This is a genomic window from Nocardiopsis sp. NPDC006938 (genome assembly GCF_042869555.1).
GTDB lineage: Bacteria > Actinomycetota > Actinomycetes > Streptosporangiales > Streptosporangiaceae > Nocardiopsis.
The window spans coordinates 1-57,362 of sequence record NZ_JBIAGA010000002.1 but is presented as its reverse complement, the minus strand read 5'-3'; the positions used below and the strand labels follow the sequence as shown (position 1 = coordinate 57,362).

The 57,362-nt window shown below is 71.5% G+C and carries 51 protein-coding genes (1 of these 51 running past the window's edge); 25 read left to right on the top strand and 26 right to left on the bottom strand.

Annotated elements, in window-relative coordinates:
• The 3 genes from ACFYL4_RS03160 to ACFYL4_RS03150 all read left to right on the top strand — a co-directional run.
• Positions 1-602: the 3' portion of a GNAT family N-acetyltransferase gene (locus ACFYL4_RS03160; protein WP_387516059.1), read on the top strand. 34 nt of this gene lie to the left of the window's left edge; only the last 602 of its 636 coding nucleotides appear in the window; the start codon falls outside the window, past its left edge; it ends in the stop codon at positions 600-602.
• Between the two features lie 106 nt (positions 603-708).
• Positions 709-1,350 carry a GNAT family N-acetyltransferase gene (locus tag ACFYL4_RS03155; RefSeq protein ID WP_387516057.1) on the top strand — a complete coding sequence of 214 codons (642 nt, stop codon included), beginning with the start codon at positions 709-711 and terminating at the stop codon, positions 1,348-1,350.
• Positions 1,351-1,402: 52 nt separating this feature from the next.
• The gene (locus tag ACFYL4_RS03150) at positions 1,403-1,696 is read left to right on the top strand and encodes an Arc family DNA-binding protein (RefSeq protein WP_387516055.1); all 294 of its coding nucleotides are present in this window, start codon (positions 1,403-1,405) and stop codon (positions 1,694-1,696) included.
• A 94-nt stretch (positions 1,697-1,790) separates the two neighbouring features.
• Here the strand turns inward: ACFYL4_RS03150 and ACFYL4_RS03145 are convergent, their stop codons facing one another.
• Genes ACFYL4_RS03145 through ACFYL4_RS03135 form a run of 3 tightly spaced genes read right to left on the bottom strand, consistent with a single transcriptional unit; the run spans position 1,791 to position 5,131 of the window.
• Positions 1,791-2,537, bottom strand: a complete 747-nt coding sequence (locus ACFYL4_RS03145; protein ID WP_017542195.1) for a succinate dehydrogenase/fumarate reductase iron-sulfur subunit — start codon at positions 2,535-2,537, stop codon at positions 1,791-1,793.
• Positions 2,534-4,480 (bottom strand): fumarate reductase/succinate dehydrogenase flavoprotein subunit, encoded by a 1,947-nt coding sequence (locus ACFYL4_RS03140; RefSeq protein ID WP_387516052.1) that lies wholly within the window; start codon positions 4,478-4,480, stop codon positions 2,534-2,536. Before ACFYL4_RS03140 ends, ACFYL4_RS03145 begins: the two co-directional genes overlap by 4 nt.
• On the bottom strand, positions 4,481-5,131 hold the full coding sequence (locus ACFYL4_RS03135) for a succinate dehydrogenase cytochrome b subunit (protein WP_387516598.1): 651 nt from the start codon (positions 5,129-5,131) through the stop codon (positions 4,481-4,483).
• 131 nt (positions 5,132-5,262) lie between these two features.
• On the opposite strand from ACFYL4_RS03135, the gene ACFYL4_RS03130 reads away from it, so the two are divergent.
• The 3 genes from ACFYL4_RS03130 (at position 5,263) to ACFYL4_RS03120 (ending at position 9,603) form a co-directional block, all read left to right on the top strand.
• Positions 5,263-6,267 (top strand): LysR substrate-binding domain-containing protein, encoded by a 1,005-nt coding sequence (locus ACFYL4_RS03130; RefSeq protein WP_357757855.1) that lies wholly within the window; start codon positions 5,263-5,265, stop codon positions 6,265-6,267.
• A gap of 221 nt (positions 6,268-6,488) precedes the next feature.
• The gene (locus ACFYL4_RS03125; protein ID WP_387516050.1) at positions 6,489-8,351 is read left to right on the top strand and encodes a glycosyltransferase family 1 protein; all 1,863 of its coding nucleotides are present in this window, start codon (positions 6,489-6,491) and stop codon (positions 8,349-8,351) included.
• A gap of 127 nt (positions 8,352-8,478) precedes the next feature.
• Positions 8,479-9,603: a DNA alkylation repair protein gene (locus ACFYL4_RS03120; protein ID WP_357757861.1), complete on the top strand. Its 1,125-nt coding sequence runs from the start codon at positions 8,479-8,481 to the stop codon at positions 9,601-9,603.
• Between the two features lie 27 nt (positions 9,604-9,630).
• Here the strand turns inward: ACFYL4_RS03120 and ACFYL4_RS03115 are convergent, their stop codons facing one another.
• Genes ACFYL4_RS03115 through ACFYL4_RS03095 form a run of 5 tightly spaced genes read right to left on the bottom strand, consistent with a single transcriptional unit; the run spans position 9,631 to position 15,325 of the window.
• Positions 9,631-10,272, bottom strand: a complete 642-nt coding sequence (locus tag ACFYL4_RS03115) for an MBL fold metallo-hydrolase (RefSeq protein WP_357757864.1) — start codon at positions 10,270-10,272, stop codon at positions 9,631-9,633.
• A 31-nt stretch (positions 10,273-10,303) separates the two neighbouring features.
• Positions 10,304-11,308 (bottom strand): adenylate/guanylate cyclase domain-containing protein, encoded by a 1,005-nt coding sequence (locus ACFYL4_RS03110; protein WP_387516048.1) that lies wholly within the window; start codon positions 11,306-11,308, stop codon positions 10,304-10,306.
• Between the two features lie 42 nt (positions 11,309-11,350).
• Positions 11,351-11,854 carry a PH domain-containing protein gene (locus ACFYL4_RS03105; protein ID WP_387516046.1) on the bottom strand — a complete coding sequence of 168 codons (504 nt, stop codon included), beginning with the start codon at positions 11,852-11,854 and terminating at the stop codon, positions 11,351-11,353.
• 21 nt (positions 11,855-11,875) lie between these two features.
• A complete protein-coding gene (locus ACFYL4_RS03100; protein ID WP_357757873.1) occupies positions 11,876-12,667 on the bottom strand; it encodes a biotin--[acetyl-CoA-carboxylase] ligase in 792 nt (263 codons plus the stop codon).
• Positions 12,668-12,679: 12 nt separating this feature from the next.
• On the bottom strand, positions 12,680-15,325 hold the full coding sequence (locus tag ACFYL4_RS03095; protein WP_387516043.1) for a phosphoenolpyruvate carboxylase: 2,646 nt from the start codon (positions 15,323-15,325) through the stop codon (positions 12,680-12,682).
• 254 nt (positions 15,326-15,579) lie between these two features.
• On the opposite strand from ACFYL4_RS03095, the gene ACFYL4_RS03090 reads away from it, so the two are divergent.
• The 14 genes from ACFYL4_RS03090 (at position 15,580) to ACFYL4_RS03025 (ending at position 32,369) form a co-directional block, all read left to right on the top strand.
• A complete protein-coding gene (locus ACFYL4_RS03090) occupies positions 15,580-17,190 on the top strand; it encodes an acyl-CoA carboxylase subunit beta (protein WP_387516041.1) in 1,611 nt (536 codons plus the stop codon).
• On the top strand, positions 17,187-17,420 hold the full coding sequence (locus ACFYL4_RS03085) for an acyl-CoA carboxylase subunit epsilon (protein WP_387516039.1): 234 nt from the start codon (positions 17,187-17,189) through the stop codon (positions 17,418-17,420). Before ACFYL4_RS03090 ends, ACFYL4_RS03085 begins: the two co-directional genes overlap by 4 nt.
• Positions 17,421-17,490: 70 nt before the next feature.
• Positions 17,491-19,251 carry an acetyl/propionyl/methylcrotonyl-CoA carboxylase subunit alpha gene (locus ACFYL4_RS03080; protein ID WP_387516037.1) on the top strand — a complete coding sequence of 587 codons (1,761 nt, stop codon included), beginning with the start codon at positions 17,491-17,493 and terminating at the stop codon, positions 19,249-19,251.
• A 1,052-nt stretch (positions 19,252-20,303) separates the two neighbouring features.
• Positions 20,304-21,773 carry a dicarboxylate/amino acid:cation symporter gene (locus ACFYL4_RS03075; RefSeq protein WP_387516035.1) on the top strand — a complete coding sequence of 490 codons (1,470 nt, stop codon included), beginning with the start codon at positions 20,304-20,306 and terminating at the stop codon, positions 21,771-21,773.
• Between the two features lie 226 nt (positions 21,774-21,999).
• On the top strand, positions 22,000-23,256 hold the full coding sequence (locus tag ACFYL4_RS03070) for a chemotaxis protein CheA (RefSeq protein WP_387516596.1): 1,257 nt from the start codon (positions 22,000-22,002) through the stop codon (positions 23,254-23,256).
• A 255-nt stretch (positions 23,257-23,511) separates the two neighbouring features.
• A complete protein-coding gene (locus ACFYL4_RS03065) occupies positions 23,512-24,126 on the top strand; it encodes a PadR family transcriptional regulator (RefSeq protein WP_357769090.1) in 615 nt (204 codons plus the stop codon).
• A complete protein-coding gene (locus ACFYL4_RS03060) occupies positions 24,123-24,860 on the top strand; it encodes an ABC transporter ATP-binding protein (RefSeq protein WP_357769092.1) in 738 nt (245 codons plus the stop codon). Before ACFYL4_RS03065 ends, ACFYL4_RS03060 begins: the two co-directional genes overlap by 4 nt.
• Before the next feature lies 1 nt (position 24,861).
• Complete coding sequence (locus tag ACFYL4_RS03055) at positions 24,862-27,789, top strand: FtsX-like permease family protein (protein ID WP_387516032.1); 2,928 nt, start codon at positions 24,862-24,864, stop codon at positions 27,787-27,789.
• 247 nt (positions 27,790-28,036) lie between these two features.
• Entirely contained in the window at positions 28,037-28,393 is a 357-nt protein-coding gene (locus ACFYL4_RS03050) for a hypothetical protein (RefSeq protein WP_387516030.1), read from the top strand.
• Between the two features lie 250 nt (positions 28,394-28,643).
• Positions 28,644-29,162, top strand: a complete 519-nt coding sequence (locus ACFYL4_RS03045) for a hypothetical protein (protein ID WP_387516027.1) — start codon at positions 28,644-28,646, stop codon at positions 29,160-29,162.
• 79 nt (positions 29,163-29,241) lie between these two features.
• A complete protein-coding gene (locus ACFYL4_RS03040) occupies positions 29,242-29,616 on the top strand; it encodes a hypothetical protein (RefSeq protein WP_357769100.1) in 375 nt (124 codons plus the stop codon).
• Positions 29,617-29,639: 23 nt separating this feature from the next.
• The gene (locus tag ACFYL4_RS03035; RefSeq protein WP_387516024.1) at positions 29,640-30,683 is read left to right on the top strand and encodes a peptidoglycan-binding protein; all 1,044 of its coding nucleotides are present in this window, start codon (positions 29,640-29,642) and stop codon (positions 30,681-30,683) included.
• Positions 30,680-31,315, top strand: coding sequence for an ATP-binding cassette domain-containing protein (locus tag ACFYL4_RS03030; protein ID WP_387516022.1), 636 nt, complete (start codon positions 30,680-30,682; stop codon positions 31,313-31,315). The genes ACFYL4_RS03035 and ACFYL4_RS03030 overlap by 4 nt, the downstream gene beginning before the upstream one ends.
• Entirely contained in the window at positions 31,302-32,369 is a 1,068-nt protein-coding gene (locus ACFYL4_RS03025; RefSeq protein WP_357769106.1) for a hypothetical protein, read from the top strand. The genes ACFYL4_RS03030 and ACFYL4_RS03025 overlap by 14 nt, the downstream gene beginning before the upstream one ends.
• Here ACFYL4_RS03025 and ACFYL4_RS03020 read toward each other — a convergent pair.
• From ACFYL4_RS03020 to ACFYL4_RS03010, 3 genes are all read right to left on the bottom strand, one after another.
• Positions 32,356-33,018, bottom strand: a complete 663-nt coding sequence (locus ACFYL4_RS03020) for an AAA family ATPase (RefSeq protein ID WP_357769108.1) — start codon at positions 33,016-33,018, stop codon at positions 32,356-32,358. The genes ACFYL4_RS03025 and ACFYL4_RS03020 overlap by 14 nt on opposite strands.
• 17 nt (positions 33,019-33,035) lie before the next feature.
• A complete protein-coding gene (locus ACFYL4_RS03015) occupies positions 33,036-33,380 on the bottom strand; it encodes a zf-TFIIB domain-containing protein (RefSeq protein ID WP_357769110.1) in 345 nt (114 codons plus the stop codon).
• Between the two features lie 104 nt (positions 33,381-33,484).
• Positions 33,485-34,867 carry an NAD(P)H-quinone dehydrogenase gene (locus tag ACFYL4_RS03010; RefSeq protein ID WP_357769112.1) on the bottom strand — a complete coding sequence of 461 codons (1,383 nt, stop codon included), beginning with the start codon at positions 34,865-34,867 and terminating at the stop codon, positions 33,485-33,487.
• Positions 34,868-35,192: 325 nt separating this feature from the next.
• On the opposite strand from ACFYL4_RS03010, the gene ACFYL4_RS03005 reads away from it, so the two are divergent.
• Complete coding sequence (locus ACFYL4_RS03005; RefSeq protein WP_387516018.1) at positions 35,193-36,017, top strand: purine-nucleoside phosphorylase; 825 nt, start codon at positions 35,193-35,195, stop codon at positions 36,015-36,017.
• A gap of 444 nt (positions 36,018-36,461) precedes the next feature.
• Here the strand turns inward: ACFYL4_RS03005 and ACFYL4_RS03000 are convergent, their stop codons facing one another.
• From ACFYL4_RS03000 to ACFYL4_RS02980, 5 genes are all read right to left on the bottom strand, one after another.
• Complete coding sequence (locus tag ACFYL4_RS03000; protein WP_387516016.1) at positions 36,462-37,112, bottom strand: PH domain-containing protein; 651 nt, start codon at positions 37,110-37,112, stop codon at positions 36,462-36,464.
• The gene (locus ACFYL4_RS02995; protein ID WP_357769116.1) at positions 37,097-38,194 is read right to left on the bottom strand and encodes an adenosine deaminase; all 1,098 of its coding nucleotides are present in this window, start codon (positions 38,192-38,194) and stop codon (positions 37,097-37,099) included. Before ACFYL4_RS02995 ends, ACFYL4_RS03000 begins: the two co-directional genes overlap by 16 nt.
• Before the next feature lie 140 nt (positions 38,195-38,334).
• Positions 38,335-39,570, bottom strand: a complete 1,236-nt coding sequence (locus tag ACFYL4_RS02990; protein ID WP_357769118.1) for a M20 family metallopeptidase — start codon at positions 39,568-39,570, stop codon at positions 38,335-38,337.
• Between the two features lie 25 nt (positions 39,571-39,595).
• Positions 39,596-40,753: a glutamate--cysteine ligase gene (locus ACFYL4_RS02985; protein WP_357769120.1), complete on the bottom strand. Its 1,158-nt coding sequence runs from the start codon at positions 40,751-40,753 to the stop codon at positions 39,596-39,598.
• Between the two features lie 165 nt (positions 40,754-40,918).
• A complete protein-coding gene (locus ACFYL4_RS02980; protein ID WP_387516012.1) occupies positions 40,919-42,019 on the bottom strand; it encodes a YihY/virulence factor BrkB family protein in 1,101 nt (366 codons plus the stop codon).
• A 249-nt stretch (positions 42,020-42,268) separates the two neighbouring features.
• On the opposite strand from ACFYL4_RS02980, the gene ACFYL4_RS02975 reads away from it, so the two are divergent.
• Positions 42,269-43,387 carry a galactokinase family protein gene (locus ACFYL4_RS02975; protein ID WP_387516010.1) on the top strand — a complete coding sequence of 373 codons (1,119 nt, stop codon included), beginning with the start codon at positions 42,269-42,271 and terminating at the stop codon, positions 43,385-43,387.
• Between the two features lie 108 nt (positions 43,388-43,495).
• Positions 43,496-44,749, top strand: coding sequence for an LCP family protein (locus tag ACFYL4_RS02970; RefSeq protein WP_357769126.1), 1,254 nt, complete (start codon positions 43,496-43,498; stop codon positions 44,747-44,749).
• 495 nt (positions 44,750-45,244) lie between these two features.
• Here ACFYL4_RS02970 and ACFYL4_RS02965 read toward each other — a convergent pair whose 3' ends face one another.
• Positions 45,245-46,462, bottom strand: a complete 1,218-nt coding sequence (locus tag ACFYL4_RS02965; protein ID WP_387516008.1) for an NADP-dependent isocitrate dehydrogenase — start codon at positions 46,460-46,462, stop codon at positions 45,245-45,247.
• Between the two features lie 179 nt (positions 46,463-46,641).
• Positions 46,642-47,001 carry a DUF3017 domain-containing protein gene (locus ACFYL4_RS02960; RefSeq protein WP_387516006.1) on the bottom strand — a complete coding sequence of 120 codons (360 nt, stop codon included), beginning with the start codon at positions 46,999-47,001 and terminating at the stop codon, positions 46,642-46,644.
• Between the two features lie 520 nt (positions 47,002-47,521).
• Here ACFYL4_RS02960 and ACFYL4_RS02955 point away from each other — a divergent pair.
• Complete coding sequence (locus ACFYL4_RS02955; protein WP_357769132.1) at positions 47,522-48,127, top strand: FHA domain-containing protein; 606 nt, start codon at positions 47,522-47,524, stop codon at positions 48,125-48,127.
• Between the two features lie 57 nt (positions 48,128-48,184).
• Here ACFYL4_RS02955 and ACFYL4_RS02950 read toward each other — a convergent pair whose 3' ends face one another.
• The 7 genes from ACFYL4_RS02950 to fxlM all read right to left on the bottom strand — a co-directional run bounded on the left by ACFYL4_RS02950 (position 48,185) and on the right by fxlM (position 56,080).
• On the bottom strand, positions 48,185-48,472 hold the full coding sequence (locus ACFYL4_RS02950; protein WP_387516004.1) for a hypothetical protein: 288 nt from the start codon (positions 48,470-48,472) through the stop codon (positions 48,185-48,187).
• Between the two features lie 392 nt (positions 48,473-48,864).
• The gene (locus tag ACFYL4_RS02945) at positions 48,865-49,233 is read right to left on the bottom strand and encodes a hypothetical protein (protein ID WP_387516002.1); all 369 of its coding nucleotides are present in this window, start codon (positions 49,231-49,233) and stop codon (positions 48,865-48,867) included.
• Positions 49,230-50,234 (bottom strand): thiopeptide-type bacteriocin biosynthesis protein, encoded by a 1,005-nt coding sequence (locus tag ACFYL4_RS02940; protein WP_387516000.1) that lies wholly within the window; start codon positions 50,232-50,234, stop codon positions 49,230-49,232. The genes ACFYL4_RS02945 and ACFYL4_RS02940 overlap by 4 nt, the downstream gene beginning before the upstream one ends.
• Positions 50,216-51,343: a lanthionine synthetase C family protein gene (locus ACFYL4_RS02935; protein ID WP_387515998.1), complete on the bottom strand. Its 1,128-nt coding sequence runs from the start codon at positions 51,341-51,343 to the stop codon at positions 50,216-50,218. Before ACFYL4_RS02935 ends, ACFYL4_RS02940 begins: the two co-directional genes overlap by 19 nt.
• A gap of 113 nt (positions 51,344-51,456) precedes the next feature.
• Entirely contained in the window at positions 51,457-54,507 is a 3,051-nt protein-coding gene (locus ACFYL4_RS02930; protein ID WP_387515996.1) for a lantibiotic dehydratase, read from the bottom strand.
• 107 nt (positions 54,508-54,614) lie between these two features.
• A complete protein-coding gene (locus ACFYL4_RS02925; protein WP_184368911.1) occupies positions 54,615-54,794 on the bottom strand; it encodes an FxLD family lanthipeptide in 180 nt (59 codons plus the stop codon).
• A 2-nt stretch (positions 54,795-54,796) separates the two neighbouring features.
• A complete protein-coding gene (gene fxlM, locus ACFYL4_RS02920; RefSeq protein ID WP_387515994.1) occupies positions 54,797-56,080 on the bottom strand; it encodes a methyltransferase, FxLD system in 1,284 nt (427 codons plus the stop codon).
• An 84-nt stretch (positions 56,081-56,164) separates the two neighbouring features.
• Here fxlM and ACFYL4_RS02915 point away from each other — a divergent pair, with 84 nt between their 5' ends.
• The gene (locus ACFYL4_RS02915) at positions 56,165-56,704 is read left to right on the top strand and encodes a helix-turn-helix domain-containing protein (RefSeq protein WP_387515991.1); all 540 of its coding nucleotides are present in this window, start codon (positions 56,165-56,167) and stop codon (positions 56,702-56,704) included.
• Between the two features lie 10 nt (positions 56,705-56,714).
• On the opposite strand, the gene ACFYL4_RS02910 is transcribed toward ACFYL4_RS02915, so the two are convergent.
• Positions 56,715-57,362 (bottom strand): IS982 family transposase (locus tag ACFYL4_RS02910; protein ID WP_387515989.1); only part of this gene is annotated, 648 nt, incomplete at its 5' end.

The following is a 57,362-nucleotide window of genomic DNA, read 5'->3' as shown; positions in this document are numbered from 1 at the left end:
CCACCCTCGACGACGTGCCCGGGGTGGCCCGGGTGCTCAGCCGCTCGCTGCACGACGACCCGCTGTTCCGGTGGTTGTTCCCCGACGACGAGCAGCGCATGGCCCGGGTCCGCAGGTTCTTCGCCCTGACGACGGGGTTCGGCTACGTACCCGCGGGCGACACCCGGGTGACCGAGCTGGCCGAGGGGCCCGGCTCCGCGCCCGTCACGCGGGCGGCCGCGCTGTGGGCCCAACCCACCAGCAACCCGGAGGGTCCGATGCTGTCCGTGCGCACCTGGCCGCACTGGGGCCCGCTGATCGGCCGCGCCCGTCTGGCGGCGTTCGTCCGGATCTTCGCGGAGTGGAAGATGTCCTCCCCCCAGGAACCCCACCTGTACCTGGCCGCTCTGGGAGTGGACCCGAGCTTCGTCGGTACCGGGCTGGCGGGTGGCCTGATCACCTCCGGTCTGGACCGGGCCGACTCCGAGGGGCTGCCGGTCTTCACCCAGACCCTGAACGACAAGAGCATCGGCTTCTACGAGCACTTCGGTTTCCGCTGCGTGCACCAGGTCCCGCACGAGGGTGTGGGCACCAGCTACTTCCTGCTCCGGCCCTCCTCCTGACCCTGCGGTGACACCCGTCGGGCCCTTCCCGGAAAACGGCCCACCGGTGGTGTTCGCGCGATCTAGCATGGGCGGTGACGACCCCGGGAAGAGGGAGACTGCTCCGATGAGCCCCATGGCCGCCACGGTCGAGTCGGTCCGTACCGCCACCATGAACGACGTGTCCGGGGTGGCCCGGGTCCTCGGTCGGGCCTTCTACCACGACCCCTTCTTCCGCTGGGTCTTCCCCGACGACAACCGCAGGATGGCCCAGACCACCCGGGCCTTCGCGCTGATCGCGGGGTTCGGCGGCGTCCCGGAGGGCCGGGCCACGGTGTGCGAGGCCCGGGAGCGGCCGGGGGACGCGCCCGTGGTGTGCGGGGCCGCCCTGTGGACCCCGCCGGGAGAACCCGGTGAGCGCCCGTCCGTGATGCTGCGGTCGCTGCCGCACTGGATCACGCTGGTCGGCCTCGCGCGCCTGCCCGAGATGCTGCGGTACATGATCGAGTTGCGCGCCTCCTCCCCCGAGGAGGCGCACTGGTACCTGTCGTCGTTGGGCACCGCCCCGGCGGCGCGGGGCACCGGCGTGGGGTCCCGGCTGCTGCGCGCGGGTCTGGCGCAGGCCGACGCCGACGGGGTCCCGGTGTACCTGGAGACCATGAACTCGGCCAACATCGGCTACTACGAGCGGTACGACTTCCGGGTGGTCCGCGCCATCAACGACCCGGCATTCCCGTCGACCTACTGCATGCTCCGCCCCGCCGTCTGATCCGATACCCCCCTGTGGTGGTATCACTGATTGACTCCATCAGTGAACGAACATGCACCTGCGGCTTCCGGACGAGATCCACGAGCGGCTCAGGCAAGCCGCCGAGGCGGACGGAAACAGCGTGAACAGCGAAGCGGTCACCGACTACCCCGCGCGTCGTCAGACTGACAAGGTGCGCGACATCGCCCGAAGAATCGCGCAGGAGGACGCCGATCTCCTGGCGAGGCTGGGCGAGTGCCCCCCCGACACTGACTCCGCCTACGACTTCGTGATCACCGTGACCACTGGAGAACTGGTGGACGTACCGGAGATCGCCACACACTTGAGAGCACTGCTCCAGAACTGACCCGAACTCGCGGAGGGGCCGTCTCCCGACGGGAGACGGCCCCTCATGCGACCGGGGTCGCGGCGCGGACGCGGTGGTCCGGGCTGCGGTGGTCCTAGCCGACGCCCTTGCTGAGCGAGCCCAGCAGGTCGCGGTTGAGCTGCGAGATCGTGTCCAGCGGGATGCCCTTGGGGCAGACCGCGGCGCACTCACCGATGTTGGTGCAGCCGCCGAAGTCCTCGTGGTCGTGCTGGTTGATCATCTTCACCACGCGCGAGGCCCGCTCCGGCTGCCCCTGCGGGAGCATGCCGAGGTGGGTGACCTTCGCGGCGGTGAACAGCATGCCGGAGGCGTTCGGGCAGGCCGCCACGCAGGCACCGCAGCCGATGCAGGTCGCGGCGTCGAACGCGCGGTCGGCGTCCGGCTTCGGGATCGGGTTGGCGTGGGCGTCCGGCGCGGTACCCGTGGGGGCGCTGATGAAGCCGCCCGCCTGGATGATGCGGTCGAACGACCCGCGGTCCACGACCAGGTCCTTCACGACGGGGAAGGCCTTGGCCCGCCACGGCTCCACCGTGATGGTGTCGCCGTCGTTGAAGCTGCGCATGTGCAGCTGGCAGGTGGTGGTGACCTCCGGGCCGTGGGCCTCGCCGTCGATGACGACGCCACAGGCACCACAGATGCCCTCGCGGCAGTCGTGGTCGAAGGCGACCGGGTCCTCGTTCTCGAGCGTGAGCTTCTCGTTGAGGACGTCGAGCATCTCCAGGAAGGACATGTCCGGCGAGACGTCCGTGAGCTTGTACGTGACCATGCGGCCCTCGTCGTCACGGCCCTTCTGGCGCCACACGCGCAGGGTGATGTTCACTTGTAGCTCCGCTGCTTCATCTCGACGTACTCGTACTCCAGGGCTTCCTTGTGGAGCACGGGCTTGCTGTCAGTGCCACCGAACTCCCAGGCGGCGACGTAGGCGAACTCGTCGTCGTGGCGCAGGGCCTCGCCGTCCTCCGTCTGGCTCTCGGAACGGAAGTGGCCGCCGCAGGACTCACGGCGGTGCAGGGCGTCGATGCACATGAGCTCGCCCAGCTCGAGGAAGTCGGCCACGCGGTTGGCCTTCTCCAGCGCCTGGTTGAACTCCTCGTTCGTGCCCAGCACCTTGACGTCGCGCCAGAACTCGGCGCGCAGCTCGCGGATGAGCCCGATCGCCTTGCGCAGGCCCTCCTCGTTGCGCTCCATGCCGCAGTAGTCCCACATGATGTGGCCGAGCTCCTTGTGGAAGGAGTCGACGGTGCGGGAACCGTTGATGGAGAGCAGCTTGTCGATGCGGGAGGTGACCTCCTCCTTGGCCTTGACGGCGTCGGGGTGGCTCTCGTCCAGCTTCTCGAACGGCCCTTCGGCCAGGTAGTCGTTGATGGTGTTCGGCAGGACGAAGTAGCCGTCCGCCAGACCCTGCATCAGCGCGCTGGCGCCCAGGCGGTTGGCGCCGTGGTCGGAGAAGTTGGCCTCACCGGTCACGAACAGGCCCGGGATGGTGCTCTGGAGGTCGTAGTCGACCCACAGGCCACCCATGGTGTAGTGCACCGCCGGGTAGATGCGCATCGGAACCTCGTACGGGTTCTCGCCGGTGATGCGCTGGTACATGTCGAACAGGTTGCCGTACTTGGCCTCGACGGCGTCGCGGCCCAGCCGCGCGATCGCGTCCGCGAAGTCCAGGTACACGCCCAGGCCGCCGGGGCCGACGCCGCGACCCTCGTCGCAGACGTTCTTGGCGGCGCGGGAGGCGATGTCACGCGGCACCAGGTTGCCGAAGGACGGGTAGATGCGCTCCAGGTAGTAGTCGCGCTCGTCCTCGGGGATCTGACGCGGGTCGCGCGTGTCGCCGCCCTCCTTGGGCACCCAGATCCGACCGTCGTTGCGCAGCGACTCGCTCATCAGGGTCAGCTTGGACTGGTAGTCGCCGCTGACCGGGATGCAGGTCGGGTGGATCTGCGTGTAGCAGGGGTTCGCGAAGTGCGCGCCCTTGCGGTGGGCGCGCCACGCGGCGGTGACGTTGGAGCCCATGGCGTTGGTCGACAGGAAGAACACGTTGCCGTAGCCGCCGGTGGCCAGGACCACGGCGTCGGCGAAGTGCGTCTCGATCTCGCCGGTGACCATGTCGCGGGCGATGATGCCGCGCGCCTTGCCGTCCACGACGATGACCTCGAGCATCTCGTGGCGGGTGTTCATCTTGACGGTCCCGGCCGCGATCTGCCGCTCCTGCGCCTGGTAGGCGCCGATCAGCAACTGCTGGCCCGTCTGGCCGCGGGCGTAGAACGTGCGGGAGACCTGGACGCCGCCGAAGGAGCGGTTGTCGAGCAGACCGCCGTACTCGCGCGCGAACGGCACGCCCTGGGCCACGCACTGGTCGATGATCTCGACGCTGGTCTGGGCCAGGCGGTACACGTTCGACTCACGGGAGCGGAAGTCGCCGCCCTTGACCGTGTCGTAGAACAGGCGGTGGATGCTGTCGCCGTCGTTGCGGTAGTTCTTCGCGGCGTTGATGCCGCCCTGCGCGGCGATGGAGTGCGCGCGGCGGGGGCTGTCCTGGTAACAGAACGAGATGACGTTGTAGCCCGCCTCGCCCATGGTCGCCGCGGCGGCCGCACCGGCCAGGCCGGTGCCGACGATGATGACGGAGAGCTTGCGCCGGTTCGCGGGGTTGACCAGCTTGGCCGAGAAACGGCGCTGGTCCCAGCGCTCGTTGATCGGGCCTTCGGGCGCCTTCTCGTCGCGGATCGGGGCGCCCTCGATGTAGAGGTCGTTCTCAGACATTTACTTCACCAGTCCAAAGGTGACCGCCAAGGGCGGAAGCAGGAAACCGACCGTCACGACCAGCGCGATCGCCACGGCGACCGCGTTGATCTTGCCCTGGCGGCTCGCCTTGTTGACGCCGAGGGTGGCCATGCCGCTCCAGATGCCGTGCCGCAGGTGGAAGCCCACGGCGATGACGGCGAGGACGTAGAAGAGCGTCACGTACCAGAACTCGGGCTGGAAGCCGTGTACGAGCCGGACGAAGGGGCTGTCGGACTTGCCGCCGGGGGCGATGACGTTCACCGTGAGGTGGAGGATGTGGAAGACCACGAAGAGCGCGATCAGCACACCGCCCCAGCGCATGGTGTAGGAGGCGTAGGTCCGCTGGACCCGCTTCTTCACCACGTAGCGCTGCTCACGTGCGTTGCGCGCGCGGATCGTCAGAACCGCGGCGGAGTAGATGTGGATCAGGATGCTCGCGAGGAGCACGATCCGGAAGACCCAGAGGAAGCCGCTTTCGGGAAGGAGCGGGTATCCGATCTCGCGCAGGGCGTGCGCGTAGCCGTCGAAGGCCTCCTGGCCCACGAAGACCTTCAGGTTGCCGTACATGTGCGCGATCAAATACAGCACGAGGATCGCACCGGAGGCAGCCATTGCTGACTTGAGCGCCACCGTGGACCCGTAGGCCGTAGACCGCTTCTTGGTCAAGGTACTGTTCGCCACAGCCTGCCACTCTAAATTCGAGGTAAGTCCGGCGTCCAAGTCATCGGGACCCTGGTGTCGATAGCCATAGGCTATGGACCATGCAGTTCCAACAGCTGGCCTACTTCGTCGCTGTCGCCCGCACGCGCCATTTCACCCGTGCAGCCGAGCTTTCCCGCGTCGCCCAGCCGAGCTTGAGCAAACAGATCCGCAGCCTTGAGCGCGAGCTGGGCGCGCCGTTATTCAGTCGTGCTCGGGGAAACATCACACTCACTCCGGCCGGCGAGGCCCTGCTTCCGCTCGCCCAACGCATCCTCACCGACCTGGAGACGGCCCGGCGGGAGGTCGCCGAACTCGCCGGTGTCCGGCGGGGGCGGGTGCGTCTGGGCGCGACCCCGTCGCTGTGCGCGGGGTTGCTCGCGGACGTGCTGTCGGACTTCCACGCACGTTACCCGGGGATCGAGCTGCGGGTGGAGGAGAGCGGCTCCCGCGACCTCATCCGGGACCTGGGCCGGGGGGAGCTGGACCTCGCCTTCATCATCCTGCCGCTCCAGAGCAGTGACCCCGACTTCTCCACCACCCCCATCCTGCGGGAGAACCTGGTGGTGGCCAGCCCGACCTCCCGCCCCTCGCCGAACGGACGCGCGTCGATCCGCATCACGGAGCTGGAGGGGCGGCCGCTGGTGATGTTCCGGCGCGGGTACGACGTCCGCGAGGCGACCCTGCGGGCCTGCCGCGCCGCCGGGTTCGAGCCGCACCTCGCGGTCGAGGGCGGGGAGATGGACGCGGTACTGCGGTTCGTGGAGGCGGGCCTGGGGCTGGCGGTGGTGCCCAGTATGGTGCTGCGCAACCGGCCCGGCCTGCGCGGAACGCCGCTGGCCCGGCCGAGGCTGCTGCGCACGGTCGCCCTGGCCCGGAGGAAGGACGTGGAGCCCTCGCACTCGGCGGAGGCCTTCCGCCGCCACCTCAACGCGTACCTGCTGGCGATGTCGCCCGAGGACCTGGGGCCGGACCTGGAGGTGCTGATCTCGGCGGCGGACGCGGGCGACCCCGACCACGAGCGGGGCTGGCACGGCGCGGGCACCCGGGAGGACGGGGCCCCCTGATCGGCGGATTCCAGGGGGCTCTCCCCCACCCGCGGACCCGCCTTCGACACGCTCCCCCGCCGCCCGCTTCGCCCCGTTCTGTCACCGACGCTCCCCCGAACCGGGGTTCCTTCTCCGGACCGCCTCCCTGGGTGAACCTTGAGGCCACCCGCCACCACCGGCCGTCTCCCGCCGGGACCGCGCGGGAGCCAACCGTCCCCTACCCCGAACGTGGTCCCGTCATGAGGTTCAGTTCCTTCTCCCGTCCCCAGGTCGTGTCGGTCGCCGTCGTGGCGGTCACCGCGGCCGTCGCCCTCAGCCCGCCCAGGCTGGCCCTGGCGCTGGTCTTCGCCGGGCTCGCCGTACTCGCGCTCGCGGTGGCCTTCTCCGTGGACAGAGAGCGCAGAACCCTCTCCGGGAAACTGGAGGAGGTCCGCGTGCAGCTCGACGAGATGGCCCGCGAGCACCGCGACGAGCTCGGCGCCGCGCGCGACCGCGACGTGCGGGTGCGCCAGACCATCCAGGAGGCCGCGGACGCCTGCGCGGACCGCACCGTCGAGGGCTGGGCCCGGTACGAGCGGCAACGGCCGCGCGGCCCGGAGGGGCGGATCGCGGAGGCCGCGCGCGGCCGCCGTGGAACCGGCGGGGACGGCGCCGAGGCCGACTCCGAGTCGGCTCGGACCCCGGCGGAGCGGAGCCTGCGCCACGCCCAGGACCTGCTCTGGAACGGGTACAGCTCCCTGGGGCTCGAGCGCCTGCGCACGCTGGGAGCCGACACCGAAGCCAGCCCGGGCCTGCGCGCCGAGGCACACAAGACCCTGTCCAACTGGCACCGCGCGACCGGGCAGCCCGACTCGGCGCGTGACCACGCCCACCTGGCCGACCTCGCGGCCCCGCGCGCGGCGCGGGGGGCGTCCGGGGTCCCGTCGCTGCTGACCGCGCGCATCCGGGCCCCGCGCACCGCCCGCCACTTCGACGTGGTGCTCATGTCGGACTTCCGCCTGCCCGGCGGCAGCACCGGCAGCAACCTCCAGGAGATCGCCGCCCAGCGCGGCGCCGGTCTCACCACCGGTCTCGTGCACCACCCCGTGCTGCGCGCGGACCAGTCCCGGGGGGTCAACCCCAGGGTCCTGGCCGCCGTCGACAACGACCGCGTCCGGTTCGTGGCCCCCGACGAACGGGTCACCTGCGACCTTCTGGTGGTGCGGTTCCCGCTCATCGGCCAGCACCCGATGGACGTACTCCCCTCCGTGGAGGCGGCGCGGAGCGTCGTGGTCCTCAACCAGACCCCGGACCGCAGGTACGGGACGGCGGAGGATCGGGGTCTACGGCGGGCGGAGCGCAACGAGGCGTGGAACGTCGCGCGCTGCGTGGAGGGGTTCACCGCCATGCTGGGCGAACACTCCTGGTACCCGATCAGCCCCCGGGTGCGTGAGGCGATGCTCCTGCACCACGCGCCGGAGATGGCGGGGGTGCCGCTGGCGGACGAGGACTGGGCCAACATCATCGACCTCGACGCGTGGCGGCGGGGCGGGCGGCGCAACCCCGACGGCCGGGTGCTGCTCGGCCGCCACTCGCGGGACGACCGGGACAAGTGGCCGGAGGACCCGGCGGTGCTGGCGGCCGCCCACCCGGCGCTGCCCGGCTGGGAGACCCACGTGCTCGGCGGCACGAGGTACGCCGAGCGCGCGCTCGGCCAGGAGGGACTGCCGGAGCACTGGACGTCGCACCCGTTCGACTCGATGGACGTGCGGGAGTTCCTGCACGGCCTGGACGTGTACGTGTACTTCACCGGCCGCGGGCACCTGGAGCCGTTCGGCCGGTCCCCGCTGGAGGCCGTGGCGGTCGGGCTGCCGACCCTCCTGCCGCCCTCCTTCGCCCCGGTGTTCGGTGACGCCGCGGTGTACACGGAGCCCGAGGGCGTCCGCGCGGAGGTGGAGGCGCTGATGGGCGACGAGGAGCGGTACGCGCACCAGGTGCGGATCGGGCACGAGGTGCTGCGTGACCGGTTCAGCCACCAGACGCACCTGCGCAGGCTGGCGGGGCTGGGGGTGCGGGTTCCGGCGGACGTGCTGGAGGCGCGCAGCGCGCTGCTGGTCCCCTGAGGCCCGCGTGTCCTCGACTTCACCGGCGGCACGGTATAGCTTGACCGTTCCGCCGCCGGTGCAGCCCCTCCCCGAGCCCCGGCCGGGCGGGCGGCGACCGGATCGGGGTGCGGGCGAAGGACGTGCCATGGCCGGGGAGTACAGCCTCAAGCACCACCTCGACGGCGCGAGCGCGCGGGTCCTCGGCGCGTCGGTCCGGCGGGTGTACCCCGGCTTCGACGTCGACGACTACGCGGCGGAGGTCGAGAGCCTGGTCCCGCCGTTGGAGCTCAAGGACCGTGTGCTGGTCATGGCCCGGGGACTGCGCGACCGTCTGCCCGACGACTATCCGAAGGCCGTCGGGGTACTGGTGGCCTCCCTCGACGAGGAGGTCCTCGGCGAGGGGGCGGGCATGTTCAACGAGGGCTTCCACCTGATGCCGGTGGCCCGCTTCGTCGAGGAGTACGGGCTGGAGCACCCCGATGCCTCGCTCCCGGCGCTGGTGGAGATCACCAAGCGTCACACGAGCGAGTTCGCCGTGCGCCCGTACGTGCTCCGGCACTACGACGCCACCATGGAGCTCATGCGCCGCTGCGCGCTCGACCCGGACCCGAACGTGCGCCGGTTCGCCAGCGAGGGGATCAGGCCCCGGCTGCCCTGGGCGCGCAGGCTGACCGGGTTCGTCGAGGACCCGTCCCCGGTGCTGGCGGTGTTGGAGGCCCTGAGGTCGGACCCGTCGAAGTTCGTGCGCACCTCGGTCGCCAACAACCTGAACGACGTGTCGCGGGAACACCCCGGGCTGGTCCTTGACGTGGTGGAGCGGTGGACCCGCGAGAGCCCGACCCCGGAGACCGCGTGGACCGTGCGGCACGCCCTGCGCACCCTGGTGAAGCGGGGGGACCAACGGGCGCTGGCCCTGTTGGGGGCGACCGGTGGCGCGCGGGTGACGGCGACGGGGCTGGTGCTCTCTCCCACGGCGCTGGAGCTGGGCGGTGTGCTGGAGGTACGGGTGGACCTGGAGAACGGGGACGGCCGACCGCACACGGTGATCGTGGACTACGTGGTGCACCACGTGCGCGCCAACGGGGAGCGCGGCCCCAAGGTGTTCAAGTGGACGACCCTGGAACTGGGCGCCGGTGAGAGGCGGACCCTGGAGAAGAGGCACCCGGTGCGCCCCGTCACGACCCGGACCTACCACGCGGGGACGCACCTGGTGGAGATCCAGGTCAACGGCCTCGTCAAGGCGAGGGCCGAGTTCGACCTGCGGCTCTGAGGGGCGGCGGGGCTCCCCGGGGGCGGGTCAGAAGCCCCGGGCGGTCCACTCCTCCAGGCGGGTGGCGACCTCAGCGACGGTGGTGGACTCCCCGTGGCCCGGGTGGACGACCGTGTCACCCGGCAGGGTCACGAGGTGGTCCCGGATCGAACCGATGATCGTGGGGAAGTCCGAGGACGGCTGGCCGGTCGCCCCGGGCCCGTCGGGGAACAGCGTGTCGCCGCCGAAGACCACGCCGAGTTCGGGGGAGTACAGGCAGACGCCGCCCGGGGTGTGGCCCGGGGTGTGCAGGACGTGCAGTTCCACGTCGCCGGCGCGCAGGACCTCGCCGTGCAGCAGAGGGGCGTCGGGCTCACGGTAGGGGTGCACCTGGTGCCACAGTTCGGAGTCGTCCGGGTGGAGCAGGATCGGGCAGTCCGTGAGGTCGGCCAGGGCCACCGCGGCGTTGACGTGGTCCGCGTGCCCGTGGGTGCACACGATCGCCATGAGCTCGCGGTCGCCCAGCCCCCGGGCGATGCGCTCGTGGTCGTGCGCGGCGTCGATCACGACCGCGCTGTCGTCGTTGCCGACGATCCACACGTTGTTCTCGACGTCGGACTCCGCGCCCTCGACGCTGAAGACTCCGGAGGTACGCAGTCGCTGGACCTGCTGGACGGGGGACGGACTCACTGGCTCACCACCTGACGTTGGAGCTTCGAGCCTATCCTTCTCCGTCGGTCGGCACACGTTGTTGGTCGAAGTCGCGACGCAGCGCGTAGGGCTGGATGAGTCCGAGCCCGTGGGCGTGTCGCGCACGGACCTGCACCACCTGGAGCCCCTCCTCGTCGGCCAGGCTCTCCGCCAGGGCCTCGTCGATGAGGACGGTGCCGGGGCGGGCGAAGGACGTGAGTCTGCTGGACCGGTTCACGGTGGTGCCGAAGACGTCCCCGTGCAGGGTGAGGACCGGCCCGTAGGCCACGCCGACACGGACGTCGGGCACCTCCACGTGGGTCTTCACCCCGGAGGCCAGGCGCAGGGCGATGTCCGCCGCCTGGAGCGGGGAGTCGGCGACGTAGAGCACCTCGTCGCCGAGGGTCTTGACGACGCGTCCGCCGCCGGAGGCCACGATGTCGGCTGCGGTGGCCTCGAAGCCCTCCACGACCCCGGCGAGTTCCATCTCGTCGAGTTCGCGGCTCAACGTGGTGAAGGAGACCAGGTCGGCGAAGCCCACGATCAGCGGGTAGTAGTTCGGGACGATGTCGTTGTTGTTGGACATCACCGCCAGGGTGCGGGCCGTGGAGGCCGCGAGCTGGCGCCGCCAGATGTGCAGGAGGAGGCGCTCCACGTCGGGGAGCAGTTCCTTGACCTGGTTCATCAGGGGGCTGGGCGACTCCTCGTTCTGGAAGACGAGGGTGCTCAGGATGCTGGTCTGCCAGTCGGCCAGCCGGGCCATGGTCTGCCCCATGGCGCGGGCGAAGCGGACCACGCCCTCCTCGTCGAGCAGCCCCTCCTCCAGGAGGGAGTGGGTGATGCGCAACGCCTCGACGTCGCTCTCGGCGAAGATGGCCGAGTCGTCGTCCAGGGTGGGGAAGCCCAGGGCGCGCCAGACGCGCCCGGCCAGTTCGGGGTCGGCACCGGCGAGCTCGACCGCCTGCTCCCTGGTGTAGACCGCCTCTCCGCCGAGCAGGACGGACTCGATCGCTTTCGGATCAGGACGCGACGGCATACGTTCTCTTTCACGGTGTGGGGTGCGTCTCCAGCTTACGCGTCACCCGGTCGGCCTCTGGGCCGCGTTGACCTGGCGGTAGATCTCCGCCTGGAACCACTGGGGCCGGGGCACGCGCTGGAGGACCATGCCCTCCTGCTCGGACGCCGACTGGATGGACAACGTTCCGTACCGCATGATCCGTTCCCACAGGGAGATACTGAAGGAGACGTCGTTGACCCTGGTGAGCGGCATGTCCCGGCCCTGCTTGGAGATGATGCCGTCCCGCATCATGAGGCGCCGGTTGGTGAGGATGTAGACGGTGGTCGCCCACTTGAGCATGGGGACGAACCAGAAGGCGAGGGCCGCGACGACACCGACCGCGACGACCACGCCGGCGGCGATCAGGCTCCAGTCCTCGTTCCAGGGGATGAAGAACAGGGCCGTGCCGACGACTCCGACGATGAGGAGGAGCGCGACGAACTCCCCGGCGAGGAGGGTCCAGTGCTGCCGAGCGACGTAGACGAGTTCTTCGTCATCGGAGAGATAACGGTCCGCGATAGCCATGAAAGTGATAATGGCACACGATCACACGCCAGGCCGGACGTGCACGACATCCCCGGCGCTCAGGGCCCGGTCGGCGACGAGGAGCCTTCCCTGGGAGTCGACCCCGGTGGCGGTGCCGTCGAGGAACGTCCCCCCGGGCAGGTGCACACGGACCGCGCGGCCCAGGGTGACGCACACTCCCCGGTACTCGTCGGCGAGGCCGCTGGCCTCGGCGTCGCCCCGGTGGCGCGTCCACGCGGTGTAGCGCCGCCCGAACTCCTCCAGGACGGCCAGGAGCAGGGTCTCCCGGGGCACCTCGCTGGAGTGGGCCCGCAGCGAGGTGGCGGTCTCGACGGGGAGTTCGTCGGCGCTCTGGGAGACGTTCAGCCCCATGCCCACCACGACGCCCGGGTGCTCGGGGTCGGAGAAGTCGGCCTCCGCGAGGATTCCGGCGAGCTTGCCCTCCCCCACGAGGAGGTCGTTGGGCCACTTGAGCCGGGCCTCCAGGCCGGTGGTGGCCCGGACGGCGGCCACGGCGGCCACGCCCATGAGGGGCGGCACCCAGCCGAGCTGCCCGCCCGGCACGTCGGGCCGGGTGAGCACCGAGAAGGTCAGGGCGACGCGGGGCGGCGTGGTGAAGCCGCGCCCCAGCCTCCCCTTCCCCGCGGTCTGGTGCTCGGTGACCAGCACGCTTCCCTCGGGAGCCCCCTCTCTGGAGCGGGCGACCAGCTCGGTGTTGGTGGAACCGGCCTCGGGGAGCACCTCGACCCGCTGCCAGAGGCCCCCGGGCCGCAGGTCCGGGCCCAGGGGCGGGATGTCGTCGTCTCGGGTCATCGCACCATTACATCAGCCGGTGTTCTGGAGCCCCGCGGCCACACCGTTCACGGACAGCAGGAGCAGCCGTTCCAGGTGCTCGCCGTCCTCCTCCGACAGGGAGTCGGCCTCCTCGCCGCGCAGCGCCTCCAGGGCGCGGAGCTGGAGGTGGCTGAGCGCGTCCACGTAGGGGTTGCGCAGGTCCACGGCACGCGACAGGACCGCGCGGTTCTCCAGGAGGCGTTCGTGGCCGGTCACCCGCAGGACGAGTTCGCGGGTGAGGTCGTACTCCCGCAGGACGGTCTCGCTGAGCTCGGGCCGGCCGCCCAGAGCGAGGTAGCGCTCGGCGATGGTCCGGTCGGTCTTGGCCAGGCTCATCTCGGCGTTGTCCAGCAGTGAACCGAACATGGGCCACTCACGGTAGGCCAACTGGAGCACGGGCAGGTCGGCGACGGCGGCCAGGCCGGTGCCGAGGCCGTACCAGCCGGGCAGGTTCACCCGGGTCTGGGTCCACGCGAACACCCACGGGATCGCCCTGAGGTCGCCCAGGCCCTTGGCGGCGCCCCGCCGGGAGGGGCGGGAGCCCAGACGGAGTTCGCCGAGCTCCTCCAGCGGGCTGACCCGCGAGAACCAGACCGCGAAGTCGTCGGTGTTGATGAGGGCGAGGTAGGCCTCCTGGGCGGCGGCCGCGACGGCGTCGGCGTGGTGCCGGTAGCGCTCGGCGGCCTCGCGCTCGTGCTCCTGGACGGCGTCGGTGGAGGCCATGAGGACGGCGTGGCCGACCTGTTCGATGTGGCGGCGGCCGATCGCGGCCTGGCCGTAGCGGGCGAAGATGACCTCCCCCTGCTCGGTGACCTTGAACCGGCCGTCGACGGAGCCGGGCGCCTGCGCGAGCAGGGCGCGGCTGGCCGGGCCGCCTCCCCGGCCGAGGGAGCCGCCCCGACCGTGGAACAGGGTGAGGCGGATGTCGTGCTCCCGGGCCCACGCGGACAACCGCGCCTGGGCGTCGTACAAGCGCAGGGTGGCGCTGACCGGCCCCACGTCCTTGGCGGAGTCGCTGTAGCCGAGCATCACCTCCAGGCGGCGGTCGTTGTCGGCCAGTCGGCGGCGCACGGGCGGGAGGTCGAGCATCCCGGCGAGCACGCGGGGCGAGGCCTCCAGGTCGGCACCGGTCTCGAAGAGCGGGATGACGTCCAGGACCGGTACGCGCTTGGGCGGCAGGGCGTGCGTGGCGAGCTTGTGGACGGCCTCGACGTCCTCGGCGGAGCGGGTGAAGCTCACGATGTAGCGGCGGCAGGCCTCCACCCCGAACCGCTCCTGAATCCAGGAGATGGTCCGGATGGTGTCGAGGACCTCCTCGGTGCGCTCGGAGAGGGGACCGCCGGACTCGATCTCCTTGAGGGCGGCCGCGTGGACCTCGCTGTGCTGGCGGATCTCCAGCTCTGCCAGGTGGAAGCCGAACGTCTCGGCCTGCCAGACCAGGTGCTGGAGTTCGCCGTAGGCCTGGCGCGCCGCACCGGCGGCGGCGAGGGAGTCCTGGACCAGGCGCAGGTCGGCGAGGAACTCCCCGGGGTCCGCGTAGGCGAGGTCGGCGTCGCGTTCGCGGGTGGCGCGCAGCCGCGCGGTGGCCAGCAGGAGGAGCTGGCGGTGGGGCTCGTTGGGCGAGCGCTGGCTGATCTCGCCCATGAGCGCGGGCTGCCCGGCCCGGGCCTCGGCGAGCGTGTCCAGGAGCACGGGGCCGGCGGGGGTGAGGTTGGAGTAGACGGTGAGGGAGCGGGCGATCCGGCCGCAGGCGGTCTCCAGGCCGCGCAGGACGTGCTCGGACTGGATGCTCATGGCCTCGCGGGTCACCTCGTGGGTGACGAAGGGGTTGCCGTCCCGGTCTCCGCCGATCCAGCTGCCGTACCGCACGAAGGGTGTGGCGCGGGGCGGCCGGGTGCCGGTGCCCTCGGGGTCGATGGCGGTGTCCAGGGTGCGGTACACCTGCGGGACGATCGCGAAGATCGTCTCGTCGAAGGCGGCCAGGGCCGTGCGCACCTCGTCCAACGGGTCGAGCTTGGTGTAGCGCAGCTGGGAGGTGCGCCACAGGAGGTCGATCTCCTCCAGGAGTCGGCGGTGCGCCTCGGCGGCGGCGCCGCTGCCCTCGTGGGCGGCGTGCCAGGCCTCCAGCTGGGAGCTGACGCGCAGGATGGAGGTGGAGACGGCGCGGCGCCGGGCCTCGGTGGGGTGGGCGGTGAGGACCGGGTGGAACTCCATGCCCTCGACCAGCTCGGTGAGGCGCTCCTCGCCGCCCTCGCTCTCGCGGATGGCGCGCACGGCGGCGGCCAGGGACTCGCGGGGCGGGTTGGCGGCGTCGTCGCGGGCGCGCAGGGCGCGCATGCGCTGGTGTTCCTCGGCGAGGTTGGCGAGGTGGAAGTAGACGGTGAAGGCACGGGCGACCTGCTTGGCGCGCTCCAGCGGCCAGGCGGCGACGATCCGGGTGATCTCGTCGGTGGTGACGGTGCCGTCGCGGGCCCCGATCACGGCGTGTCGGAGTTTCTCGACATCGGCGAGCAGGTCCGCGCCGCCGCTTTCGGCGAGGACCGTTCCGAGCATCTCGCCGAGCAGCTTGACGTCATTCCTGAGCTGTTCGGGGACTTCCTGGCGGGCACTGTCGCGTTCTGCGCTAACCGCTGTCATAGGGCCGACCCTACAGAGATCAGCCCCGGCGACCCGTGCTCGGGGGTCGGCTTTTCGGGGTTTTGCCCAGGCGTTAATCAGTGTTCCGATAACTGCGCAATTCACAATTACTCACGCTTTTCCGGGCGGCTTTTACGCCCCGCGGACACCGGGCTCCGCTCCTCGACACCGGAGCCCCCGGGGACCACTCTTACTGACGAGTAACCCGGGCCGAGTGACGGCGAACCAGACCCCCGGAGCTAACCTGGGCTGTTATGGCCACCGAAGCCCCTGAACCGCTGTCCGCGGCTGAGATCGACATCCACACGACCGCGGGCAAGCTTGCCGACCTGCGACGGCGCAGGTACGAAGCCGTGCACGCCGGGTCCGAGCGCGCTGTCGAGAAGCAGCACGCCAAAGGCAAGATGACCGCACGCGAGCGGATCGACGCCCTCGTCGACCCCGGCTCCTTCGTCGAGTTCGACGCGCTGGCCCGGCACCGCTCCACCAACTTCGGCCTCGACGCCAACCGCCCCTACGGGGACGGTGTGGTCACCGGCCACGGCACCGTCGACGGCCGCCCCGTCGCGATCTTCAGCCAGGACGTCACCGTCTTCGGCGGATCGCTGGGCGAGGTCTACGGCGAGAAGATCTGCAAGGTCCTGGACCACGCCCTCACCAACGGCTGCCCGGTCGTCGGCATCAACGAGGGCGGCGGGGCCCGCATCCAGGAGGGCGTGGTGGCGCTCGGCCTGTACGCCGAGATCTTCAAGCGCAACACCCACGCCTCCGGGGTCGTCCCGCAGATCTCCCTGATCATGGGCGCCACCGCGGGCGGGCACGTCTACTCCCCCGCCCTCACGGACTTCGTGGTCATGGTCGACGAGACCTCCCAGATGTTCATCACCGGTCCCGACGTCATCAAGACCGTCACCGGCGAGGACGTCTCCATGGAGGAGCTCGGCGGCGCCACCGCGCACTCCACCAAGTCGGGGGTGGCCCACTACCGGGGCGCCGACGAGCACGACGCCATCGACTACGTCCGGTCGCTGCTGTCGCACCTGCCGGACAACAACCTCGAAGAGGCGCCCCGCCTGGCTCCCGAGGACGACCCCGGAGACGAGCTCACCGAGACCGACCTCGCCCTGGACGCCTTCGTCCCGGACTCCGCCAACCAGCCCTACGACATGCGGCGGGTCATCGAGTCCGTCCTGGACGACGGCGACTTCCTGGAGGTCCACTCCCAGTTCGCCACCAACATCGTGGTGGGCTTCGGACGGGTCGACGGCCAGTCCGTGGGTATCGTCGCCAACCAGCCCATGAGCTTCGCGGGCTGCCTGGACATCGACGCCTCAGAGAAGGCGGCGCGCTTCGTGCGCACCTGCGACGCGTTCAACGTCCCCGTCCTCACCTTCGTCGACGTCCCCGGCTTCCTGCCCGGCACCGACCAGGAGTGGGACGGCATCATCCGCCGGGGCGCGAAACTGCTGTACGCCTACGCCGAGGCCACCGTGCCGCTGATCACCGTCATCACCCGCAAGGCCTTCGGCGGCGCCTACGACGTGATGGGCTCCAAGCACCTGGGCGCCGACGTCAACCTCGCCTGGCCCACCGCGCAGATCGCCGTCATGGGCGCGCAGGGGGCGGTCAACATCCTGCACCGCCGCACCCTGGCAGCCGCCGACGACGTCGAGTCCGAGCGGGCCCGGCTGGTCGGCGAGTACGAGGACACCCTGCTCAACCCGTACTCGGCGGCCGAACGCGGCTACGTGGACGGGGTCATCCTGCCCTCCGAGACCCGCGTCCAGGTCACCAAGGCGCTGCGGGCCCTGCGCAACAAGCGCAAACAGCTGCCGCCCAAGAAGCACGGGAACATCCCGCTGTGAGCGCCCGCGAGAAGCCGATCCCGTCCCACCTGGTCGTCGTGCGCGGCGAGCCCACCGACGAGGAACTCGCCGCCCTCACCGCCGTGCTCGCCGCCCGCGCGGCGGCGGCCCGCGCCTCCGCCGGGGCGACCGTGCCCGAGCGGCCCGTCTCCGGCTGGCGGGACCGCGCGCGCGGCGTGCGCGCCCCGCTGCGCCCCGGCCCCGGCGCGTGGCGCCTCAGCACCAGGTGACCGCCGTCGTGCCCATCCCCGAGCGGTCGGCGTGTGACCCGCTCCGTGCTCCATCTGGAGGATTTCCACCGTGCGTAAAGTTCTGATCGCCAACCGAGGCGAGATCGCCGTGCGGATCGCCCGCGCCTGCCGCGACTCCGGCATCGCCAGCGTGGCCGTCTACGCCGAACCCGACCTGGACGCCCTGCACGTCAAGGTCGCCGACGAGGCGCACAGCCTGGGCGGTTCCACCCCCGCCGACTCCTACCTGGACATCGGCAAGCTCCTGGCCGTCGCCGCCGCCACCGGCGCGGACGCCGTCCACCCCGGCTACGGGTTCCTGGCGGAGAACGCCGACTTCGCCCAGGCCGTGATCGATGCCGGGCTGACCTGGATCGGCCCGCCGCCGTCCGCGATCACCGCGCTCGGCGACAAGGTGCAGGCCCGCCACATCGCACAGAAGGTCGGCGCCCCGCTCGTCGCGGGCACCCCCGATCCGGTGGAGTCCGCCGACGAGGTCGTGGCCTTCGCCGAGGAGCACGGGCTGCCGATCGCCATCAAGGCCGCCTTCGGCGGCGGCGGGCGCGGTCTGAAGGTGGCGTACACCCTGGACGAGGTCGCCGACGCCTACGAGTCGGCGGTGCGCGAGGCGGTGACCGCGTTCGGTCGCGGCGAGTGCTTCGTGGAGCGCTACCTCGACAAGCCGCGCCACGTGGAGACCCAGTGCCTGGCCGACACCCACGGCAACGTCGTGGTCGTGTCCACGCGTGACTGCTCCCTCCAGCGCCGCCACCAGAAGCTGGTGGAGGAGGCGCCCGCCCCGTTCCTGTCCCCGGACCAGACGGACCGCCTGTACTCCGCCTCCAAGGCCATCCTGCGGGAGGCCGGGTACGTGGGCGCGGGCACCTGTGAGTTCCTCGTGGGCGTGGACGGCACCATCTCCTTCCTCGAGGTCAACACCCGGCTCCAGGTCGAGCACCCGGTCACCGAGGAGGTCACCGGCATCGACCTCGTCCGCGAGATGTTCCGCGTCGCCGACGGCGAGGAGCTCGGTTACGACGACCCCCAGGTGCGCGGGCACTCCTTCGAGTTCCGGATCAACGCCGAGGACCCGGGCCAAGGCTTCATGCCCGCGCCCGGCACCATCACCGCCCTGGACCTGCCCGGCGGGCCCGGTGTGCGCGTCGACACCGGCTGCGAGGCCGGGTTCACCGTGCCGCAGGCCTTCGACTCCATGGTCGCGAAGCTGATCGTCACCGGCCGCACCCGCACCGAGGCGCTCCAGCGCTCCCGGCGGGCGCTCGCCGAGTTCACGGTCGGCGGGATGCCCACGGTCATCCCCTTCCACCAGGCCGTCGTCACCGACCCTGCCTTCGCCCCCGCCGACCCCGACCAGCCGTTCGGCGTGTACACGCGGTGGATCGAGACCGAGTTCGAGAACAGCATCGAACCGTGGTCGGGTGAGCCCGGCACCGCCGACGCGCCCGAGCGGGAGACCGTGACCGTGGAGGTCGGCGGCAGGCGTCTCGACGTCGTCCTGCCCGCCTCACTGGGAACGGTCGCCGCCGCAGGGAACGACGGCGGGAGGCGCAGGCGCGCCTCCCGTGGCGCCGGCACGACCGCCGTTCCCGACGGCGACTCGCTGGTCTCACCGATGCAGGGCACCGTGGTCAAGATCGTGGCCCAAGAGGGCCAGCGCGTCGCCGAGGGAGAGACCGTGGTGGTCATCGAGGCCATGAAGATGGAGCAGCCGCTGACCGCCCACCGAGCCGGGGTCGTGACCGGCCTCAAGGTCACCCCCGGCGAGACCGTCGGCAACGGCGCCGTGGTCTGCGACATCAAGGACGCCTGAACCTGCCGCGCCTCTGTGCCAAGGCACAGAGGCGCGGCAGGATACAGCCAAAGGCGAGGTTCCCCCCTCAACCCCAGGGGTTTTGAACCTCAGTCACGTGCGGTAGTAAGCCGCACGGCGCAACGCACCCCGGACACAGCGGGGTACAAACCTGCGGGTACGCACATTCCCAGGGAGAGCGGGTTGGCCGTAGAGCGGCAGGCGGCGCCCGGACGGCGGGGGTTTTTACCAGTCCGGGGGACACGCATCTCTCGAACACATCAGTCGTCCTGGGGGGGTGGCCCGGTGCCGTGCTTGGCCCTTTCCTGCCAGTCGTGTCACACGAGAGCACATCCGCCAAGTGCGGTCCGGGCAGAGCACCATGCGCACACCCCGCCCTGAATGGAGTCCTCAGCACACAAGGGGTACGCAGTAAGCGGCACAGGACCTACCGGCCCAAAGGGATAAGCGGGTTGGCCGTAGAGGGTCCCACAAACACCAACCACAGACCCCACACGACATCCCCCCTCAGCCCTCCACCCCCACCCACACCCCCACGCCCCACCCCCCAACACCCCCACCCCCTCCCTCTCCCCCTCCCTCTCCCTCTCCCTCTCCCCCACCGGCGTGATCCTCGTCGCGTCCCCTGCCGGGAAGATCCAGCCCCGCAAGGGCTTGCGGCCGCTCACCACCACCGTGTGGGGAAGTTCGTCCGCTTGTGTATGGAAAAGGTAAGAGATCCGGGTTAGTGTTCTCGACTGTGACGAACATCTGGGGACTGACGCGAAGGTGGCACATCGACCTGTGCCGCTTCAGCAGCCACGCGTGTAGCTAGGTCCACGCGCGCCCGTGCCATCCGCCGGGCAGCCCGCGCCTTCCGCCGGGCAGCGCGCCGCTCACCCTTCCCAGGTCACCCTTCCGGTGATCTTCCGCGGTCACCATTCCGGTGATCTCCAGGTCACCCCTTCCGGTGATGCCCCACCCATCCCCTGTGCCGAGCCCCGCGGCCCGCCTCGCCGACCCGTGACGTCGAACGCGCGTGCCCGGCCACCCACCCATGGAGTCATCCTTCCGTGTCTGAGCAGACCACAGTTCCCAGACGTAAGCTGCGTTTTCCCTTCGCCCTCCAGGTGTTCGCCGGTGTCGTCCTCGGCATCGTGCTCGGTGTCGTCGCGGTGCAGATCGGCCCCGTCGGCGACGGCGAGCCGAACTGGCTGGCCGTCACCCTCCAGACCGTCGGCTCGACGTTCGTGGCCCTGCTGCGCACGATCGTCCCGCCGCTGATCGTCCTCGCCGTCATCTCCTCCATCGCCAACCTGCGCAACGTGTCCAACGCCGCGCGGCTGGCGTGGAAGACCCTGCTCTGGTTCGCGATCACCGCGCTGGTCTCGGTGGCCATCGCGATCGTGATCGGCCTGACGTTGCGCCCGGGCCTGAACAGCGCCGTGGACGCCTCCACCGCCGCCGAGCCGTCCACGAACGGTTCCTGGCTGGCCTTCATCGAGAGCATCGTCCCGGCCAACTTCCTGGGCCTGGCCGCGAGCACCTCCGCGGCGGACGACGGTTCGCTGAGCACGTCGCTGTCGTTCAACGTGCTCCAGCTGATCGTGATCGCGGTGGTCCTGGGCATCGCCGCCGTGAAGGTCGGCAAGGCCGCCGAGCCCTTCATCGCGTTCACCTCCTCCACCCTGGAGGTCGTGCTCAAGGCCCTGTGGTGGATCATCCGCCTCGCCCCGATCGGCACCGTGGGTCTGCTGGGCAACGCCGTGTACAGCTACGGCTGGACCACCATCGGCGCTCTCGGCCAGTTCACGGTCGCGATCTACCTGGGCCTGGCCCTGGTGCTGTTCGTCGTGTACCCGCTGGTCGCCCGTGCCAACGGCCTCTCTCCGGTCAAGTACTTCACCGGTGTGTGGCCGGCCGTGCAGCTCGGTTTCGTGTCGCGCTCCTCGCTGGGCACCCTGCCGGTCACGCAGCGGGTCGCGGAGCAGAACTTCGGCGTTCCGCGCCACTACTCGGCCTTCGCGGTGCCGTTCGGCGCCACCACGAAGATGGACGGCTGCGCCGCGATCTACCCGGCGATCTCGGCGATCTTCGTCGCCCAGTTCTTCGGTCTCGACCTGGGCGTCACCGACTACCTGCTGATCGTGTTCGTCTCGGTGATCGGTTCGGCCGCCACGGCGGGCACCACCGGCGCGACCGTCATGCTGACCCTCACGCTGTCCACCCTGGGCCTGCCCCTGGAGGGCGTGGGCCTGCTGCTGGCCGTCGACCCGATCCTGGACATGGGCCGCACCGCCACGAACGTGGCCGGACAGGCGCTCATCCCCGCGATCGTCGCCAAGCGCGAGGGCATCCTCGACGTGGCCCGCTACCACGCCCCGCGCGGTACCACCGGGTTCGTCCCGGAGGACCTGCCGGGCACCGTGACCGGTGACGCGATCGCCGCCGAGCGCGCGGAGGCCGAGCGCGCCGCCGCCTCGGAGGACGCGATCCCGGAGAAGCCGGACGCCGACCTCGCGGAGTCGGCTGCCCGGCCCTAACGCACCACGCACCACCCCCCTTACCCTCCCCACCCTCCTCCGCGTCACCGCGAGGCCCGCTGGATTCCGCCCGGCGGGCCTCGCCGCGTTCGGGCTCCCGGAGGCTCCACGATGGGAGACTCCGGACACGGTGGCTGACCTCGGGAACTGTGGGGGTTCCCTGTTCGTCCCTGTGTGTGAGGGAGGCGAGAGGATCGACATGTTGCGCCGCTTGGTTACACCCACAGTGCTCACCGCCGGGCTCGCGGCGGCGATGGTGACGGCCGGGGCGGGTTCCGCCGCCGCCGACACCGCGAGCGAACCCCCGCAGACGCAGGACATCGTCGCGGAGCTGGAGAAGGACGGGGTGTTCGTCGACCCGTCCATCGAGGGCTTCCCCAGCGCCGACGAGGCCGCTCTGGAGGCAGCCGCCGCGAACGCGGACACCCCCGTCTACTACGTGGTCCTGTCGAGCGAGGTGACCACGACCGAGGCCGGGACCAACGTGGTCATGGAGCCCGTCATGGCCGAGGTCGGCGACGGCGCCTACGGCGTCCTCGCCGGCAGTAACGACTTCTTCGTGACCTCCCCGAACCTGGAGGACACCCAGGCCGTGAAGGAGGCCGCGCTCGCAGGGAACGGCTCGGACAGTCCCACCAACGCCATGGTCGCGGTGCCCGGGGCGGTCGACTCCGTCGAGAACGCGGCCGAGGCCCCGGCCGGTGGCGGCGGCGGTTCCGGCCTGGTCCTGCTCACGATCCTCGTGCTGGTCGTGGCGGCCGGTGGTTGGTACGTGTACAACAGCCGCAAGAAGCGCGAGGCCGAGAAGGCGAAGCAGCTGGAGGAGATCCGGCAGATGGCCACCGAGGACGTCGTACGCCTCGGCGAGGACGTGGCCCGCCTGGAGATCGACGTGTCCCAGGTGGACGACGCGACCCGCACGGACTACTCACGGGCCATGGACTCCTACGACCAGGCCAAGGCACTGCTCGACACCATCCAGGAGCCGGAGCAGGTCAAGCAGGTCACCAGCGCGCTGGAGGACGGCCGCTACTACATGACGGCCACCCGGGCGCGGATGAACGGCGACCCGGTGCCGGAGCGGCGCGGTCCCTGCTTCTTCAACCCGCAGCACGGCCCCTCCAGCGAGGACGTCACGTGGGCGCCGCCCGGCGGCTCGCCCCGGTCGGTCACCGCGTGTTCGGTCTGTGCCCAGGCGGTGCGCACGGGCGGACAGCCGGACGTGCGGATGGTCGAGGTCGACGGGGAGCGCCGTCCGTACTACGACGCCGGTCCGGCCTACTCGCCCTACGCGGGCGGCTACTTCGGCATGAACATGATGATGGGCATGTTCACCGGCATGATGATGGGCTCCATGATGGGGTCGATGATGGGCGGCGGCATGATGGACGCCGGAGGGGACATGGGCGACGGAGGCGACGTCGGCGGGGGTGACTTCGACGGCGGCGGCGACTTCGGGGACTTCGGCGGCTTCGACTTCTGACCGTTCGCGTCACTGACGCGGTGGAGGGCCCGGGCGGATCGCCCGGGCCCTCCGTGCGTGCGGTCTCCGTCCCTCGCGCTCCACGTCCGCCCCCGCTCCACGTCCGCCCCCGCTTCGCGTCCGCCCGGGCACCGCATCCGCCCGGCACCACGTCCGCGGTTCTCACGTTTCGTGTCCGGATGAGGCCAGCGGGTTGCCAACTGCTTACCGGGTAACTACTCTCTGAATGGTTACTCCGTAAGTAGAGGTGCTCCCATGTCCGTACGCCAAGGGTTCCTGGCCCTGCTCTCCCACGGCCCCAAGCACGGCTACCAGCTGCGCGCCGAGTTCGAGAACCGCACCGCCGGTACGTGGCCGCTCAACATCGGGCAGGCCTACACCACGCTCCAGCGCCTGGAACGCGACGGTCTGGTCGCCCCCGCCCGCGACGACGACCCCGACGCCCCCGAGCGCTACGAGCTCACCGACACCGGCCGCGCCGAGGTGGACTCCTGGTGGCACGCCCCGGTCGGGCGAGGCGCCCCCGCGCGCGACGAACTCGCCCTGAAGCTCGCCCTGGCGGTCACCACCCCCGGTGTGGACGTCCGCGCCGTCCTGGACACCCAACGCGCCGAGACCCTGCGCGGGCTCCAGGACTACACCCGGCTGAAGTCGCCCGACCCCGGAACGGACCGGCCCGGCGACCGGCCGGACGACGACCTGGCGTGGCACCTGGTCCTGGACGCGCTCATCTTCTCCGCCCAGGCCGAGATGCAGTGGCTGGACCACGTCGAGGCCCGGCTGGTCAGGGCGGCCGCCGAGCGCGGTGAGCACCCCGCCCCCGCCGAGGGGGTCCGGGGCGCCGCACCGGAGCGGGAGGCCCTGGGATGAGCCCGGCGGGACCGGCCGAACTGATCCTGCGCGGGGTCGGCCGCACCTACGGCGAGGGGCCCACCCGGGTCCGCGCCCTGGCCGACGTCGACCTGGAGGTCCACCCCGGCGAACTGGTCGCGGTGACCGGGCCCTCCGGCTCCGGCAAGAGCACCCTGCTCGCCCTGGCGGGCGGCCTGGACACCCCCACGACCGGCACCGTCACGGTCGGGGAACTGGACCTGGGCCCCCTCGGCCCCCGGGACCGGGCCCGGCTGCGCCGCCGCAGGATCGGCTACGTGTTCCAGGACTTCAACCTCCTGCCCTCCCTGACCGCTGCGGAGAACGTGTCCCTGCCCCTGGAACTCGACGGCCTCCCGCAGCGCACCGCCCGCGAGCGGGCCCGGGAGTCCCTGGCCGAGGTCGACCTGGAGCGGCACGCCGACCTCTTTCCCGACCAGCTCTCCGGGGGCGAACGCCAGCGGGTGGCCCTGGCGCGCGCCCTGGTCGGGCCGCGCGGGCTGCTGTTGGCCGACGAGCCCACCGGCGCGCTGGACACCCGCACCGGCGACCACGTGATGGCCCTGCTCCGGCGCAGGGTGGGCGCCGGGGCCGCCGGGCTGATCGTCACCCACGACCCCCGCCACGCCGCCTGGGCCGACCGCACCGTGTTCCTCAGGGACGGTCGGATCAGCGTGTCGACCGGCAGCCGTCTCGGCGCGGACACGCTCCTGTCAGGTCGGGGGGACGGCTGAAGTGCTCCCCTCGCGCGATCGCCTCTCCCCGCTGCTCGCCACGCTGCGCCTGGCCCGGCGCGACCTCCTCCGGCACCGCACCGCCTCCCTGCTCCTCGCCCTGCTGCTCGCACTGCTGGTGGGCGGCGCGGTGGCCGGGGACGCCCTGGTGCGCTCCTCCTCGCCTTCGGCGGAGTCACGGGCCACCACGCTGATGGGCGAGGCGGCCCAGGCCCGGGTGGAGTGGGTGGTTCCCGGCCGGGTCCTCCAGTCGCCCGAGGGCGAGCGGGCGGTCAGCGAGGGGGACGGGGAGTCCGCGCCCTCACGCGGGGAGTACGAGGTGCTGTTGCTCTCCCTGCTGCCCGAGGGATCGTCCCTGCTCGGCGCGGTCCGGGCGACGGTCGACGCTGAGTCCGCCGGGCGCTCCGCCGAAGACCTCACCGTGTTGGAGACCGACACGGGCGGCCCGGAGCTGGCGGGCATGTTCGTCTCGGAGGAGGGCGTGCCGCCCGAGGAGCCAGGGGAGGCCTCGGTCGGGGCGGACCTGGCCCTGCGGCTGGGGCTCTCCCCCGGCGACAGCCTGGTGCTCACCGACGCCGGTGGCGACGAGCACACGGTGACCGTGACCGGGGTCCACCGCGCCGCCCGTGACCGCACCGACCTGCTTCTGGCCCCCGGCGGGCTGCCGGACCAGGGCGACCGGCTCGACGCCCCGGTCTCCTCGCCCGTGTGGTTCGTGTCCGGGCACGCCCCGGTCACCTGGGAGACGGTGCTGGAGATCAACGCCACCGGCTCCTCGGTACTGAGCCGCGCGGTGATCGCCGACCCGCCGGACCCGGAGGAGGTCGCGCTGCCCGCCGATCCCGCCGCGTCCGTCCCCCCGTCCCCGTGGGTGTTCGGTTCCGCCCTGGCCGGGGTGTGCCTGCTGACCGGCCTGGTGGTGGGGCCCGCGGTAGCGGTGCGGGCCCGGCGCGCCACCCGCGACCTGGCGCTGGTGGCCGCCCAGGGAGGCGACCCCCGGACCCTCCGGCGGATCGTGCTCGCCCAGGCCTTCCTGGTCTCCTCCGCAGGGGGCCTCGTGGGCGCCGCGGCGGGCTGGGGCGGTGTGTGGGCGTTCACGTCCCTGGCGCGGGCGCGTGGCGACGTGACCTTTCCCGAGCTGGTGCTTCCGGTGCGCGACGTCGCACTGCTCTGGCTGCTGGGCGTGGCCGTGACGCTGGCCAGCGCGCTACCGCCCGCCGTGCGCGCGGGCCGCGCGGACCCGGTGGCCGCGCTGTCCGGGCGCCCGGTACCCCCGCCCCGGCGGACCCGGGTGTGGTGGGCGGCACCGTTCCTTCTGTCGGGGGCCGCGCTGACCGCGGCCGCCCTCCTCGTCCCCGCTTCCTCCCTGTACGTGCCGGGGGCGGTGGTCGCCTCGCTCGGCCTGGTTCCGCTGGCCCCCGCGCTGGCGGTGTCGGCGGCCCGGCCCGCCGGTCGGTTGCCGCTCGTCACCCGGTTGGCCCTGCGCGAGGCGGGACGCCACCGGGAGCGTACGGGAATGGCGGTGACGGTGGTCGCCACGGCGGTGGCCGCACTGGTCGCGGTCGCGGTGACCGGAGCCTCGGTGGTGGCCGCGGAGGTCGAGGCGCACCCGCCCCGGGCCGCTGTGGGCACCGCCCTGCTGAGCTTCGACGCATCGGAGGAACCCGCCCCGGAGCGGGTGGACGCGGCGGCCGACACGCTGCGCGCGGAGCTGAGCGCCGAGGAGGTCGTCCCCGTGCGGATGCTGGCTCCCGACCGGCGGTGGCGACCGTTGCCGGACCCGCACCGCCCCTGCCCGGAGTGGGCGGTGACGCCGCCCCCGGGAACGAGGACGGAGCCGGTGCCCGAGGGGCTGCTCCAGGGGGAACCGAACTGCGCGTTGGACGGCTTCGGTCTCGCTCTGGGCACGTCGTGGCCGACCGGCGGCTGGGACAACGCGCTGGTGGACGACGGCTCCCTGGTGCGCGCCCTGGATCTGCCCGGCGCGCGGAGGGCGGCCGACGCGCTGGCGGACGGACGTGTGGTGGTGACCCGTGACGCGGGGCTGTGGACCGACGGCGGGGCCCGCGTGGAGATCGCTCCGCCCGGGGAGGGGACGTGGACCTTCGGGGAGTCGCGCGGCGAGGACGGCGGCTCGGTCGTCGGGGACACCGCCGACCCGGGGGACGACGGCGGGGACGTGCCCGGCGGTTCCACCGGGAACCCAGGACCGGACGCCGATCGGGGGATCGACGCGGAGGGAGTCCCGGCCGTGGAAAGCTCGGAAGAACCGACCGGCCCGGCCCCCGACGCCGACGTGCTCGTGCGGGACGCCGTCGCGGTGGAGTGGCCCGGCACCGGGTACGGACTGATCGTCCCGCCCTCGCTCGCGGCCGAGCGCGGCCAGGAGGTCCGGACCGTGGGGCTGGTCGCGCCCGCCGTGGGCCGCCCCTCCCCCGAGGCGGTCGAGGGCGCCCGGAGCGCGGTGCGCGAGGCCGCCGCTGCCGACCTGTCGGTGGAGGAGCCGTACACGTCACCGCGCACCCGGCGGACCCACGCGCTGCTGGCGCTCGCCGCCCTCGTGGCGGTCGGTGCCTGCCTGGTGGCGACCCGGTTGGCCGCCGAGGACGCCCGGTCGGAGCGGCGGACGCTCCTGGTGGTGGGCGCCTCCCCCCGGACGGACCGCCGCCTGGGCGCGGCCCGGAGCGGGGTCCTCGCGGTGCTCGGCGTTCTGGCCGGGTCGGTGGCGGGGCTGGCGGTCGGTACCGCCGTGGTGGTCGGTGAGAACCTCGCACCGGGCTTCCACGACCCGGTGTGGCCCCTGGTGGTCCCGTGGCTCCTCCTGTCGGGTGTGCTGGGCGGCCTGGTCGCGGCGGCCGTGGTCCTGGGCGCGGCGACGGCGCCGGTCACGAAGCGTGTCCGAGTACGAGGACGTGATCCCTCTGCGTGACCACATACGGCCAGCCCACTACACACGGTAGCGATTCACCCTTCGAATAGACCTTCGACCGGAGACCAAGAACCCCAGCCCCGACCCCTTTTCAGCACACATCGAAACCCCATTCCACAAATCTTTGAGTAACTGACAGCGATACCCGGAGCCGGACCCCGAACAATCCCGCTTGCCCCCTCAAGAGGAAGTTCGTATAAAAGAATGGCAGGACCAACCACGCACCATTTTCAGAGAAAGGCACGGCATGTCCGAAACGAACGGGACCCCCACCCGGACGACGGCGTCCAAGCGCGCGGCGGGGCTCCTCCTCAGCTCCCTGCTCGTCCTCGGCGGCGGGTTCACCGCCGTCGCCCCGGCGGCCGCCAGCACCGCTCCCGCGAGCGGGGAGGTCGGAGCCGCCTCCTGCTACGGCTACACCTCGCTGAGCGCCAGCCGCTCCATCGGCGGCACCGTCACCACCAGCTGCAGGCAGGGCCGCTCCTGGGCCCAGCACGGAAGGGTCTACGTCCAGACGGCCTGGGCGACCCAGCGCTCCCAGGCCGTGGCCCGGGGCGGGCAGGGCGCCACGCCGCGCAAGGCCGGCTGGGAGATCCTCCGCTGACGGACTGACCAGCCCATGAGGGCACACACCGCATGACAGGCGGGACCGAGCGAGCGCAATTCGCTCGGTCCCGCCCCACCGGCCGCCCGAAGACGACCAGAACACCAATGATACACCTTTTCTGAAAGGAGCCAGAGTGACGCCCATACCTTTCTTTCGCGCTGTCTTTTTCGCGTCCCTTTCGTTCATTCTGCTATCCGGTTGCACACCATCGGATAACGACGACGAGGACACCGCGAACGCGGCACTCATGAACGTTTTCGAAGACTTCCGCGACGACGCGGAGAACGACTTCGAGCGCGGCGTGTTCGAGCGCGCCCTGGAGAGTGGCGGCATCAGCGAGCAGGACTACGAGGAGGCGCACAGCCGCTACGCCGAGTGCATGGAGGGCGCCGGTGTGGAGGAGGTGCACACCAAACAGCCCAACGGCCTCTACGCGCGCGAGCCCGCGCACCTCCCCGATGACGACGATGCCGCCGAGGCGTACTTCGAGCAGGGAAACGAGTGCGCCGAGGGCACCATCGCCAGCATCGAGGCCGCGTTCAACATGCAGGTCAACAACCCCGACGGGCGCGACCCCTCCGAGGTCGTCGCCGACTGCCTGGTGCGTGTCGGGGTGGTCGACGCCGACTACACCGCCGAGCGCTTCGACGAGGACCTGGAGCGGGCCTCCGACTCCGACTTCCAGGACGGCCCCTTCGACGTCACCGACCCCGAGGTCCAGGACTGCCTGGAGTCCGGCGGTATCCACATCAGCGTCGCGGACTGACCCCCGCGCCCGCGAGCCCTATCCGAACGTCCCTCCCGAACCCACGACCCAGAACACCCTGACACCGAAGGTGGACACCATGCCCGAACGGAACCCGACGCTCCTCGCCGCCCTGCTCCTGACCACCGGAACCCTCCTCCTGTCCGCCTGCACCGCCTCCGGCGACGACGCCGACCCCGCCGCCGACGAGTCGCCCGGTGCCTCGGCGGAGGACGCGGTGGAGGAGGACGTCGTCACCGAGGGCGAACCCGAGGGCGACGAGTCCGAGCTGGAGACCTACCAGAGCGCCGTGGACTGCCTGGTCGAGAAGGGCGCCGCCGAGGAGGGCTACACGACGGCCGCGTTCGAGGCCGACCTCTTCGGCGGCTTCCTGAGCGGCGAGGCCGACCCCGAGCACCCCGAGTTCGCCGACTGCCTGGCACTCAGCGACGTCGAGTTCGCGTTCGAGAACTGACCCCGATCCACCGAGGACGCTCCGTGAAGATCCGACCCAGTGGGACCACGCTGCTGGCGGCGCTGCTCCTGCTCACCACCGGCGGCACCGCCGGTTTCCTGCTGCGCCCGGCAGATCCGCCCTCCGACCTGGCCTCGGCCACCGAACTGGACTCCGCTCCGGTGGTGGCCGAGGCGTTCACCGACGAGCGGAACGTGCGGGTCGCCCTGAACGTGGCGCCCGCGCTCGACCTGGCCTTCGGCCGGAGCGGCACGGTGACGGCGTCGTCGTGCGTGCCCGGCGCCGCCCTGGAGTCGGGCGCGGTGCTGGCCCGGGTGGACGACGCTCCGGTCGTCGGGCTGGCCACCTCCCTGCCGCTCTACCGGGACCTGGGCCAGGGGCACCGGGGAGCGGACGTGCGCGCCCTTCAGAAGGAGCTCGACCGCCTGGGCTACTCCACCTCGGTCGACGGGGTGTACGGCTGGCAGACGGCTCGGGCGGTGCGCTCGCTGTTCAAGGACGCCGGAGTCCGCCACCCGGACGGCCGCCTGTCCCGCGAGGACGTGGTGTGGATGCCGTCCTCCGAGGTGGCCGTGGACTCCTGTGCCGTCCAGCCGGGCTCCTCGGTGAGCGCGGGCGGGGCCTACGCCGAGGTGCCCGGTGTGCTGGAGTCCGCCCAGCTGGAGTCGGTGCCCGAGTCGCCGCTCACCGGCGACCGGTTGCTGACCGTTGCCGGAGTGACCGGCCCCGTGGACGAGGACGGCCTCGTCGACGACGCGGAGTTCCTCCGCGAGCTGGCGGGCACACCCGCCGTGCGGAGCGCCCAACAGGGCGAGGAGGAGCCGGTCAACGGTTCCCTGGAGCTGGCCGAGGCGGTCGACGCGTTCACCGTTCCCCCGGGCTCCCTGGTGGGGACCGCCGAGGGTGCGAGCTGTCTGGAGTCCGGCGGCACCCTGTACGCGGTGCGGGTGGTCGGCTCGTCGTTGGGCGGCGCGGTGGTGGTACCCGCCGCCGACGGCGACCTGCCGGACCGGGTGGACCTGGGGCCCGCCCAGAGCGCCACCGACTGCCCCGGGGAGGGCGTGTGAGCGCCTCGGTGGTCGTCAGCGGCCTCTCGCACGCCTTCCCGGGCCACCCGGTGCTCTTCGAGGACCTCTCCTTCGAGCTGCGGCCGGGGCGGATCACCGGCCTGTGCGGCCCCTCGGGCTGCGGCAAGTCCACCCTGTTGTCGATCCTCGCGGGCTGGGTGGAGCCGACCGGCGGGCAGGTACGCGCCACGGGTGTGGAGCGTACGGGGTGGGTGTTCCAGAATCCGCACGGGGTTCCGGGACGCACCGCGCTGGACCACGTGGTCCTGCCGCTCCTGGCCCGGGGGACCGCGCGCGCCGAGGCCGAGGAGCGCGCTCGCGCGGTGATGGCGGACTTCCGCCTGACCGAGGTGGCCGACCGGCCGTTCCGCCAGCTGTCGGGAGGTGAGGCCCAGCGCCTGATGCTCTCCCGGGCGGTGTCTTCGGCGCCCGACCTGCTGTTGGTGGACGAGCCCACCGCGCAGCTGGACCCGCGCACCGCCGAGACGGTCAACGCGACCCTGGGCGGGATCGCCGGGGCGGGCGCGATCGTGGTGATCGCCACCCACGACCCGCACACGCGTGCGGCGTGCACGGACGTCATCGACCTGCACTCCGCTGCTCTGGGGGTGGTGCGCGGTGAGGCCCTCTGACCTGCTAGTGGAGGTGTGGCGCAACGTGCGCTCGGGGACCGCCCGCGCCGCTCCCTACGCCCTGGCGCTCGCGGCGGCGGTGGGCGCCCTGGCCGTGGCGGACGCCCGCTCCGTGGTGGACCTGCACCGGGACGCCGCCGCCTATGTCGCGGCGGGGGCCTCCGTGCGGGTGCTCACCACCGAGGACTCCGTGGACGGCGTCCCGTGCGAGGCCCTGGCCGGGGTTCCGGGTGTCAGCGCGTCGGGCGCCCTGTCCGAGGGGACCGCCCTGACCCTCGCCGTGATGCCCGACAACCCCGTCCCGGTGTACGAGGTGACGACCGGCATGGCGGGGGTGCTGGGGACCCGCGCGGAGTCGGCCGCCGGGGTGTGGGTGTCGGAGTACACCGCCGAACTCCTCGGTGTGGGGCCCGGCCAGGAGTTCGGTACCGACGCCGGACCCATGACGGTGGCCGGGGTGTTCCCCTATCCCGACGACGGCCGCGACTCGCGGCTGCGCTACGCCGTGCTGGTGCCCGAACGGGCGGAGGGGACCTACTCCGAGTGCTGGGCCGACACCCGCCCGCCCACGGACCGCGCGGACGAGCTGCTCATGTGGGCGGTGCGCACGGGAGCGGACCCGGCGGCGTCGGTCAACGTGGGCCAGTTGAACACGACGTTGGGAGCCGGGTTCGACGGGGCGGCCGCCTTCGCGGAGCGGACCACGCGGTTCGCCGCGCCCGCCGCCGTGCTGGTCGGGTTCGTGCTCGGGTTCACGGCGGTGCGGCTACGGCGCCTGGAGCTGGCGTCGGCACTGCACGTGGGGGTGTCGCGCCGGGCCCTGCTCGTGCAGACCTCCCTGGAGACGCTGCTGTGGGCGGTCGCCGGTCTGCTCCTGGTGGGGTGCGCCCTGGCGGTCGCGGTGCGGCTGGGCAACCCGGCCGACCCCTGGGAGACCCTCGCGGTGAGCGCCCCGACGGCCGTGGCGGCGGGGGCCGCGGCGCTGGCCGGGGCGGTGGCGGCCGTGTGCCGGGTGCGTGAGGAGCACCTGTTCCGGTACTTCAAGGACCGCTGAGGGACGGCGCCGGGGTGGCCGGGCCGGGGTGGACGCCCTCCGCCCAGCGCCGGACCGCCTCGGCGGTCTCGGGCGGCGCGGTGGCGGTGGTGTCGAGCAGGGTGACGGGCGGAAGCAGCCGCCCGGCCTCGGCGGTGAGCCAGTCCTGGTGGTCGAGGGTCTCGGCGATGCGGGCCTCGTCCCATCCGCGCCACCCGGGGCGCCCGCGCAGGCGTTCGGCGAGCACGTCCGGGTCGCAGGTGAGCGCCAGGTAGTGGGTTCCCGAGAAGAGGGCGCGTTCGGGCAGGTGCTCCAGTTCGGGCGGGGCCACCGTCCCGCAGAGCACGACGGGCCGCCCGCTCTGCTGCACCATGGCGGCGGTGCGCAGCCAGGTCGAGCGGAACAGGCGGTGGTCGTCGGCGGGGTCGCGCAGGCCGCCCACCCAGAGCAGGTCCTGTTCGAGCACCACGAAGCGGTCCGCCAGGCGCGCCAGGAGTTCGCGCGCCACGGTGGACTTCCCGGTGCCGCTGGGTCCCGTGACGCACAGGAGCGGCAGCCGCAGGAAGGGGCGGGTCAGCCCGCACGAGGCGCAGCGGAGCACGTGCTCCCCCGCTCCCGTGTCCGGTCGCCCGTCCCACTCCCCGCAGTGTGTACAGATGAGCGGGTGCACGGCCCTCACTCCAGAGGTCAGTCGAAGAGCTGTTCGAGGAAGCTCTTGCGGCGGCGCCGGTAGGGGCGGGGCGAGTCGTTGTAGCCCCGGTAGGCGGGCGGCGAGTCGGAGTAGCCTCCGTGGCCGCCGTAGCCGCGCGGGGAGTCGGGGTAGGCGCGGCGCTGGCCGGGGTGGTGGCCGGGGTGGGGCGGGGGCGCCTGCGGGTCGGGCGGAACGGCGCCGTAGTGGCGCTGTTCGGCGGAGACCACGCGCTCCAGCTCGCCCCGGTCCAGGAAGATCCCCTGGCAGCCGTCACACCGGTCGATGTGGACGCCCTGGCGGTCGTAGGTACGCATCTGGCTTTGGCACTTCGGACAGATCACCCCGGAACGGTATTCCGGGCGCTGTCAAGGACGGGTAAGGAGACGGGCCCGCCGTGTGCCCCACGTACCCACACGGCGGGCGGCCCGGTCTGCGGCCGGGCCCTCTACTCCGGGGAGGCCAGCATGAGGGAGCGGGCGGCCTCGGTGACGCTGCCCGACAGCGACGGGTACACGGAGAAGGTGTGCGCGATGTCGTCGACCGTCAGGCGCTGCTGCACGGCGATGGACACACCGAGGATGAGCTCGCTGGCGCGCGGGCCGACGATGACGCCGCCGAGCACGATCCCGGTGTGCTGACGGCAGATGAGCTTGACGAAGCCGTCCTTGACCTGGTTCATCTTGGCGCGCGGGTTGGTGTTTAGCGGCAGGGTGACCGTGCGGCCGTCGATCCGGCCGCTGCGCACGTCGTCCTCGCTGGCGCCGACCGCCGCCAGCTCGGGGTGGGTGAACACGGTGGAGGCGACGGTGGACAGCTGGAGCGGGGACACGGCCTCGCCGAGCGCGTGCCACATGGCGATGCGGCCCTGCATGGCGGCGACGGAGGCCAGCATGTTCACGCCGGTGCAGTCGCCCGCCGCGTAGACGCCGGGCACGGTGGTCCGGGAGACCCGGTCGACCTCGACGAACCCGCCCTTGTTGAGGCGGACCCCGGCCTCCTCCAGGCCCAGGCCCTCGGTGTTGGGGATCATGCCGACGGTCATCAGGCAGTGGCTGCCGTCGACGGTGCGGCCGTCGGACAGGGTCACCCGGACGCCGTCCTCGGTGCGCACGACCGACTCGGCGCGGGTCTGGCTGAGCACCGTCATGCCGCGCCGCATGAACACCTCCTCCAGCACCTCCGCGGCGTCGGAGTCCTGCGTGGGCATGACGAGCTCACGGGAGGACACCAGGGTGACGTCCGAACCCAGGGCCTGGTAGGCGCTGGCGAACTCGGCGCCGGTGACGCCGGAGCCGACCACGATGAGCTTCTCCGGGAGCTCCTCCAGGTCGTAGAGGTGGCGCCAGGTCAGGATGCGCTCGCCGTCCGGTTTGGCGGTGGGCAGTTCGCGGGGGTGGGCGCCGGTGGCGATGAGCACGACGTCCGCGCGGATGCGGCGCTCCCCCACGGCGACGATGTGCGGGTCGACCAGTCGGGCCTCGCCGATGACGACCTCGACGCCCTCCTTGACCAGGCGGGCGCGGGTGTCGTCGGACTGTGCCTGGGCCAGGCGCTTGATCCGCCCGTTGATCTGGTCGATGTCGACCCGGACGGCCTCCTTGTGGTCCTCGGTCTCCGGGATGTGGATACCCAGGCTGGCGGACTCGCGTACGTACGTGGTGCGGGTGGACGTGGCGATCAGGCTCTTGGAGGGGACGCAGTCGGTGAGGACGCAGGAGCCGCCGATCCCGTCGCGCTCCACCACGGTCACGTCCGCGCCCAACTGCGCGGCGACCAACGCCGGCTCATAGCCCCCGGGCCCGCCACCGATGATCACGACCTTCGTCACGCTGCTTCACTCCCTCTATGGGCGGTGCGGCCCTGCCGTACCCGGTCCGGGGCGGTGTCGGGACACGGCGGGGCGACCACCTGGTTCTCTCGCTTACGTCCATTGTCCGCCATGCCGGGTGTCGATGACCGCAGCCGCCCCCGGTCAGTGGGTGGCCGGGCGGGGTGCGGGGCCCGTCGGGACCCCTCCCGGGCTCCGAGAATGCGACGAAGGACACGTGGGCCGGGGTGCCCGGCGCACCGGCGGTGACACGTACATTCCGCCCTACGGCCACCCAGCGTTGCGGTCCGGGATCAACTGACTACAGAGCGGTAGTATCCGACTTGTGAGCGAATCAGAGCAGCCGCCCCGGACCACGGGCGAGGCGAAGCAACTGGCGGACTCCGCGGCAAAGGAGCTGTTGGCCCGCGCCGGCGCCGACAGCTTCGACGCACTGGTGGTGCTCGGCTCCGGCTGGGCGGGCGCCGCGGACGCGCTGGGCACGCCCGACATCGAGAGCGACGCGACCGAACTGCCCGGATTCGTTCGGCCCACGGCGGAGGGGCACAGCGGGCGGGTCCGCAGCATGTGGGTGGGCGACAAGCGCGTGGTCGTGTTCGTGGGACGCGTCCACCTGTACGAGGGCTGGGGCCCGATGACGGCCGTGCACGCCGTGCGCACCGGGATCGCCGCCGGCGCCCGGGTCGCGGTGCTCACCGGTTCGGCCGGGTCCCTGCGCACCGACTTCCAGCCGGGTCAGCCGGTGGTCCTGCGCGACCACGTGAACCTCACCGCGACCTCGCCGCTGGCCGGTCCGGACTTCGTCGACCTGACCCGGACCTACAGCGAGCGGCTGCGGGCGATCATCCACGAGGTGGACGTGACGCTGGCCGAGGGCGTGTACGTGTCCACGACCGGTCCACAGCTCCAGACCCCGTCGGAGCTGAAGGTGCTGCGCCAGGCGGGCGCCGACGTGGTGGGGCGGTCGATCGCCCTGGAGGCGATCGCCGCGGTGGAGATGGGCGCCGAGGTGCTGGGGCTGTCGATCGTCAGCAACGACGCCGTGGGCGCGGTGCTGGACCCCTTCGAGCAGGAGCGCGCGTTGGAGGTCGTCGAACATCGGGCCCGCCGTCTCGGCGAGCTGCTCCACCGCGTGGTCGACGCGGCCTGAGGGAACGGGACGCGGCCGGGGCCGCACCGACGGACCGGCGCGAAAGACCGGCGCGAACAGCACGAAGCCCGGCCGAGGCCGGGCTTCTCCGTGCCCGAAGGCACGTGTGCTGGGGCACCTCCGACCGGGTCCGGGGCGGTCGGTACCGGCGTGGCGAGCGTACATCCCGAGGCCTGGGATGGACGGTACCGGCCGTGGACCCGGTCGGAGGCGGTGCTTTCCCCGGTGCCGCACCGCGCCCGGAGTCCCCGCAGACCCCGTTGGACTGGCGCTGGCGGCACCTTCTCTTCCCGATATTCAGTTGAACCGCGCGCGTCGCCCTGGGGAGAGGTCCGGGTGGGTGGCCATCCGCGCGAAGCCCGCCCACCCGGAACGTTTCCCCTTAGGCATGCCTAACCTAACCAGAATCGTGGGGGTCGCGTCAACCCCGCGCCCGGCGCGGGTTCACGCCAGGAACAGCACCGCGACCAGCAGGAGCAGCGGCACGCCCAGGACCACGATGACCTCGACCGGCACCATGGTCTGCGGGTGCTCCTCGGCTCCCAGCGCGGCCGGACCCTCCTCGTCGACCTCGCGGATGGGGCCGCTCAGCGGACGCGCCTTGTACCGCTCGGCGTCCCGGCGCAGCTCACGGGCGACCAGGTCCACCGGGCGCATCCGCTCCGGGTCCTTGTCGTCGTCGGGGTCCAGGTAGCCCGACTCCCGGCGCATGTTCTCCCGCACCCTCGCCCGCTTCGTCTCGCGCAACGGCCAGGACCGGTAGACCCCGTCCGGGGTGTGCACCCGCAACACGTCCACCACGTCCACCCACAGCACGGCCGCCCACGGCACGAAGGTCTCCCGCAGGGGGTTGACCATCCGGATGCCGCGTTCGGTGGAGACCACCCGGGGGCGCAGCCAGGCCGTGTAGACCGCGGCGACGCTGAACACCAGGACGGCCCCGGCGATCCACGCCATCCGGTCCTGGCCGCGCAGCACCAGGTCCAGCAGCAACAGGACCGCCACGACCACCCACGCGACCGCCATCACCCGGGAGGACGTGGAGTAGTGCGTGGTCGTGTCCCCGGCCGAACGGGCCATCAGTGCGTCGCCCACTTCAGCTGCGCGAAGCCCGGCTTGATGGTCCCGTTGATCAGCGCCAGGCGCTCGTCGAACGGCAGGAAGGCCGACTTCATGGCGTTCACCGTGAACCACTGGAGGTCGTCCCAGTCGTAGCCGAAGGCCTCGCTCAGCTTGGCGAACTCCTCCGACAGGGTGACCCCGCTCTGGAGGCGGTTGTCCGTGTTGACCGTGACCCGGAAGCGCAGGTCGCGCAGGAGGCCGATCGGGTGGTCCGCGATGGAGTCGGCCGCGCCGGTCTGCACGTTGGAGCTCGGGCACATCTCCAGCGGCACGCGCTTGTCCCTCACGTACTGGGCCAGGCGCCCGAGCACCGGGACACCGCTCTCGTTGGAGGTGATGTCGTCGATGATGCGCACGCCGTGGCCGAGCCGGTCACAGCCGCACCACTGGAGCGCCTCCCAGATGGAGGGCAGCCCGAACGCCTCACCCGCGTGGATGGTGAAGTGGAAGTTCTCCCGGCGCAGGTACTCGAAGGCGTCCAGGTGGCGGGTGGGCGGGTTGCCCGCCTCGGCGCCCGCGATGTCGAAGCCGCTGACCCCGGCGTCGCGGTAGCGCACCGCCAGCTCCGCGATCTCCGACGAACGGGCCGCGTGGCGCATGGCGGTCACCAGCTGGCCGGTGCGGATGCTCCGACCCGCGTCGGCGGCGCGCTTCTGCCCCAGTTCGAGCCCCTCCTGGACGGCCTCCACGACCTCCTCCAGGGTGAGCCCGCCCTCCAGGTGCTGCTCGGGGGCGTACCTCTGCTCGGCGTAGACCACGCCGTCTGCGGCCAGGTCCTCGGCCGCCTCCGCCGCCACCCTCACCAGGGCGTCGCGGCTCTGCATGACCGCCGTGGTGTGGGCGAAGGTCTCCAGGTAGAGCTCCAGCGACCCGGAGTCCGACGCGTCACGGAACCAACGCCCCAGCTCGGCGGGGTCGTAGGTGGGCAGGTCCCGGTAGCCCGCCTCCCGCGCGAGCTCGACCACCGTGGACGGGCGCAGCCCGCCGTCGAGGTGGTCGTGGAGGAGCACCTTGGGCGCCCGGCGGATCTGTTCGATGGTGAGTGGCTGGTTCATCCGTTCAGGATGCCACCAGGTGGGGAGGTCACCCGACACGGCGCCACGAAGTTGCCGACGATCCGGTAGAAGCCGTCAGCGGGCGGACCGGGAGGCCCCGTCGGCGCCGCCCCGGGGGCGGCGCCGGTCCGGTCAGGGCCTCAGGCCAGGGCCTGGGTGTCGGCGCGCACGCCACCGGGGGCGTCCTCCCACAACGAGGTGAGCGCGGTGGTCACCATGAGGCGGGTGCCCACCCCGATGGCCCGCTCGTCGGCGTCGAAGGTGCCCCGGTGCAGGTCGAGCATGTCGCCGTCCCAGTCCGGGGAGTGGGTGCCCAGGCGGGCCAGGGCACCGGGCGCGTGCTCCAGGTACCAGGCGAAGTCCTCCCCGCCCAGACTCTGCGGGGTCGGCGTGACCGCCTCCGCTCCCAGGGCCGTGGTGGTGGCCTCGCGCAGGATCTCCACGCTGCGGGACTCGTTGATGGTGGGCGGCACGCCCCTGCGGTAGGTGACCTCGGCGTCGGCCCCGTAGGCGGAGGCGACCGACTCCACCAGCCCCTTGAGGATGTCCGGGGCGGAGTGCCAGGCCTCGTCGTCCAGGCAGCGCACGGTGCCCTCGGCGACCGCGTCATCGGGGATGACGTTGGGCGCCGAGCCCGCGCTGATCCGCCCCCACACCAGGCTGAACCCGGCCCGGGGATCGACCCTGCGGGACAGCGCCGCGGGCAGCTCGGTGACGATCTTGCCGAGCGCGTACACGAGGTCGGAGGTCAGGTGCGGTCGCGCGGTGTGCCCGCCCGGGCCGGACAGGCGCACCATGATCTGGTCGCAGGCGGCGGTGATGCCGCCGGTGCGCAGCCCCACCTTGCCGACCATCTGGCGGGGGTCGCAGTGCAGGGCGAAGACCCGGTCCACGCCCTCCATGCCGCCGGCCCTGACGACCTCGACCGCCCCGCCGGGGAGTTCCTCGGCGGGCTGGAACAGGAGGCGGACCCGGCCGGGCAGCGCGCCCGCCCGGTCCTGCTGGGCGAGGAAGATCCCCGCGGCCAGCAGGACCGTGGTGTGCACGTCGTGTCCGCAGGCGTGGGCGACGCCGGGGACGGTGGAGCGGTAGGGGACGTCCTTCTCGTCGGTGAGGGGCAGCGCGTCGATGTCGGCGCGCAGGGCGACCATGGGGCCGGGGCCGTCGCCGATGTCACAGATGAGGCCGGTGCCCTGGGGCAGGGCCTGGGGGGTCAGCCCCGCCCGGCGCAGGCGTTCGGCCAGGCGGCCCGTGGTGCGGTGTTCGGCGAAGGCCAGCTCCGGGTGCATGTGCAGGTCCCGGCGGAATCCCGTGAGCTCCCGCTCATGGCGCGCCAGAAAAGCCGTCAACTGCTCCGGCAGGTCACGTCCCTGCATGCGAGGGTCCCCATTTCGTCACTACTCATCGCGCGCCGACAAATGCCGCGCGGGCGGGGTCCCCCTCGAACTCGGCGGAGAGCAGGTCCACGACGTCCCGGAGCGATCCGCCGTCGGCGACTACCGCCCGTTGGCGCTCGTAGGAGGCTCCCTTGTCCAGGATCTCGGAGACCGTGTCCAGGTCATCCGCGCAGCCCAGACGGGTGGCGACCGGCGCCAGTTCGCGGACCAGCTCGTGGAGGTCGTCGCGGATCGGAACGGTGGTTCCGTGTGCGTCCGTGATGACACGAGCGTCGAGCCCGTAGCGGGTGGCCCGCCACTTGTTGTCCTTCACCACCCAGTTCGGCGGGCTCGGCAAGCTGTACCCGCGGTCGAGCTGGTGGTCGAACAGCTCCACCAGACACTGGGAGAGAGCGGCGGCCATCCCCACCTCGCGCAAGGTGGGAATCCCGTCGAACATCCGGATCTCGATGGTGCCGAAATCCGGGTGCGGACGGATGTCCCACCAGACTTCCTTGATAGAGGCGATGGTACCCGCATTCAGGAGGGTTTCGAGGTAATCCTCGAAAGCGGGCCACCCGGTGAGGTTCGGCGGCGGCCCCGAGGTCGGAAGGGCACCGAAGACCACGGAGCGCGCGGAGGCCAGTCCCGTGTCATGACCACCCCAAAAGGGGCTAGAAGCACTCAAAGCAAGAAAATGCGGGAGATACTTCGCAAGCGCGTTCACGATGGGAATGGCCTTCTCCTGACTGCGCACCCCCACGTGCACATGGACGCCGCAGGTCAAGATCCTGCGGGCCACCCACTGCATCTGGTCGACCAGCTCGCCGTACCGCTCCCCCGGGCTGAACTGCTGGTCCCGCCAGTGGTCGATCGGGTGCGTACCCGAACAGGTCAGCGTGGCACCGCGGGGTTCCAGCACCTCCCGCATCCGCGCCACGCTGCGGCCGAGGTCGTCCCTGGCCTCCTCGACCGTCTCGCAGATCCCGGTCACCACCTCCACCTGGGACTGCATCAGTTCGTGCCGCAGCGGGGGGATCGCGGCCTCACTGCTGAGGTCGGGGAGTTCGGCGAGGAGCGCGCTCGCCTCCTGTCGCAGATGACGACTGTGCCGGTCGACGAGTTGGAGTTCCCACTCGACTCCGAGCGTCGCGCGTTCGGACGAATTGAATGCGATTCCCATCTGACCTCCAGGTGAGGGGACAGCCGTTGCCACCGACGCACCGCTAGCCCCGGCGAACCGGTCATCCGGGACAGAGGAGGACTACCCGTCTCACACCGCGCGCATACGGAATCGACCCACAGTAAAATACGAGTTCTTTCCGATCGCTTTCCGATTCCTTGGCGATCAGCGACGCGAACGCGAGGCCACGGCCGCGACCCCCGCCGCGAGCGCCGCCCCCACCAGCGCCAACCCGAGGGAGAGCAGCCTCTGGGCCAGACGGCGCTCGGCCAGCGCCTCCGGACTCGGGCGCAGGACCGGCCGCGGGCGCGTCCAGTCCATCCCGCTCTCCTCCGGCGGTGTCAGGGACCCGGTGTACGGCGGCGGCACCGCGAGCCAGGTCGCGGTCCACGCGGCGCTGAACAGCACCACCCTGATCACCAGGTTGATCCACACCAGCAGCCCCACCAGCACCGCGAAGGACGCGTACACCGGATTCCCCAGCGTCCCCGCCAGCAACAGCGCAGCCGCGTACTTCAGAACCTCGAAGGCCACCGCTCCCAGCAGCGCGCCCCGCCACATCGGCGCCGAGGGACCCCCGTCACCCGACAGCACCGAGAAGATGAACACGAACACGCACATGTTCACCGCGATCGCGATCACCAGGGCCAGCGCCCGCAACGCCAGGTTCGCCACCAGCGACCCGTCCAACCCCACCAGCGAGAGCAGCCAGACCGTGGCCGTCTGCATGAAGCTCGTGAAGGCCACCGTGAACAGCAGCGCCCCGCCCAACCCCAGCATGACCAGCAGGTCGCCGAGCTTGCGCAGCACGAAGTTCGGGCCCTGCCGGAAGCTCTTCAACCAGATCGCGTGCAGGGCCTGGCGCAGCGACCACACCGAGTTCAGCCCCGCGTACAACAGGCCGAGTAGACCGACCACGCTCGCGCCCACCCGGGCCCGCGCGATCTGGTCCATCGGCAGCTGCTGCGCCAGCCCCGGCAGGACGTCGTCCAGCGCCCGTTCCAGGTAGGAGGTCAGCTCCACCTGCTGGTTGGCGAGGAAGCCGACCCCCGCGAAGGCCAGCGCCATGAGCGGGAAGAAGGACAGGAACGTGAAGTACGTGACCGCACCCGCCAACTGGGTGCCGTTGCGGTCCGAGTAGCGCTCGTAGGCGCGCACCAGGTGGTCGACCGACGGGTACCGGCGCCGCAGCCCCCAGTAACCGTCCATCGCCGAGTTCCGGTAACGCTGGGCCGTGTCCAGGGCCCGTTCGGAGAGTGGAGGCATGGTCTTCCTTCTTGTGTCTCCGCTGGCGCTGCGGCGCGGGTGGGTCGCCCTGTCGAGGAACGGGTCGACGGCGGCACGGCGCCGCTCCTGACGCCTCGTTCCCGCGATTCGCCCCCGTCTCCCGGATCGCTGACCGGGTCCGCAACCCTAGCGTCGGGGACCCCTCGGGACGAAAGCCCCACGCCAGCCCGGTGCCGAGATGCGGGCAGACTGGGACACGGAGATCACCGAGGAGAGCGGGGGCGGAACGTGGGGGTCACCGGGGCACGGGTGCGCGCGGTGTTGGGGGCTCGTGCTCGGGGGCCGGTCGGGGACTGGCCCGAGGCGCCGTCCGACGCGGACCTGCGGGACGGGTACGCCCGGCGGTTCGGCACCGCCCCCGAGGGGGTGTGGCACGCCCCGGGGCGGCTCGCCCTCATGGGCGAGCACACGGCGGCCAGCGGCGGGGCGGCCCTCTTCGTCGCCCTGCCCTGGGGAGTCACGGTGGCGCTGGGCACCGCTCCCGGCGGACGCGCGCACGTCGCGACGCCCGACGGCCGCCTGGGAGCGCGTAGCCCCGCCGCCCGCGCGGTCGCCCGTGCCGTGGCCGACGCCCGCGAGGGCGGTCTCCTGGCGCCTGGGAGGGGCGTTCGCGTCCTCATCGGGTCGGGCCTGCCCGAACACGCCTCCCTGGGGTACGCGGCGGCGGTCGGGGCGGCGGTGTCCCTGGCGCTCGCCGACCTCGCGGGCGCCGACCGCCCCACGGGCGGCGGCGTCGACCAGGCCGTGGTGCTGGCCGCCCGCGCCGGGCACGCGGTGCGGGCCAACCTCGGCAGCGGCCGCACCACGGTGCTGCCCTTCGACCTGGAGGCCGCCGGACAGCGTCTGGTGGTCGTGGAGACCGGCGCCCTGCCCCGACGCGACCCGCGCCCGCCGCGCGCCGCGGAGCTGGCCCGCGCCCAGGAGGTCCTCGGCCCGCTGCGCTCCGTCCAGGACCTGCCCGCCGCGCTGCGCCGCCTCCAGAACCCCGCGCTGCGCCAACGTGTGGAGTACGCCGTGACCGAGGTGCACCGGCTCAACGCGGCGGTGGGCCTGCTGCGCGCGGGGCGCGCGGCGGAGACGGGACCGGTCCTGTCCGCGTCCCACCTGTCCCTGCGCGGTTTCGGCCTGCGCCTTCCCGCCGTGGAGCTGGCGGTGGAGACCGCAGCCCGGGCCGGTGCGCGCGGCGCCCGCCGCACCGGGTGGGCCGGGACCGCGTTCGCCCTGGTCCCCGAGGGCCGGGTGGCCGGGCTGGGGTCGGCGGTCCGGGAGGCGTTCACGGGGCGCGGCTGGCCCCCGCCCCGGATACGCGCCCTGGTGCCCTCGGACGGGGCCTCCCGCCGGGGATGACCCCGGGCGCCGGAGGAGATCGGGGAGAACCCGACTACCCTGTCAGCGATCACAAGGGACGTACGACACATCCGAGGGCCGCAGGGCACGGAGCAGATAGGCGAATCGATGGCTGATCGACGGTACCGGGAAGGGCCGGGCCCGAACGGCGAACACGACAGCGCGGGCGTGTTCCGGCGCGGGGGCGACCCAGACAGGCCGGACGAGTTCGAGCGGCTGTACCGGCCCCGCGAGTCCGAGCAGCGGTCGGTGGGCGAGACCCGCCGACTCCCCCCGGCCGACCAGGTCCCCCCGCTGCGCCCGAAGAAGCGCCGCACCCACAGCGCCGGGCGCGAGTACGACGGCCGCGGTCACCAGCGCCGTGCCCGCGAGCGCCGCATGAAGACGGCGCGCACCACCGCCGTGCTGGTCCTCGTGCTGCTGCTGGTGGTCCCCACGGCCTTCTACCTGTGGGCGGACTCCCGGCTCCAGCGCGTGGACGCCCTCCAGGACTACGAGGGGCGCCCGGACCGCCAGCCCGGCACCACGTACATGATCGTCGGTTCCGACAGCCGTGACGGCCTGGACGACGACCAGATCCGGGACCTGGCCACCGGTCGCGCCGAGGGCCGCCGCACCGACACGATCATGGTGCTGTACATGCCGCGCGACGGCGATCCGACCATCGTCAGCGTGCCGCGCGACTCCTACGTCCCCATGGCCATCCCCGGCTACGCCGACAACAAGATCAACACCGCGTTCGCCGACTCGGTGTGCGGCACCGGCGAGGACGGCGAGGAGGTCTGCGGCGGCCCGGCCCCGCTGGTCCAGAGCTTCGAGCAGGCCTCGGGCGTGCGGATCGACCACTACGTGGAGATCGGCATGGGCGGTTTCGTGGACCTGGTCGACGCGGTCGGCGGCGTGGAGCTGTGCCCGGAGGAGCCGATGGCCGACCCGAAGGCGGGTCTGGACATCGAGGCGGGCTGCCAGGAGATGGACGGCGGCACCGCGCTGGGCTACGTGCGCACCCGCGCCACCCCGCGTGCCGACCTGGACCGCATCCAGCGCCAGCGCGAGTTCTTCTCGGCGCTGATCCAGGAGGCCAGCGCCCCCTCGACCATGTTCAACCCGTTCAAGTCGGTGCCGCTGGTGCTGGCGGGCACGGACACGTTCATGGTCGACGAGGGCGACAAGCTGCGCCACCTGGCCAGCATGCTGCTGGCGATGCGCGGCGGCACCCAGACGACCGCGGTGCCGGTGGGCAGCACCCCCACGCTGGACGGTGTGGGGTCGGTGGTGCTGTGGGACGAGGGGAGGTCCGAGCTGATGTTCGAGGCCATGCGCAACGGTGAGGTCATCCCCGAGGAGGCCATCGAGGACTGACGGCCGGGCATCGCCCGGGCAAAGCGAAGGGCCCGTCACCGGAGTGACGGGCCCTTCTTCGTGACGTTCCGTACTGTGCGCGCCTACCCCCCAGCGGGCGCACGGCCGGCACGTCGGCTCGTGGTGGCCGAGGGGCGAAAACCCGCTCTGGCCTGCCGGTTCTCACCGGCGTGTCTCCACAATAGGTCAAAGTTCGCGAAAGGGGCGAATCGTGTTCACGTGTCCTACGTCGCACCAGGCGCCGGAGGACCCCTCTCCACTCCGTCATCCTCCCACCACCGGAGCCCGGATGTGGCCCGAACACGGGAAAGACACCCGGGAACTTCGGCTGCCCCGGGGCCCCGAACCCCCGCGAACACCGCGTTTCGTGCGTCTTGACCCCTCGCGGCGACCCCCGGAGACGACGAGGCCCGGGCGCCCCCTCACGGGGACGCCCGGGCGTGGCCAAGGTCTCACCGCGACCGTCGGCTCAGGACGGTGCGGCGGGTCCCGGCACTAGGCGAGACGCTTGCTCAGGTTCTCGTCCAGGGCGGCGAGGAACTGCTCGGTGGTCAGCCACTCCTGCTCGGAGCCGACCAGCAGGGCCAGGTCCTTCGTCATCTGGCCGCCCTCGACGGTCTTGATGACGACGTCCTCGAGGGTGTTCGCGAACTCGACCACCTTCGGGGTGTTGTCCAGCTTGCCCCGGTGCTCCAGACCGCGGGTCCACGCGAAGATGGACGCGATCGGGTTGGTCGAGGTGGGCTTGCCCTGCTGGTGCTGGCGGTAGTGACGGGTCACGGTGCCGTGGGCGGCCTCGGCCTCGACGGCGCTGCCGTCGGCGGTGCGCAGGACCGAGGTCATGAGGCCCAGCGAGCCGTAGCCCTGGGCGACGGTGTCGGACTGCACGTCACCGTCGTAGTTCTTGCACGCCCAGACGTAGCCGCCCTCCCACTTGAGCGCGGCGGCGACCATGTCGTCGATGAGGCGGTGCTCGTAGGTGATGCCCGCGGCGGCGAACTTCTCCTTGAACTCGTTCTCGAAGACCTCCTCGAACACGTCCTTGAACATGCCGTCGTAGGCCTTGAGGATGGTGTTCTTGGTGGACATGTAGACCGGGTAGTTCCGGTCCAGGCCGTAGTTGAGGCTGGCCCGCGCGAAGTCCTCGATGGACTTGCGGTAGTTGTACATGCCCATCGCGACGCCGCCCTCTTCGGGGAAGCTCGCGACGTCGAACTCGACCGGCTGGCTGCCGTCGGCCGGGGTGTAGGTCATGGTGACCGTGCCGGGGCCGGGGACCTTGAAGTCGGTCGCCTTGTACTGGTCGCCGTGGGCGTGGCGGCCGATGATGACGGGCTTGGTCCAGCCCGGGACCAGGCGCGGCACGTTCTCACAGATGATGGGCTCGCGGAAGACGACGCCGCCGAGGATGTTGCGGATGGTGCCGTTGGGCGACCGCCACATCTTCTTCAGGCCGAACTCCTCGACGCGGGCCTCGTCGGGGGTGATGGTGGCGCACTTGACGCCGACGCCGTACTTCTTGATGGCGTGGGCCGCGTCGATGGTGACCTGGTCGTCGGTGCGGTCGCGCTCCTCGATACCGAGGTCGTAGTACTTCAGGTCGATGTCGAGGTACGGGAGGATCAGGCGGTCCTTGATGAAGGACCAGATGATCCGGGTCATCTCGTCGCCGTCGAGCTCGACTACGGGGTTTTCGACCTTGATCTTGGCCATGGCTGTGTGGCTGTCCCTTCGGTGCTCGCTACCGCCTCGTGAGGCGGGGCCCGGTTCCGGTTCGTGGCCGGTTCCGGTCCGCGCCCGCGGCGATCACCTGATCCCGCCCGGTGTCCGTGCTCCCGGGAGGCGGTGCTTGTTCGGTGTCGCGGTATCTCGACATCAAGCTTATTCGACGCCTAGGCGGAGAGTTGCGGCGCCACCCAGGCCAAGACGATCAGAAGGACCGCGAGCGCCACCAGAGTGAGCAGATCCACCCATCTGCGACGCACCGCGAGCAGGCCGATCCAGTCCTTGGGGAGCACCAGCCTGAAGGTGGCCGCGAGGAGCAGGGCCGCCGCGATGATCGCCGGACCCCGCTTGAAGTAGGCGGCGGCGACCACCACGATCCCCGCCGCGAGCGCCGACAGCACCAGGGCGTAGGGCACCTGGGAGAGCCAGTAGGGCACCTTGGGGCGGCCACCGCCCTTCCCGCCCGAACCGTCGGCGGGGGTGTCCCCGTCCGACCGCGCCACCTCAGCCTGCTCAGCGTCGTCCACCGCGTCCCGACCCGTTCGCTTTCGAATTGCCTGGCCGCCGTGCGGCTCGTACCCGTGGCCCCCGTCTGGCACAGACCGGCCACACGCCACCGCGGGACTGTCCGAAACCGAGCGGCACTCCAGCGTGGCTCATGTTCCCGGCGGCTCCGCGCGCCCCGCGAGAACAGGGACGGCGTCATCATGGAGGGGCCGTGTCCATTGTAGTGAACGGCGCAGCCGAAGCCCCAGGGCTCACGGAAACGGACTCCTCCCCCTCGGGTGGCACCCGTGTCCGTTTCCCGCTTCCGGTTCGGCCACAGCGCCGTAATTCCCCGTCTTGTCCGCCTAACTCCGGAGTAAGCGCGTAGAACGTGTACCAGCCGGGTAACCCAGGTGTTGATGAGCGCACCGGTGAGCGAGGACCACCCCCATGAAGCCCACTCGACGTGGCGACCGAACGGCCACCCCCCGGCAACAGACCCTCCACCACCGTAGGCCGCACCCCCACCGGCCGCGCCCCAGCAGCTCGGGAGGAGCCACCGTGGACGGTCCGCACCTTCGCCTGGAGGAGACCGGTGACGTCCGGCCCCTCCACCACGAGGTCACCACGGTGGGCCGGGGTGAGGGCGCCGACATCAGACTGACCGACCCCAGCGTGTCCCAGCTGCACGCGGAACTCGTCCGACGCGGGCCCTACGTGTACGTCGTCGACCTCGGACTCTCCCGGAACGGCACCCGGGTCAACGGCCGCCCCATCGCCCGCCGGGTGCTGGAGGAGGGCGACGTGGTGAGCTTCGGCGGAGCCCGCTGCCGGGTCGGCGGGCTGCCCACCGAACAGCTCAGCCCCGACATCGAGCTGCGCCGGGGCGCCGCGCCCGAGCTGACCCGCCGCGAGCTGGACGTGCTCACCGCCCTGTGCCAGCCCGCGCTGTCGGAGGAGGCCTTCGTGGCCCCGGCCACGGCCCGTGACATCGCCGAGGCCCTGGTGGTCACCGAGGCTGCGGTGAAGCAGCATCTGTTGAGGCTGTACCAGAAGTTCCGCATCCCGGAGGGGCAGAACCGGCGCACCCGGCTGGCCAACGAGGTGGTCGCCCTGGGTCTGGTGCGCCCGATGCCCGTGGGGGGACGTACCCGCCGCGCCAGCTGATCGCGTCCGGCCTCGCGGGTGGAACGAATCCTACCCGCGAGGCCGGACGGGGATCTTTCACCGGCGGGAGGCCCGCACCGTTTCGGCCAGGGCGCTGAACTCGGTACGCACCCGCGCGATGTCGGTCGCGTTCGCGGGGTCGAGGCTCTCACGGCGGCGGACGCATGCGCGTCGGCCTGCGCTTGCCTTCTCGATCACCTGTTCATCGGGGGCGTCCTTGGCCTCTTCGTGAGCGATCAGGGCGCTGTAGGCGCCCATCGCGCCGTGGATCGCCTCCAGCGCGGCCTCGTAGCCAGCCAGCTCGCTGCCGGACCACGACTGTTCGTTCGGGGGGTGTGCACTCATGCCGTCCACCTTGCCTCGTGGGGTCGGGTACACGGGGGGTCACGCCGTGGTGCGTCGCTCGTTCGCGGGGTCAGGATACGCCGTGGGCCGTGGCGAAGCCCGGCGGGAGCACGCCCGTAGGACCGGCAAGGTCATCCCCGCATGCGCGGGGAGCAGGCCAAGCGGGAAGCCGCCGGACGCCTGTACCGGGGTCCATCCCCGCGTGCGCGGGGAGCAGCAGCGCCCACCGGTCCCGGGCCTCGGCCGCCCGGGTCCATCCCCGCGTGCGCGGGGAGCAGCCGGCCCGGCCTGGAGCCGGTCTGGTGCCACTGGGGTCCATCCCCTCGTGCGCGGGGTCCTTCGCCCACCGGTCATCGACCGTGCGTCTACGCCACAAACGTCCAGTCACAGTGTCAAACACGGCGCCGGCGCTCGCCTCGGGTCATCTCATGGCGGGCGGTGAGACGCACGACGTTGAGTATGGGCTGGAGGGCGTCGATGGCTGCTCGTCCGGTCAGCGGAGCGTGGCGGGCCAGAAGGGTGTGCTGGTCGCGGCGCCACCGGGCGGCCAGGTCGGTGTGCCCTAGGTCGGCGGCGATGAGCGCGGCCAGGTTCCAGGCGTTCAGCGCCTGACGGTGCCGCTCACCAGAGTCGGTGGTTGCGGTGGCCGCACGGACATGGGAATGGGCGGTTTCGATTCGGGTGCACAGATCGGGCAGGTGCAGGTGAGGACGGCACAGCAACGGGAACCGTTCCCATGCCTTGAGGAAATCCCTGTTCACCGCACAGCCTCTGAGCCCTCGACCGCAACGCCCAAGACGACCGTGCGCGCCGCGCGGGCCAGGGCAGCCTGCACACCCGGGCCCAGGGCGAGCCGGTTCCAATGGAAGATCACGTGGTAGGCCAGGACGGCGCGGATGCCCCGGACCAGAGCCCCCTCGGCCCGCGCCCGCCTGAGGCGGGCACCCGCGGTAGCGAATGAACCCGCCCATGAGGCGTGGGCGGACAGGGCACCGTCAGGGCCGAACATGGCCCCGTCAGGGTCGGTGTCGGCGCCGATCAGCGTCTTCGCGGAGGTGAGCATGGTGCCAACCTGGGCGGGGTTCACGTCCTGGGGCAAGGGCCGCAGGTCGCACACCAGGTCCCAGACGTCGCCGTGCTCGAACGGCTCCAGGCCCGCGGAGCGCATCAGCCCGGTGCACAGCATCAGCGAGAGCTGCTTGCGGCCCAGCGGCAGGTCGGCCTCGGCCGCTAGGTGGCGGATGTGGTGGCTGTCGGCGCAGAAGACCTCGTGGGCGATGTCCATCCCGGTGGGGCCGCCGAACGCCGCTGTCTCGGCCTCGTAGATGCCGGTCCGCCACCCGCGCACCACGCCGGTCTCAACGAGGTTGTCCAGGACGGTGGTCAGGCGGTGGCGGGCATCGGGCCGGGTGAGGTCCAGGCGCAGCCGCCACCCGGGGTGCTTGTGCAGGAACCACCACCGCGACACCAGCTCGTCGGCAAGGGCGGTGTCGATCAGCGCGGTGAGCCTGCGGGCGGCGGTGTGGTCGCGGTGGGGGTCGAACTCGACGTCGACTTGCCACCAGGAGTGGTGAGCGATTGCTTCGTCCACGGCCTGGTACCCGGCGTCAGTGAAGACCTCCAGCAGGCGGACCAGGAACGCAGGCTCCAGGTGGGCGTCGCCCGCAGCGTGCTCCAGGGGGGTGCCAGTCAGGACGCGGGCCAGCGCCGCGCCAGTCGGGCCGGAGCTGGAGGGCGGGCCGTTCAGGCGATGAGCAGGCATGTGTCCCATCCAGTAGCGGGGGCGGTGTCAGTGAGGGCGGTCATGAGTACCAGCGCGGTCCCGGCTGTGCCATCGAGGAACCCCGAATCGCCGGTACCGGGGGCGGCGCTGGCGGCCAGAGCAGCCCGCAGACGGGGCAGATGGGCGCCCAGGGCCGGGGTGATGGCGTCGGTGGCGGCCCGCCAGGTGGTCTGGAAAACGCCTGCCCACCCGTGGCACAGGCCCGCATCAGTGATACGGGCGAGCTGGACGGGGTCGGACAAACACCGGTCCAGGGCGTTCTCGAAGAACTCCTGCCGGGGCCGATCGTCCAAGGCCAGGGCGGCGAGTTGTCCGGCGCGCGCCAGGCCGGGAGTGCCGTAGCACCAGGAAGGCCGAGCCGGGCCGCCGTGATGAGGGCTCCCGGCGGCCACATCGTGCAGGGTGAGGGTTTCGGGCCACCACGGCCCGGCCGGGCCGTCCTGGGCCCAGGTGTCCAGGTGTCCCAACAGGACGTGGAGGGCCTCGTCGTGCCCCGGGACGGTGGCTCCGGCACGATGGGCGGTGGCGAGCAGAGCGAGGATGCCACCCATGCCGTGGGCCATACCGAGGTTGGCGTGACCTGCGGGAAAGTGCCGCGAGGTGCCGCGACGGGGGTCATGGGACACCCACCACCCCGGCACCGAGCACCCCTGAACGGTGCGGGGGCGGGTGAGGGAGACCAGGTGTTGAAGGATGCGGCCCAGCGCGTCGTCGCCGGGAGCCGTCCGTAGCAGGAGGGCGCCCAGGCCAGTGAGTCCGTAGAACACGTCATACTCGGCGAACGTCGCCGCCACCTCGGAGCGCAACCTGGCGGAAGCTGCATCCACCCGCCGGTGCGCCACCGCCACGGTGTGCTCCAACAGACGCTCCTGGGTGGCCCGGTACCGCCCAGCCACATCCAGGGCGAAAGTCACCGCGGGCGCCCCCAGGTACAGGGCACTGGCGTCGGTGGCCTCCACACCGTGCGCGGTGGCGGCTTGTACCCACCGGTGCGCCTGCACCCACGCCTGGTCCCGTACTGCGGGGGCGGTGGTGGTGCGGGCGTTTTCGATGTGGGCCAGAGCAGAACCGATCGTTCCCGAGGCCAACGAGGTTGCGGTCCACGGCTGCCCCGGTGGAACCGGAGTGGGGGTGTCCAGAGCAGCCAGGGCCGTATCGAGTGCGGCCCGCACCGGCCCAGCCTGAGAGGCGGTTTTGGCTTTCACGGGGACCTCCGGTGGGTGCGGGTCAGAGCGATCGCGCGCGCTGCACGCAGCACGCTGGCCTCTCTGTCGGGGTCCACGCCGCGGGCGCGCGCGTGGTGCAGGTGCAGCAGCGACCGCGTCACCTCTGCGGGGTCCCGGCCGGCCGTTTCCAGATTGCGGCGGTACAGGTCCAGGGCGCGGCCGCGCGTCTGCCATGCGCCCAGGACGGCCTCCCCAGTAGGGGTGGCCCACAGCTCGCTGGAGTTGCTGTCGGAGGGGGCGGACCACGCCAGCGCCGCAGTGCGTACTGGGGTCTCCACCCGGCCGGGGGTGTGCTCCAGGTTGTGGACCAGCCACCGGTCTCCCGCTTCGCGGCCGCCGAGGATGTGAGCGGTCAGGTCGGCCAGGGAGGCGGCGGTGAGCGCCACCGGGTCGGCTCCGGTTGCCAGGGTCAGGCGGCGTTGGGCCAGGGCAGCGGCGGAGTCGGCGGTGAACACCGCCTCGGCTACCCAAAACGCTTCTCCGTGGCCGTAGCGTGCGTGCTGGGGGTGGTAGGGCACCAGCTCCGCACCGGGTGCCAGCCCTACCTCGCATAGCCCGTGCGCCCAGGAATGTGCGGCCTCGACCACTGCGGCCATCTCCTGCGCTGCAGGGGCGCGCAGGGTGACCTCTAGGTGAGTGGGGGCGTCCACCCGGGCGATGTCGCGGCGTATCCGGTACCACCACCGGTCACATCCGGCCGCTTCGATGAGGGTGGGCAGGTGGTCGGTCAGGATCGGGTCAGCTCGGTCGGGGTGCACCGGCACACGGGCGTGCACCACCGGCCCACCGGGCAGAGGGGAGTCCACAACACCTTCGGCCACCGGCCGAGCCCTGGCCCAGGGCCGGGCAGGGGGAAGGGTGGTGTGTAGGGCTGCGACGAGTTCGTGGGGGCGGCCGATCCACCCCACCTGTTCCGGTGCGGGAGCCTCGCACACTCGCACCCGGCCCAGGTCATGGTTGTGGAGATGGCGCCGCAGCAGGTACCGGTGCGCGGCCTCGGTGAGGTCCAGGGGGAGCTGGCGGTCGTGCTCGACCACGGCGACGTGCTCGGGTACCCCCCACCGGTGCCGCCACCGGCCCAGCGCCTGGTCCCAGGTGTCCTGGTCGGCGTCGCGGCCGGGCACGTCGGCGGCGGTGAGCGTCCACCGTGCCGGGGAGAGCACCACGGGCCCGTACCGGATGCGGGGCACGTGCGCCAGACGGGCGGCCGCACCGAGGTCGAACGCCCCGTAGAACACGCACCGGGCGTAGGGGATCTCGGCGAGAAACCGGGCCAGCGGCGGGGTCTGGTTCTGAGGCTCCAGCGGATGGGCCACACGGGTGATGACCTGCTGCCCGGTGGATAGGCGCACCAGCCCCAGGCCAGTGGCATCGGCTACCACCGCCAGGTCCTCCAGCCCGATTACCCCCTCCCCTGGGGTGCGGTGCTCTCCCAGGGAAATGGTGAGCGCAGTGACCGGCGGGGTACGGGTGAGGTTGTCGTTGCGGCGCTGGCGGGCGTGGAAGGACACCTGCGCCGCCACCGCACCTTCCACACAGGTGGCGAAGGAGTCGACCAACGGTCGGCAGTCATCGGGGTCGAGCAGCCCCAGAAACCGGCCGAACATGCTCGAGGCGGGTCGCGGTGCCGCTGTCACCCACACCGAGAACTCTCCCTTCTCCACGGCGGCGAGGGTGGGGGCGTGCACCCGCGCGGCGATCTCCACCCGGTCCGGCGGCACGAGAGGGGCACCGTTCGCGCGGCCCAGCCGGTCGACGAGACCGTCAGTGAGCACCAGCTCCCCGCCGCTGGCCAGCGCTTTCTGGGCCTCTTCCAACAGGAGGGTGTCGCGGTCGGTCAGGACCGTCGGTGCTGCCAACCTGTCGGCGCCCAGGTATCCAGCCGGCCATCCGATCCCGCTGTCGGCCACTACCTCCATCACAGGCACGGCCGCCCCAGGCCCGTACCGGTCCCGGAACCGGTGGTGGTAATCCCGCCAGACGGGGGAACCGAACGGGTGTGCCGAGGTCCGCACCAGCAGGCTGGCGGCCTGCTCCAGCACGGCCACTACCGGCGGCGGGACGGACACCTGGCAGTCCAGAGTGGTGTCCGCGGTCAACGGCACCGGGGACACCTCACTCACGCCGAGCATCACACCGCGCAGCGGTGCCTTGCCCTTCCACTGAGTGTGGGTGGACGGCGAAACCAGGCGTGTGTGCAGGGACCGCACTCGCCTGAGCAGGCCCACCGCCTCGGGGACCTCGTCTGCTCCCACCTGCTCCAACACCTGGCACACGTGTCCCAGGGCGTCGGGGACGGTCGCCGGGGCCCACAGGCCGCTGACCAGGAACCCCTGCACGAGCAGTTCGTCGACCAGGGCGGCGACCCGCTCGTGCGGGGCGGAGGGGAACTGTTCAGCCAACCGGTCAGTGAGCACCTGGTGCGGCAGTGGAGCGCGTGCCAGTTCCAGGGCGGTGACCGCAGGGGGAGCGGCCCGGATCGTCACCTCCACCGGTGCGGCGCGACGGGTCCGCCCGCCCGCGGCAGGGCCAGGCACGACCAAGCACTCACCACGCCGAATGACCCGGGTGTGAGACATCACTGGCAACCGGCCCATCAGCTCCGGGCAGGCATGGAGGCGGTCGATGACCTCACTGATCCAGGCGTGATCTGCGCCGGTGTGCACCCGGTGCTCGTCACCCCATTTCACCCTCGGGGCGGCCGACACGGTAATCGGGGCAGCCCCGGCGAACAGGCCGAACGGTGTGGGACGTCGCCTCCGCGCCAGGTAGCCCAGCAGGGAGGTGATGGCCTTGTCGACGGCGCGCCTGGGCGGGCCATTGGCCCCCAGTAGGTCACCCACACGCCCGTGGAGGACCGGATTGGCGGCCTCAACCGCTTGGCGCACACTCTCATCGGACCAGATCTGCTGCAGCCAGAGGAGGCTTTCGCTTGGTGCCGGCGGGGGCGGTGTGGCGGCATCGCTGGTGGTACTGGCACGTAGGAGCAAACCGCCGTGGTGACGGTACAAGGGGGCAGGGGGCATTGATCTCACCGCGATTCCCGAGCAGGGAAGAGAAGGGGGAGCAGGGGAGGGGGCGCAAAGGGGCGGGCGCACACATGCGCCCGCCCCCGCAGGCCAGCCCAGAAAGGTCAGACCGGGTCGCCTACGTAGCTGTTGCACGCCGAGGCGGTGCCCGCGCATGTGTTGCCGCAGCCGTCACCGGTCGTACACGTCAGCTTGCCGACCGGATGCCGGGCGACGGTGATCCGCACATCCAGCGCGAAGTCGTCCTGGACCGGAACAGCCTGTTCGACGGGGGCGGTCTTCATCCTTACTCTCCTTCGTTGGTGTTCGAGGGGACTTGGCCGTCGTCAGCGGTCGCCGTCGGCCAAGAGAACGTGAGTATCCGGTGCCGCTTGGCGATGTGAGCCTGGCCGGGAAGGTCACTCACCGGCGTGGAAGCGGGGAGCAACTCGATACGCGGTCCGGGCCCGCCGCGGTGCTCGCGGTCCCAGGTACGTACCTGCTCGGCGACGGTGTCGGCGAAGGCTGCGGCATCGGGACCGAAGGCGTGCACCCCGTACTCAAAGTCGCCCTGTTCCGTGCGGCGGGTGAGCAGGTAGGCGAACTCGCGCCCACCCCCGGCCGTGTTCACTGCGGCCATGGAGAACCCGGGGTTGGAGGGTGCCAGAGGGCCAAAGTCCTGGTCCGGGTCCACGGTCAAGGTGCCGAACCCCGGCAGCGTGGAGGCCAGGTACAGGCGCAGGCCCACGATCAGCTCGCGCGGCGCCAGCGCCACTCCGGTCCACACCTCTACCCGGTCGGTGAGCAGCACCCCGTCCAGGGCGTGCGGGTCGGCCGGGGCCTCGTCGTCGAACCGTAGGACGGCCGAGGTGTCCCCGCGCAGCAGGATCTGGGTCTCGGTGTGCCCGTCGGAGCCCCGCATGGGTACGAACCCGCAGATCCGCTCGTCGCGGGAGACCAACCGGTCGCCCTCACGCACCAAGGCCAGCGACTGGGTGACGTTGCGCATCCGCAGCGGCACCACCAAACGGCCGCCCTCGGCGAGGTTGTCCACCCACCCCGGCGGCACGTCCCACGCCCCCACGGTCACGATGATCGCGTCATAGGGGCCGTGTTCGGGGGTACCGTCGGCTGCGTCGGCGCACACCACCCGCACCCGGTCGTCATACCCTGTGTGCTTCAGCAGCTGCTCAGCCCGGTCGGTGACATCGGAGTCGATGTCGACTGTGGTCACCGACCCGTGCTCACCGACCAGCTCGGAGATCAACGCCGCGTTGTAGCCGCCCGACCCGATCTCCAGCACTCGGTCCCCGGGGACAAGGGAGGCCTGCTCCAACATCATGGCCTGTACCTGCGGCGCCGACACCGAGCTGATGGCGACCCCGTGCTCGTCGTGCTTGGTGATCACCGCGTCGTACGGGGCGTGCGCGGCTTTCAGATCGGCCTCCGGCGCGAACCGGTGCCGCGGAACCGCCAGCATCGCCCGCTTCACCGCCCCGTCGGTCAGGTACCCGTCACCGGTGAGCAGGTCCACCATTTCCGTACGCAGACGACTCGCTTCGTCCTGGTCGGTGGTGGTCGTGTCGGTCATGAACTCCCCCATCGGTCTCGCGGACGCCCCACCCGGGGCCCCGGTATTTGCCCGGCACCCCTGTAGGGACTCGCCTGGCGCAGTATGGTCGAAAATCCCACGCATGACCATGCACGAGTGACCAGGAACCTCAACCTTCATGCGCAATGTTCGATTCACATGCTTTTAGCTGCCACAATGAGTCGATCATTGCGCTTCTCCCACGAGTCCCGATTCCGACCAAATTCCCATTCCTCCTTTTTTGTTCATCGGGTGATTATGAGCGTGATATGCGGCCATTGCGGGAAACCGTGCGCCAGCACCGACGGACGCTGTATGTGCGTTCCACCCGGGTTCTGGGACCGCCCCGCCGTCACCAAGGCCGTGCGCGTCCGAGACGCCCGTACCGTGCTGCACCTGCTCCACCACTCTGCCCCGCACCTGACCCATGAGGCGCTGGCTGCCATGTGCGGTGTGGACCAGAGCACCATCACCCGAGCCCTGAACGGCCGCGGTCTCACCAGGCCCGACGTCGCTGTACGAGCTTTGAACCGTCTGGGCGCTCTGCCTATCTCAACCGACTCCACGATTCAGACCCACACCCCTAGCCCTAGCTCGCAGTGGCGGGCCCGCCTAGATGAGTGATTCCAAGGGGTCAGTGATCGTAAGCGGTCAATGAGCGTAGGACCGGCTGGCCGGTGCGGTCGTTGTGCCAGACCACGGCGGTCAGCGCCAAAATGCGCTGGAGCACCCGGGCGACCACCCCGCCCGGAGTGCGACCGCCATGCCGTTCCAGATCCAACTGGCCCTTGAAGGTCTGGTTGATCGACTCGATGACCTGCCGCAACGGGCGAAAGAACTCCGCTCCGGCCCGTGGGGGCTCGCCCTTGCGGGACGGACGCAACAAGGACAAACCCACTTGGTCCAGGGAGTGTTCGAAGTCGCGTCCGTAGTAGTTCTTGTCCGCGAGCAGCATCTGCCCCGACCGCTGGTCCAGCAGCTCGGGATCGTCTTCGAACATTCCGATCAGGGTGGTGCGTTCGTCGGCTTTGGCTCCGGTCAGGGCGAAAGCGACAGGGAGCCCGCTCAGGGTGCACACCAGGTGCAACCGGAGTCCCCAGAAGAACCGGGAGTGGGAGGCGCAGTACCCGTAGGAGGCCCATCCGGCCAGGTCGGAGCGTTTAACGGTCTCGCGGGATCGGGCGCACTCCACGGGGGTGGAGTCCACCACCCACACGTCGTCGCTCCAGACGCTGGTGTCGGTGGCCAGGTGGCGGATGAGGTGGCGGATCAACCCGGCTGC

What these genes read in the sequence shown, in the direction of transcription:
- ACFYL4_RS02930 (WP_387515996.1), bottom strand. Translation starts at nt 54,507, where the DNA reads ATGCCCCCTGCCCCCTTGTACCGTCACCACGGCGGTTTGCTCCTACGT.
- ACFYL4_RS03045 (WP_387516027.1), top strand. Translation starts at nt 28,644, where the DNA reads ATGAACGTTTTCGAAGACTTCCGCGACGACGCGGAGAACGACTTCGAG.
- ACFYL4_RS03090 (WP_387516041.1), top strand. Translation starts at nt 15,580, where the DNA reads ATGGCCACCGAAGCCCCTGAACCGCTGTCCGCGGCTGAGATCGACATC.
- ACFYL4_RS02970 (WP_357769126.1), top strand. Translation starts at nt 43,496, where the DNA reads ATGGCTGATCGACGGTACCGGGAAGGGCCGGGCCCGAACGGCGAACAC.
- ACFYL4_RS02995 (WP_357769116.1), bottom strand. Translation starts at nt 38,194, where the DNA reads ATGAACCAGCCACTCACCATCGAACAGATCCGCCGGGCGCCCAAGGTG.
- ACFYL4_RS02940 (WP_387516000.1), bottom strand. Translation starts at nt 50,234, where the DNA reads ATGCCTGCTCATCGCCTGAACGGCCCGCCCTCCAGCTCCGGCCCGACT.
- ACFYL4_RS03095 (WP_387516043.1), bottom strand. Translation starts at nt 15,325, where the DNA reads ATGACAGCGGTTAGCGCAGAACGCGACAGTGCCCGCCAGGAAGTCCCC.
- ACFYL4_RS03125 (WP_387516050.1), top strand. Translation starts at nt 6,489, where the DNA reads ATGAGGTTCAGTTCCTTCTCCCGTCCCCAGGTCGTGTCGGTCGCCGTC.
- ACFYL4_RS03100 (WP_357757873.1), bottom strand. Translation starts at nt 12,667, where the DNA reads ATGACCCGAGACGACGACATCCCGCCCCTGGGCCCGGACCTGCGGCCC.
- ACFYL4_RS02990 (WP_357769118.1), bottom strand. Translation starts at nt 39,570, where the DNA reads ATGCAGGGACGTGACCTGCCGGAGCAGTTGACGGCTTTTCTGGCGCGC.
- ACFYL4_RS02985 (WP_357769120.1), bottom strand. Translation starts at nt 40,753, where the DNA reads ATGGGAATCGCATTCAATTCGTCCGAACGCGCGACGCTCGGAGTCGAG.
- ACFYL4_RS02980 (WP_387516012.1), bottom strand. Translation starts at nt 42,019, where the DNA reads ATGCCTCCACTCTCCGAACGGGCCCTGGACACGGCCCAGCGTTACCGG.
- ACFYL4_RS03120 (WP_357757861.1), top strand. Translation starts at nt 8,479, where the DNA reads ATGGCCGGGGAGTACAGCCTCAAGCACCACCTCGACGGCGCGAGCGCG.
- ACFYL4_RS03150 (WP_387516055.1), top strand. Translation starts at nt 1,403, where the DNA reads ATGCACCTGCGGCTTCCGGACGAGATCCACGAGCGGCTCAGGCAAGCC.
- ACFYL4_RS02915 (WP_387515991.1), top strand. Translation starts at nt 56,165, where the DNA reads ATGGTCGAAAATCCCACGCATGACCATGCACGAGTGACCAGGAACCTC.
- ACFYL4_RS03105 (WP_387516046.1), bottom strand. Translation starts at nt 11,854, where the DNA reads ATGGCTATCGCGGACCGTTATCTCTCCGATGACGAAGAACTCGTCTAC.
- ACFYL4_RS03130 (WP_357757855.1), top strand. Translation starts at nt 5,263, where the DNA reads ATGCAGTTCCAACAGCTGGCCTACTTCGTCGCTGTCGCCCGCACGCGC.
- ACFYL4_RS03110 (WP_387516048.1), bottom strand. Translation starts at nt 11,308, where the DNA reads ATGCCGTCGCGTCCTGATCCGAAAGCGATCGAGTCCGTCCTGCTCGGC.
- fxlM (WP_387515994.1), bottom strand. Translation starts at nt 56,080, where the DNA reads ATGACCGACACGACCACCACCGACCAGGACGAAGCGAGTCGTCTGCGT.
- ACFYL4_RS03050 (WP_387516030.1), top strand. Translation starts at nt 28,037, where the DNA reads ATGTCCGAAACGAACGGGACCCCCACCCGGACGACGGCGTCCAAGCGC.
- ACFYL4_RS03065 (WP_357769090.1), top strand. Translation starts at nt 23,512, where the DNA reads ATGTCCGTACGCCAAGGGTTCCTGGCCCTGCTCTCCCACGGCCCCAAG.
- ACFYL4_RS03140 (WP_387516052.1), bottom strand. Translation starts at nt 4,480, where the DNA reads ATGTCTGAGAACGACCTCTACATCGAGGGCGCCCCGATCCGCGACGAG.
- ACFYL4_RS02950 (WP_387516004.1), bottom strand. Translation starts at nt 48,472, where the DNA reads ATGAGTGCACACCCCCCGAACGAACAGTCGTGGTCCGGCAGCGAGCTG.
- ACFYL4_RS03060 (WP_357769092.1), top strand. Translation starts at nt 24,123, where the DNA reads ATGAGCCCGGCGGGACCGGCCGAACTGATCCTGCGCGGGGTCGGCCGC.
- ACFYL4_RS03040 (WP_357769100.1), top strand. Translation starts at nt 29,242, where the DNA reads ATGCCCGAACGGAACCCGACGCTCCTCGCCGCCCTGCTCCTGACCACC.
- ACFYL4_RS02965 (WP_387516008.1), bottom strand. Translation starts at nt 46,462, where the DNA reads ATGGCCAAGATCAAGGTCGAAAACCCCGTAGTCGAGCTCGACGGCGAC.
- ACFYL4_RS03155 (WP_387516057.1), top strand. Translation starts at nt 709, where the DNA reads ATGAGCCCCATGGCCGCCACGGTCGAGTCGGTCCGTACCGCCACCATG.
- ACFYL4_RS02925 (WP_184368911.1), bottom strand. Translation starts at nt 54,794, where the DNA reads ATGAAGACCGCCCCCGTCGAACAGGCTGTTCCGGTCCAGGACGACTTC.